The organism is Rhizobium sp. 1399 (assembly GCF_031455475.1).
GTDB lineage: Bacteria > Pseudomonadota > Alphaproteobacteria > Rhizobiales > Rhizobiaceae > Rhizobium.
Map to the genome: position 1 here is coordinate 57,073 of NZ_JAVDSU010000005.1, position 56,310 is coordinate 113,382.

Annotated in this window: 56 protein-coding genes and 1 other RNA gene (2 of these 57 cut by a window edge); 28 read left to right on the plus strand and 29 right to left on the minus strand. The window is 59.9% G+C overall.

Annotation, left to right across the window (positions count from 1 at the left end):
- Positions 1-250 carry the beginning of a porin family protein gene (locus tag J2X71_RS17690; RefSeq protein WP_310383410.1) on the minus strand. Its footprint begins 596 nt before the window's first position, so only the first 250 of its 846 coding nucleotides appear in the window; it begins with the start codon at positions 248-250; its stop codon lies off the left edge, out of view.
- A gap of 313 nt (positions 251-563) precedes the next feature.
- Between J2X71_RS17690 and J2X71_RS17695 the strand changes: the two genes are divergently transcribed.
- Positions 564-1,178 carry a class I SAM-dependent methyltransferase gene (locus tag J2X71_RS17695; RefSeq protein ID WP_310383411.1) on the plus strand — a complete coding sequence of 205 codons (615 nt, stop codon included), beginning with the start codon at positions 564-566 and terminating at the stop codon, positions 1,176-1,178.
- A gap of 44 nt (positions 1,179-1,222) precedes the next feature.
- On the opposite strand, the gene glmM is transcribed toward J2X71_RS17695, so the two are convergent.
- From glmM to ybgC, 11 genes are all read right to left on the minus strand, one after another.
- The gene (glmM, locus tag J2X71_RS17700; RefSeq protein ID WP_007827040.1) at positions 1,223-2,575 is read right to left on the minus strand and encodes a phosphoglucosamine mutase; all 1,353 of its coding nucleotides are present in this window, start codon (positions 2,573-2,575) and stop codon (positions 1,223-1,225) included.
- Positions 2,576-2,807: 232 nt separating this feature from the next.
- Positions 2,808-4,739: an ATP-dependent zinc metalloprotease FtsH gene (ftsH, locus tag J2X71_RS17705; protein ID WP_310383415.1), complete on the minus strand. Its 1,932-nt coding sequence runs from the start codon at positions 4,737-4,739 to the stop codon at positions 2,808-2,810.
- Positions 4,740-4,836: 97 nt separating this feature from the next.
- The gene (tilS, locus tag J2X71_RS17710) at positions 4,837-6,240 is read right to left on the minus strand and encodes a tRNA lysidine(34) synthetase TilS (protein WP_310383417.1); all 1,404 of its coding nucleotides are present in this window, start codon (positions 6,238-6,240) and stop codon (positions 4,837-4,839) included.
- An 11-nt stretch (positions 6,241-6,251) separates the two neighbouring features.
- Positions 6,252-7,250, minus strand: a complete 999-nt coding sequence (gene ybgF / locus J2X71_RS17715) for a tol-pal system protein YbgF (protein WP_310383419.1) — start codon at positions 7,248-7,250, stop codon at positions 6,252-6,254.
- Positions 7,251-7,408: 158 nt separating this feature from the next.
- Complete coding sequence (pal, locus tag J2X71_RS17720; RefSeq protein WP_113323793.1) at positions 7,409-7,936, minus strand: peptidoglycan-associated lipoprotein Pal; 528 nt, start codon at positions 7,934-7,936, stop codon at positions 7,409-7,411.
- A gap of 158 nt (positions 7,937-8,094) precedes the next feature.
- Entirely contained in the window at positions 8,095-9,402 is a 1,308-nt protein-coding gene (tolB, locus tag J2X71_RS17725; RefSeq protein ID WP_310383421.1) for a Tol-Pal system beta propeller repeat protein TolB, read from the minus strand.
- A gap of 22 nt (positions 9,403-9,424) precedes the next feature.
- Entirely contained in the window at positions 9,425-9,868 is a 444-nt protein-coding gene (locus tag J2X71_RS17730) for a cell envelope integrity protein TolA (protein WP_310383423.1), read from the minus strand.
- Positions 9,869-11,014, minus strand: coding sequence for a hypothetical protein (locus tag J2X71_RS17735; protein ID WP_113309289.1), 1,146 nt, complete (start codon positions 11,012-11,014; stop codon positions 9,869-9,871).
- Between the two features lie 8 nt (positions 11,015-11,022).
- Positions 11,023-11,478, minus strand: a complete 456-nt coding sequence (tolR, locus tag J2X71_RS17740; protein ID WP_113295394.1) for a protein TolR — start codon at positions 11,476-11,478, stop codon at positions 11,023-11,025.
- A gap of 14 nt (positions 11,479-11,492) precedes the next feature.
- Entirely contained in the window at positions 11,493-12,212 is a 720-nt protein-coding gene (gene tolQ / locus J2X71_RS17745; protein ID WP_007827062.1) for a protein TolQ, read from the minus strand.
- Positions 12,213-12,613: 401 nt separating this feature from the next.
- Positions 12,614-13,063 (minus strand): tol-pal system-associated acyl-CoA thioesterase, encoded by a 450-nt coding sequence (gene ybgC / locus J2X71_RS17750; protein WP_310383428.1) that lies wholly within the window; start codon positions 13,061-13,063, stop codon positions 12,614-12,616.
- 118 nt (positions 13,064-13,181) lie between these two features.
- On the opposite strand from ybgC, the gene J2X71_RS17755 reads away from it, so the two are divergent.
- The 4 genes from J2X71_RS17755 to J2X71_RS17770 all read left to right on the plus strand — a co-directional run bounded on the left by J2X71_RS17755 (position 13,182) and on the right by J2X71_RS17770 (position 17,036).
- Positions 13,182-14,402 (plus strand): NAD-dependent epimerase/dehydratase family protein, encoded by a 1,221-nt coding sequence (locus J2X71_RS17755; protein WP_113185984.1) that lies wholly within the window; start codon positions 13,182-13,184, stop codon positions 14,400-14,402.
- Between the two features lie 67 nt (positions 14,403-14,469).
- Entirely contained in the window at positions 14,470-15,294 is an 825-nt protein-coding gene (locus J2X71_RS17760) for a glycosyltransferase (protein WP_113323800.1), read from the plus strand.
- Positions 15,291-16,205, plus strand: coding sequence for an NAD(P)-dependent oxidoreductase (locus J2X71_RS17765; RefSeq protein ID WP_310383434.1), 915 nt, complete (start codon positions 15,291-15,293; stop codon positions 16,203-16,205). Before J2X71_RS17760 ends, J2X71_RS17765 begins: the two co-directional genes overlap by 4 nt.
- Before the next feature lie 39 nt (positions 16,206-16,244).
- The gene (locus J2X71_RS17770) at positions 16,245-17,036 is read left to right on the plus strand and encodes a hypothetical protein (RefSeq protein WP_310383436.1); all 792 of its coding nucleotides are present in this window, start codon (positions 16,245-16,247) and stop codon (positions 17,034-17,036) included.
- Here the strand turns inward: J2X71_RS17770 and J2X71_RS17775 are convergent.
- Positions 17,033-18,100 carry an FUSC family protein gene (locus J2X71_RS17775; RefSeq protein WP_310383438.1) on the minus strand — a complete coding sequence of 356 codons (1,068 nt, stop codon included), beginning with the start codon at positions 18,098-18,100 and terminating at the stop codon, positions 17,033-17,035. The two genes, J2X71_RS17770 and J2X71_RS17775, sit on opposite strands and share 4 nt — an antisense overlap.
- On the opposite strand from J2X71_RS17775, the gene J2X71_RS17780 reads away from it, so the two are divergent.
- The 4 genes from J2X71_RS17780 (at position 18,084) to J2X71_RS17795 (ending at position 21,044) form a co-directional block, all read left to right on the plus strand.
- Positions 18,084-18,620: a MarR family transcriptional regulator gene (locus tag J2X71_RS17780; RefSeq protein ID WP_310383440.1), complete on the plus strand. Its 537-nt coding sequence runs from the start codon at positions 18,084-18,086 to the stop codon at positions 18,618-18,620. The two genes, J2X71_RS17775 and J2X71_RS17780, sit on opposite strands and share 17 nt — an antisense overlap.
- 66 nt (positions 18,621-18,686) lie before the next feature.
- Positions 18,687-19,274 carry a 5-formyltetrahydrofolate cyclo-ligase gene (locus tag J2X71_RS17785; RefSeq protein ID WP_310383442.1) on the plus strand — a complete coding sequence of 196 codons (588 nt, stop codon included), beginning with the start codon at positions 18,687-18,689 and terminating at the stop codon, positions 19,272-19,274.
- 3 nt (positions 19,275-19,277) lie between these two features.
- On the plus strand, positions 19,278-20,102 hold the full coding sequence (locus tag J2X71_RS17790; RefSeq protein WP_007827096.1) for a TIGR00282 family metallophosphoesterase: 825 nt from the start codon (positions 19,278-19,280) through the stop codon (positions 20,100-20,102).
- A 96-nt stretch (positions 20,103-20,198) separates the two neighbouring features.
- A complete protein-coding gene (locus tag J2X71_RS17795) occupies positions 20,199-21,044 on the plus strand; it encodes an MBL fold metallo-hydrolase (protein WP_310383445.1) in 846 nt (281 codons plus the stop codon).
- 29 nt (positions 21,045-21,073) lie between these two features.
- Here J2X71_RS17795 and J2X71_RS17800 read toward each other — a convergent pair whose 3' ends face one another.
- Positions 21,074-21,577, minus strand: coding sequence for a pyridoxamine 5'-phosphate oxidase family protein (locus J2X71_RS17800; protein WP_113323807.1), 504 nt, complete (start codon positions 21,575-21,577; stop codon positions 21,074-21,076).
- Between the two features lie 173 nt (positions 21,578-21,750).
- On the opposite strand from J2X71_RS17800, the gene J2X71_RS17805 reads away from it, so the two are divergent.
- Positions 21,751-22,497, plus strand: a complete 747-nt coding sequence (locus tag J2X71_RS17805) for a YebC/PmpR family DNA-binding transcriptional regulator (protein WP_113323808.1) — start codon at positions 21,751-21,753, stop codon at positions 22,495-22,497.
- A 72-nt stretch (positions 22,498-22,569) separates the two neighbouring features.
- Here the strand turns inward: J2X71_RS17805 and J2X71_RS17810 are convergent, their stop codons facing one another.
- From J2X71_RS17810 to J2X71_RS17820, 3 genes are all read right to left on the minus strand, one after another.
- Entirely contained in the window at positions 22,570-23,571 is a 1,002-nt protein-coding gene (locus tag J2X71_RS17810; RefSeq protein WP_310383449.1) for an LLM class flavin-dependent oxidoreductase, read from the minus strand.
- A gap of 100 nt (positions 23,572-23,671) precedes the next feature.
- Positions 23,672-24,166: an N-acetyltransferase gene (locus J2X71_RS17815; protein ID WP_310383451.1), complete on the minus strand. Its 495-nt coding sequence runs from the start codon at positions 24,164-24,166 to the stop codon at positions 23,672-23,674.
- A gap of 7 nt (positions 24,167-24,173) precedes the next feature.
- A complete protein-coding gene (locus J2X71_RS17820; RefSeq protein WP_310383453.1) occupies positions 24,174-26,489 on the minus strand; it encodes a methyl-accepting chemotaxis protein in 2,316 nt (771 codons plus the stop codon).
- A 248-nt stretch (positions 26,490-26,737) separates the two neighbouring features.
- Between J2X71_RS17820 and ruvC the strand changes: the two genes are divergently transcribed.
- The 6 genes from ruvC (at position 26,738) to J2X71_RS17850 (ending at position 31,099) form a co-directional block, all read left to right on the plus strand.
- A complete protein-coding gene (gene ruvC, locus J2X71_RS17825; protein WP_310383455.1) occupies positions 26,738-27,265 on the plus strand; it encodes a crossover junction endodeoxyribonuclease RuvC in 528 nt (175 codons plus the stop codon).
- A 12-nt stretch (positions 27,266-27,277) separates the two neighbouring features.
- Complete coding sequence (ruvA, locus tag J2X71_RS17830) at positions 27,278-27,892, plus strand: Holliday junction branch migration protein RuvA (RefSeq protein WP_310383457.1); 615 nt, start codon at positions 27,278-27,280, stop codon at positions 27,890-27,892.
- Positions 27,893-27,962: 70 nt separating this feature from the next.
- Positions 27,963-29,000 carry a Holliday junction branch migration DNA helicase RuvB gene (gene ruvB, locus J2X71_RS17835; RefSeq protein ID WP_183735182.1) on the plus strand — a complete coding sequence of 346 codons (1,038 nt, stop codon included), beginning with the start codon at positions 27,963-27,965 and terminating at the stop codon, positions 28,998-29,000.
- Positions 29,001-29,903 (plus strand): metallophosphoesterase, encoded by a 903-nt coding sequence (locus J2X71_RS17840; protein ID WP_310383464.1) that lies wholly within the window; start codon positions 29,001-29,003, stop codon positions 29,901-29,903. It begins immediately after the preceding gene.
- 4 nt (positions 29,904-29,907) lie between these two features.
- Entirely contained in the window at positions 29,908-30,420 is a 513-nt protein-coding gene (locus tag J2X71_RS17845; RefSeq protein ID WP_113320853.1) for an NUDIX hydrolase, read from the plus strand.
- Positions 30,421-30,535: 115 nt separating this feature from the next.
- Positions 30,536-31,099, plus strand: coding sequence for a DinB family protein (locus tag J2X71_RS17850; RefSeq protein WP_310383467.1), 564 nt, complete (start codon positions 30,536-30,538; stop codon positions 31,097-31,099).
- A 59-nt stretch (positions 31,100-31,158) separates the two neighbouring features.
- On the opposite strand, the gene J2X71_RS17855 is transcribed toward J2X71_RS17850, so the two are convergent.
- The 6 genes from J2X71_RS17855 to J2X71_RS17880 form a co-directional block, all read right to left on the minus strand.
- The gene (locus J2X71_RS17855) at positions 31,159-32,541 is read right to left on the minus strand and encodes an AcvB/VirJ family lysyl-phosphatidylglycerol hydrolase (protein WP_310383469.1); all 1,383 of its coding nucleotides are present in this window, start codon (positions 32,539-32,541) and stop codon (positions 31,159-31,161) included.
- Positions 32,538-35,144: a bifunctional lysylphosphatidylglycerol flippase/synthetase MprF gene (gene mprF, locus J2X71_RS17860; protein WP_310383471.1), complete on the minus strand. Its 2,607-nt coding sequence runs from the start codon at positions 35,142-35,144 to the stop codon at positions 32,538-32,540. Before mprF ends, J2X71_RS17855 begins: the two co-directional genes overlap by 4 nt.
- A 202-nt stretch (positions 35,145-35,346) precedes the next feature.
- A complete protein-coding gene (locus J2X71_RS17865) occupies positions 35,347-37,422 on the minus strand; it encodes a mechanosensitive ion channel family protein (protein WP_310383473.1) in 2,076 nt (691 codons plus the stop codon).
- A 147-nt stretch (positions 37,423-37,569) separates the two neighbouring features.
- Positions 37,570-38,595 (minus strand): phosphogluconate dehydrogenase (NAD(+)-dependent, decarboxylating), encoded by a 1,026-nt coding sequence (gnd, locus tag J2X71_RS17870; RefSeq protein WP_310383475.1) that lies wholly within the window; start codon positions 38,593-38,595, stop codon positions 37,570-37,572.
- A 239-nt stretch (positions 38,596-38,834) separates the two neighbouring features.
- Positions 38,835-39,191 (minus strand): hypothetical protein, encoded by a 357-nt coding sequence (locus J2X71_RS17875; RefSeq protein ID WP_310383477.1) that lies wholly within the window; start codon positions 39,189-39,191, stop codon positions 38,835-38,837.
- Positions 39,192-39,202: 11 nt separating this feature from the next.
- The gene (locus J2X71_RS17880; protein WP_310383479.1) at positions 39,203-39,685 is read right to left on the minus strand and encodes an SRPBCC domain-containing protein; all 483 of its coding nucleotides are present in this window, start codon (positions 39,683-39,685) and stop codon (positions 39,203-39,205) included.
- Positions 39,686-39,741: 56 nt separating this feature from the next.
- Here J2X71_RS17880 and J2X71_RS17885 point away from each other — a divergent pair, with 56 nt between their 5' ends.
- From J2X71_RS17885 to J2X71_RS17895, 3 genes are all read left to right on the plus strand, one after another.
- Positions 39,742-40,074 carry a metalloregulator ArsR/SmtB family transcription factor gene (locus tag J2X71_RS17885; protein ID WP_310383481.1) on the plus strand — a complete coding sequence of 111 codons (333 nt, stop codon included), beginning with the start codon at positions 39,742-39,744 and terminating at the stop codon, positions 40,072-40,074.
- A gap of 50 nt (positions 40,075-40,124) precedes the next feature.
- Entirely contained in the window at positions 40,125-40,658 is a 534-nt protein-coding gene (locus J2X71_RS17890) for a helix-turn-helix transcriptional regulator (RefSeq protein ID WP_310383483.1), read from the plus strand.
- Positions 40,659-40,754: 96 nt separating this feature from the next.
- The gene (locus J2X71_RS17895) at positions 40,755-41,744 is read left to right on the plus strand and encodes an NAD(P)-dependent oxidoreductase (RefSeq protein ID WP_310383484.1); all 990 of its coding nucleotides are present in this window, start codon (positions 40,755-40,757) and stop codon (positions 41,742-41,744) included.
- Between the two features lie 113 nt (positions 41,745-41,857).
- Here J2X71_RS17895 and J2X71_RS17900 read toward each other — a convergent pair whose 3' ends face one another.
- Together J2X71_RS17900 and J2X71_RS17905 are read right to left on the minus strand one after the other, a co-directional pair.
- Positions 41,858-42,688: an aldo/keto reductase gene (locus J2X71_RS17900; protein WP_310383486.1), complete on the minus strand. Its 831-nt coding sequence runs from the start codon at positions 42,686-42,688 to the stop codon at positions 41,858-41,860.
- A 26-nt stretch (positions 42,689-42,714) separates the two neighbouring features.
- Positions 42,715-43,908 (minus strand): MFS transporter, encoded by a 1,194-nt coding sequence (locus J2X71_RS17905; protein ID WP_310383488.1) that lies wholly within the window; start codon positions 43,906-43,908, stop codon positions 42,715-42,717.
- A 116-nt stretch (positions 43,909-44,024) separates the two neighbouring features.
- Between J2X71_RS17905 and J2X71_RS17910 the strand changes: the two genes are divergently transcribed.
- Together J2X71_RS17910 and J2X71_RS17915 are read left to right on the plus strand one after the other, a co-directional pair.
- Positions 44,025-44,921 carry a LysR family transcriptional regulator gene (locus J2X71_RS17910; RefSeq protein ID WP_310383490.1) on the plus strand — a complete coding sequence of 299 codons (897 nt, stop codon included), beginning with the start codon at positions 44,025-44,027 and terminating at the stop codon, positions 44,919-44,921.
- Between the two features lie 62 nt (positions 44,922-44,983).
- Positions 44,984-45,541: a GrpB family protein gene (locus J2X71_RS17915; protein WP_310383491.1), complete on the plus strand. Its 558-nt coding sequence runs from the start codon at positions 44,984-44,986 to the stop codon at positions 45,539-45,541.
- A gap of 59 nt (positions 45,542-45,600) precedes the next feature.
- Here J2X71_RS17915 and ssrS read toward each other — a convergent pair.
- From ssrS to J2X71_RS17930, 3 genes are all read right to left on the minus strand, one after another.
- A non-coding RNA gene (gene ssrS / locus J2X71_RS17920) (6S RNA) lies at positions 45,601-45,759 on the minus strand.
- 59 nt (positions 45,760-45,818) lie between these two features.
- Complete coding sequence (locus J2X71_RS17925; protein ID WP_112968838.1) at positions 45,819-46,196, minus strand: cell division protein ZapA; 378 nt, start codon at positions 46,194-46,196, stop codon at positions 45,819-45,821.
- A gap of 14 nt (positions 46,197-46,210) precedes the next feature.
- A complete protein-coding gene (locus J2X71_RS17930) occupies positions 46,211-46,486 on the minus strand; it encodes a DUF4164 domain-containing protein (RefSeq protein ID WP_007826550.1) in 276 nt (91 codons plus the stop codon).
- A 333-nt stretch (positions 46,487-46,819) separates the two neighbouring features.
- On the opposite strand from J2X71_RS17930, the gene tkt reads away from it, so the two are divergent.
- From tkt to J2X71_RS17965, 7 genes are all read left to right on the plus strand, one after another.
- Positions 46,820-48,793 (plus strand): transketolase, encoded by a 1,974-nt coding sequence (gene tkt / locus J2X71_RS17935; protein WP_113320868.1) that lies wholly within the window; start codon positions 46,820-46,822, stop codon positions 48,791-48,793.
- An 82-nt stretch (positions 48,794-48,875) separates the two neighbouring features.
- Entirely contained in the window at positions 48,876-49,886 is a 1,011-nt protein-coding gene (gap, locus tag J2X71_RS17940) for a type I glyceraldehyde-3-phosphate dehydrogenase (RefSeq protein ID WP_113320869.1), read from the plus strand.
- A gap of 111 nt (positions 49,887-49,997) precedes the next feature.
- Positions 49,998-50,498 (plus strand): GNAT family N-acetyltransferase, encoded by a 501-nt coding sequence (locus J2X71_RS17945; protein ID WP_310383981.1) that lies wholly within the window; start codon positions 49,998-50,000, stop codon positions 50,496-50,498.
- 283 nt (positions 50,499-50,781) lie between these two features.
- Entirely contained in the window at positions 50,782-52,632 is a 1,851-nt protein-coding gene (locus J2X71_RS17950) for a potassium/proton antiporter (protein ID WP_310383496.1), read from the plus strand.
- An 81-nt stretch (positions 52,633-52,713) separates the two neighbouring features.
- Entirely contained in the window at positions 52,714-53,916 is a 1,203-nt protein-coding gene (locus J2X71_RS17955) for a phosphoglycerate kinase (RefSeq protein WP_310383497.1), read from the plus strand.
- Between the two features lie 213 nt (positions 53,917-54,129).
- Positions 54,130-55,155: a class I fructose-bisphosphate aldolase gene (locus J2X71_RS17960; protein ID WP_310383500.1), complete on the plus strand. Its 1,026-nt coding sequence runs from the start codon at positions 54,130-54,132 to the stop codon at positions 55,153-55,155.
- Between the two features lie 160 nt (positions 55,156-55,315).
- The gene (locus J2X71_RS17965) at positions 55,316-56,236 is read left to right on the plus strand and encodes a PhzF family phenazine biosynthesis protein (protein ID WP_310383502.1); all 921 of its coding nucleotides are present in this window, start codon (positions 55,316-55,318) and stop codon (positions 56,234-56,236) included.
- Positions 56,237-56,242: 6 nt separating this feature from the next.
- On the opposite strand, the gene J2X71_RS17970 is transcribed toward J2X71_RS17965, so the two are convergent.
- On the minus strand, positions 56,243-56,310 hold the end of the coding sequence (locus J2X71_RS17970; RefSeq protein ID WP_183850680.1) for a hypothetical protein. The gene runs 100 nt beyond the window's last position; 68 of the gene's 168 nt are visible here — the last part of the coding sequence; its start codon lies off the right edge, out of view — the gene reads right to left on this strand; its stop codon occupies positions 56,243-56,245.

The window sequence follows — 56,310 nt, forward strand, 5'->3', positions numbered from 1 at the left end:
CCGTCCAGGCATCATCAAGGTCCGCATCGTCGAAATCGGCTTCGAGAGCATTGCTGCCCTGAAAGAACTTCGCGCCGCGCAGGTCGGTGAAGGCGTAGCCGACATCACCGCGCAGATACCAGCCGGTCGATTCGCTGACGGCGACTTCCGGGGGCTGTTCCGGAATGGGTTCGACCGGAGCAAGATCGGCAGAATAGGCATTCGACGCGATCAACAGCGCGGCGAAGATACCGGACAAAGTTCGTTTCATGGATTCACCCCAGTCGGTTGCGTCGGCGCGTTGCAGGCCGCCAAAACGGATATGCCTTTTTATGGATAATGAATCGGAAACGTTAAAAGCTGCTTAACCATAAGAAGTAATGCGAATATTCACGGCAGAACATGTTTCGAAAAGTAATCTGCCCGTCTCGACTTCCCGAATCGGGAAGACGACGAATAAAAAGCCCCGCGAACTTTCACGCTTGCGAACGACGGATGAGAAAAGACGAGCAAACCGCATGCTCCTCCGGGATCGAACCGCTAAAGACAAATCGAAGATTTTTCCACAGAGGATCAGCAAGCGTATGCAGAACAGCAACAGGCAGGCCGCCGAAACCATTACCGATCTCTACGAACGGCATGCCAAAGTCTGGGATACAAGCCGCGGCAAGACCCTTTTTGAACGGAGCTGGCTGGATCGCTTCACCACGCTGATCCCGCAAGACGGGTCAATCCTCGATATCGGCTGCGGTTCCGGCGAACCTCTCGCGCGTCATTTCATCGAAAGCGGCCACGCAGTGACCGGTATCGATTCCTCGCCCAGCCTGATCGACATGTGCCGGACGCGCTTTCCAAACTCCGATTGGCAGGTCGCAGATATGCGCCGCCTGTCGCTCGGCAGAAGTTTCGATGGGCTGATTGCCTGGGACAGTTTCTTCCATCTGCCCTTCGAGGACCAGCGGCGCATGTTCCCGCTGTTTCGCACGCATTCGAAGCCGGGAACCGCGCTGATGTTCACCAGCGGCCCAGCACATGGCGAAGCTATGGGCGTTTTCGTCGGTGAACCACTTTATCACAGCAGCCTCAGCCCGGATGAATATCGCGCCCTGCTCACCGAACACGGCTTTACAGTCGTCGCCCACAAGGCTGAAGACCCGGCCTGCGGCAATCACACGGTCTGGCTCGCGCAACGCCAATAAAAAGCCGGCACGAAGGCCGGCTTTCAATCCTTTTTGCGGCGCTTTCAGGCGGCGCTGCGTACGCTCGAAATCGTGCCGATGAGATCGTTGACGATACGCTCGATCTGCGCCCGGTCGTCACCTTCCGCCATGACGCGGATCAGCGGCTCGGTGCCGGAGGGACGGATGACGAGGCGGCCATTCTTGGAAAGCTCGGCTTCCGCATCGGCAATCGCCTTGACCACCTGCAGATCCTCCAGCGGCTTGCCGCCGGTAATGCGGACATTGCGCAGAAGCTGCGGCACTGGCTCGAAGCGGCGGCAGATTTCGCTGACCGTTTTGCCGGTACGCTTGACTGCCGCCAGAATCTGCAGGGCGGCAACGAGACCGTCGCCTGTTGTGCCGTAATCCGAAAGCACGATATGGCCGGACTGCTCGCCGCCGACATTGTAATTGTGCTGGCGCATATGTTCGACGACGTAACGGTCGCCGACCTTCGTGCGGGCAAGTCCGAGGCCCTTATCCTCAAGGAAGCGCTCGAGGCCGAGATTGGACATGACAGTCGCAACGATGCCGTTGCCGCGCAGCTGCTGGCTCTCGGCCCAGCTTTCGGCAATCACCGCCATCAGCTGATCGCCATCGACGATCGAGCCGTTTTCATCGACGATGATGACGCGGTCCGCATCACCATCGAGCGCAATGCCGATGTCGGCGCGCACTTCGTCGACCTTCTTCTGCAGGGCGACCGGGCTGGTGGAGCCGCAATTCAAGTTGATGTTGGTACCGTTCGGATCGTTGCCGATCGTCACCACGTCGGCGCCGAGCTCCCACAGAACGGCAGGCGCCACCTTGTAGGCCGCACCGTTGGCGCAGTCGACCGCGACGCGCAGGCCCTGCAAGGTCACGTCGCGCGGCAAGGTGCGTTTGACGTGTTCGAGATAGCGGTAGATATCGCCATCGACACGCTTGGCTCGGCCGATTTCCTCAGCCTTGGCAAGCTGTCCCGATAGATCCTTGTCCAGCAGGTCCTCGATCTGCGCTTCGATGTCATCGGAGAGCTTGTAACCATCAGGACCGAAAAGTTTGATACCGTTATCTTGGAACGGATTGTGCGAGGCCGAAATCATCACGCCGATATCGCATCGCAGCGAACGCGTCAGCATGGCAACCGCAGGTGTCGGAATAGGACCGAGCAGGAACACGTCCAGTCCCGCCGCGGTAAAGCCGGCCACGAGGGCATTCTCCAGCATGTATCCCGACAGGCGCGTGTCCTTGCCGATCACCACACGATGACGGTGGGCGCCGTTACGGAAGATCGTTCCTGCAGCTATGCCGACCCGCATCGCGAGATCCGGCGTCATGGGGAAGATATTGGCTTGGCCTCGGATGCCGTCCGTCCCAAAATAGCGTCTTTTCATATGCACTCCTGCGCTTTCCGCGCGCCGTAGAAGCTTAGGCATTCCTCAAACAAGAATCCGGCTTCAAAGATTGGTGCTGCGCCCGAAACCTTGTCTTTAGTCAGCGGAATGCCACAAAATCGCGTAACCGGCACGTAAATTACCAAGAAAACTGATTATATCCTGTTACTAATATTAAAAGGGCCGGATTCCCCGTGGAAATCCGGCCCTTTAAGCAAATTCCTGTTCAATTTCAGTGAGGCTGTGGTTCCAGCCCACCCTCGGGTTCATCACCCTTGGAAGCAGGGCGCGCACCGGCCTTCGGCACGGCCGAGCCGCGGCTCGGAGGCGAATCATCGCCAAGATCGCGCGCAGGCTTTTCGCCACGGATCAGAGCCTTGATCTCTTCGCCGGTCAGCGTCTCGTATTCGAGCAGCCCTTCGGCGAGAGCGACGAACTCGTCATGCTTTTCCGTCAGGATCGTGCGAGCCTGCGTATAGGCCTCGTCGATCAGACGGCGCACTTCGTTGTCGATCTTCTGCGCGGTCGCTTCGGAGACGTTCTTCGACTGCGAAACAGAATGACCGAGGAAGACCTCCTGCTGGTTCTCGCCATAGGCAACCTGGCCGAGCTCGTCGGAGAAGCCCCATTGGGTGACCATCGCACGGGCAAGCTTGGTCGCCTGCTCGATGTCGGAGGAAGCACCCGAAGTGATGTTCTCCTTGCCGAAGGTCAGTTCTTCGGCAACGCGGCCGCCCATCATGATGCAGAGGCGCGAGATCATCCACTTGTAGCTCATCGAGTAGCGGTCGCCCTCGGGAAGCTGCATGACCATGCCGAGTGCACGGCCGCGCGGAATGATCGTTGCCTTGTGCAGCGGATCGGCGACGGCGACGTTCAGCGCGGTGATGGCATGACCGGCCTCGTGATAGGCGGTGAGCTTCTTTTCCGCTTCGGTCATAGCCGAAGAGCGGCGCTCCGCACCCATCATGATCTTGTCCTTGGCGTCTTCGAATTCCTGCATGGTCACGACACGCTTGTTGCGGCGGGCGGCCATGAGGGCGGCTTCGTTGACGAGGTTCATCAGGTCCGCGCCGGAGAAACCGGGCGTACCGCGAGCCAGAACCTTGAGATCGACATTCGGTGCCAGCGGAACGTTGCGGGCATGAACCTTCAGGATGCGTTCGCGGCCGACGATGTCAGGGTTCGGAACGACGACCTGGCGGTCGAAACGGCCCGGACGCAGCAGCGCCGGATCGAGAACGTCAGGACGGTTGGTCGCGGCGATCAGGATGATGCCTTCATTGGCTTCGAAACCGTCCATCTCGACCAGGAGCTGGTTCAGCGTCTGTTCGCGTTCATCGTTACCGCCGCCAAGACCGGCGCCACGATGGCGGCCCACGGCGTCGATTTCGTCGATGAAGATGATGCAAGGTGCATTCTTCTTGGCCTGCTCGAACATGTCGCGGACGCGGCTTGCACCGACACCGACGAACATTTCAACGAAGTCCGAACCGGAAATGGTGAAGAACGGCACGTTGGCTTCGCCGGCAACCGAGCGGGCGAGCAGCGTCTTACCGGTACCCGGAGGGCCGACAAGCAGCACGCCGCGCGGGATCTTGCCGCCGAGGCGCTGGAACTTCTGCGGGTCGCGCAGGAACTCAACGATCTCTTCCAGGTCCTGCTTGGCTTCGTCAACGCCGGCAACGTCATCGAAGGTCACGCGGCCATGTGCCTCGGTCAGAAGCTTGGCCTTGGACTTGCCGAAGCCCATCGCACCGCGCGAACCGCCCTGCATCTGCCGCATGAAGAACAGCCAGACGCCGAGGATCAAGAGCATCGGCAGCAACGTTCCGAGATAGCTCAGGAAGCCGGAGGAACCATCAGTTTCCGGCCGCGCAGTAACGGCGACGTTCTTGGATTGCAGGCGCTCCAGCAGATTGTCGTCGATCACAGGCGAATAGGTCTGGAAGGTATTGTTATTCTCCAGATATGTTCCGGTCAGCCTGTTACCGGTGACCACGACATCCTTCACGCGGCCCGCATCGACCTCACGCAGGAACTGCGAATAAGGAACTTCACGCGAACCCGTCTGCGCCGGAGCCGTCTGGAACATACTGAAGAGGGCGATCAGCAGAAGCGCTATGATCGCCCACAAGGCGAAATTACGTAAGTTAGGGTTCATTGAACTCCCCAGCACTGGACAGTCGCCTCATGGCGGCCGTCATATTTGGTCTCTAACATAGGGTTGCGCCAGGCCATTGCCAAGGCGATCCACTCTGTCAGATCGTTTTTCCGTCAATACTTCTTAAAGGCGGCTCCGCATAGGGCACCCTTGAGAAAACTGCCGAAAGCCTCTCGGCAAAGGTGAAATCAAATCGTGTCAAAAAGCGGTCGAAGGCTGCAAAATGGGGCGTCAAATCGACGGATCGGGCGAATTCCGGCAATAAAAGCCCCTGCCCTGCGGATATGGCCGGCCCAGAAGCCGCAGCCCGTTTCCACGCCGCCTTGGGAAGACCCTGGCTCCAACCCCCATTGTCCTGCCTGTCATCGGAATCCGGCGAGCCTAAGTCGGGCGCGGAAGGCCCGTTACGCATTGTTGCCTCATTCACCGCGCCGGCACGTGTCGTAATTTCTACGGTCTCTGACGACCTGTTTCTCGCTTTAAATCTTCCATCCCAAACCCCGGCTTCTCCCGACCGAAGCACCAGAGGCAGGATTCCGCGGCTCTCACGTGCCAGATAAAGCCCGTCACGCCGCAAATCGAATACCACACGGCCGACAGTCATTCGCCCCGACTTGCCACCTGTGGCGAATGCAAGAAGCCGCTCCATCTGTTTCCTTCCCGGCACAAACGACTGCCCGCCAAAAACCGCCGTCAGACGGCCAAGCGCATAATCAAGAACTCTGCGATCCTGCCTCAACCCACCGGGCATCACCTGCCCGAGCAAACCGCCATGAAGCCTGAAATGGCGATGCAACCATTCGGCTCCGTCAGAAGAAAGAGCCAGCCGCTCTTCCCAAGCACGACAGATATTCGTCTCGGCAGCGCCCTCAGCGGAAAGCTGCCGGCGCGTCCGCACACGCTCGTATTTCACATCTTCATTGCTGGGATCGTCGATCCACGCCACGCTGCGCGCGGTCAGAAAGCGACGGATATCTGCCCGGGTGGAAAAAAGGAGCGGCCGCAGGATCCAGAAATGCCGGTCGAACAGCACCGCATCCGCGATGCCGGTAGAAATCTGCTCCGTCCGCATTCCACGCATGTGCAACGTTTCGCGCTGATCATCCAGCGTATGTCCTGTCACGATGAGATCAGCATCGAAGGCTTCCGCCGCCTCGGCAAGAAGACCGTAACGTGCCTCGCGTGCCGCCGCCAAGATACCGGTTTTCGGCTTTTCCCCCTGCCAGACCATCGTCCGGTGCGGAATGCCCATTGATGCGCAGAGAGTTGCGACCCGGCAGGCCTCATCCGCGGATTCATCGCGCAGCGCATGGTCGACTGTCGCAGCACAAAGGGAAATGGAAAGATCGGGTGCGGCCTTCAGCGCTTCATGGAGCAGCAGGAGCAGGCCACTGGAATCGCTTCCGCCTGAGATCGCGACAAGAATGCGCACGGGTGTCTTCAGCGAAGCAAGGAAACGGTCGATTGCCGCCTCGGGAGAAATCGGATCTTCCGGAAACAAACCGGAAGACCCTAGCAGGCGAGACGCTTCTGTTCGCTCGCAACCTTGTTTATGACGGCGCGGGAGGCTTTCGGATACCGCTTGCTGACTTCGCGCAGGGTTGCGCAGGCAGTATCGGTATTGTCGAGTGCGGCAAGCGACATGCCGAGCTTCAGCAGCATCTCAGGCGCCTTTTCGGATGTGCCGTATTTTTGATGGGCATTCAGAAAAGTCTTGGCCGATTCGTTGAACTTGCCCTGCGAATAAAGTGCTTCACCGAGCCAGAAATTGGCATCCGGAGCGCGCGAGCTGTTCGGATAACGGGAGATGTACTGCGTGAATTCCTGCTCCGCCGTAGCGTAGTCGCCGGAAAGCACGTGGCCATAGGCCGCCTTGTACTGGTCGGACTCGCTGCCGAGCGAAGCGGTCTGCTGCGGCGCGGCCGCATCCGGCAGCGGTGCGGAACCGACCGTCGCATTCTGGTTCATGGAATTGCCGACAGGATTGCCGTTCTGGTCGAAATCCATGGAGCCCAGCTCGCGCGGCGGCTGGCCGAGGCCTTCATTGGCCGGCACGCCGGTGGAGGGAGCCGTTTCGGCTCCCCGCGGGGCTTGAATGACCTTCGCGATATCATCGCCACCGCCTGATGCCGGTGGAGCGACGTCGGCTTCACTCTTCTTCACCGGCGTCTTGGCAGCACCGCCGGCTCCTGCGCCGCCTCCGGTTTTTTCGAGCTGCTGGAAGCGGAATTCATTGTCTTCCTGCTGCTTGCGGATTGTCTCCTGCATCTGGAGAAGCTGATAGCTCATCTCCTCGATACGGCCGTTCAATTGCCGCATCTGCTCTTCCATCTGCTGGATGCGGATTTCCGCGTCGCTGCCCTGCACCTTGACAACAGGCGCTGCCGGCTGGCTTTGTTGCGCGGATTGGCCGCCGATGTGCAAGCCGAAGAACGAAGCGGAATATGCCGCTCGCTCGCTCCCGGTCACGGCCGCAAGGCACAGCATGCCTGCCACGACTAGTTTCTTCATTTGTATCGTCCTGTCCCAGTGATTCTTCGCGCCCCGATGGCACGACAGGAGATTTTTCCAATTGCTCTCAAAAAGCAACGGAGTCTGGCCAAAGTGTGGTCAAAAAGAAAGGCGGCCCGCAAGGAGCCGCCTCGTCAAATTCCGGCTTTTGCCGTGAATTACATGCCTGCGCCGCCGAGAACGGTGACGGCACGGCGGTTCTGCGACCAGCAGGAAATGTCGTCGCAGACGGCGACCGGACGTTCCTTGCCGTAGGAGATCGTCTTCATGCGCTGGGCCGGAACGCCGCGCGAAGCGAGATAATCCTTGGCGGCTGCAGCGCGGCGAGCGCCGAGAGCGAGGTTATATTCGCGCGTGCCGCGCTCGTCGGCATGGCCTTCGACCGTGATCTGGTAGTTCGGGTAGCGACCGAGCCACTGAGCCTGACGGTCGAGCGTCTGGGCAGCATCGGCGCGGATCGAAGTGGAGTCGGTATCAAAGAAGATGCGGTCGCCGACATTGACCGTGAAGTCCTGGGTGGAGCCAGGTGTTGCCGCACCTGCACCGAGGCCGAGCTCGCCGGCACTGTTCGGCACGTTCTTCTTGGCGCAGCTTGCGAGAGCAAGGCCGGCGACAAGCGCGATCATGACGGGGTTACGGGCGAAATTCTGCATGCGGCTCATTGCCGGGGTGTGAATTCGGCTCATGGCCGGGTCTCCTTGCGACTTCAATCAGGGTTTCCGGACAGTAACCGCACTCGGTTAACCGGCCATCAAAGATTATGGTTAACGATTCGTTGATTTGTCCCTGCATCGCCCATTTTCAGGACTTTGCGGCGACATGAAGGCGATATTCTCCCCCTCCACTACTCCAGAAGCGGCGACCAGGCCGGGTCCGAGCCGTAGGCCGGCGTCTTGATGGCCTGTTCATTGTAGCCAGTCAGGTCGATCGAATAGAGTTGCGGACCGCCCGCACCTGCCGCCTGGCGGAAGAACATGATGACGCGGCCATTCGGCGCCCAGGTCGGGCCTTCATTGTGGAAACCGGTCGTCAAAATGCGTTCACCCGAACCATCCGGCTTCATGACGCCGATCGAGAATTTGCCGCCCGACTGCTTGGTGAAAGCGATCAGATCGCCACGCGGCGACCAGACCGGCGTGGAGTAACGGCCATCGCCGAAGGAAATACGGGTCTGTCCCGAACCGTCAGCATTCATCACGTAGATCTGCGACTGTCCGCCGCGGTCGCTTTCGAAGGCGATGCGGTTGCCGTCAGGAGAATAGGAGGGCGAGGTGTCGATTGCAGCCGTGGACGTCAGGCGTGTCGTCGTGCGTGAGCGCAGGTCCATCGTGTAGATGTTCGAGTTGCCTTCCTGCTGAAGGCTCATGATGACCTTCTGGCCATCGGGAGAAAAGCGCGGCGAAAAGGTCATGCCCGGAAAGTTACCGACGACTTCACGCTGTCCGGTCTCAAGCTGCAGCAGATAAACGCGCGGCTGCTGATTGGCGAAGGACATGTAGGTCACTTCCTGCCGGCTCGGCGAGAAGCGCGGCGTCAGCACGAGATCGCTGCCGTCGGTCAGCATGCGAACGTTGAAGCCGTCCTGATCCATGATCGCCAGCTGGCGCTTGCGCTGCTGCTTGGGACCGGATTCGGAAACGAAGACGACGCGGGTATCGAAATATCCCTCTTCGCCGGTGATCTGCTTGTAGATCGCGTCGGCGATGATGTGAGCGACACGCCGCCAGTTCTCCGGCTGCGTATAAAACTGCTGACCGGTCATCTGCTGCCCGGCAAAAGTATCCCACAGGCGGAATTCGGCGCGAAGGCGGCCATCGGCTTCCTTGGTAACTCGGCCAGTGACCAACGCCTGGGCATTGATAACCTTCCAGTCCTCGAAGCGCGGCGCAGCATCCGGATTGGAGATCTTTTCGATAAAGGCCGTCTTGTTGATCGGGGCAAACAGGCCGGAACGCTGCAGGTCGGCGGCGATGACCTGCGAGACCTGCGCGCCCATGTCGCCCTGGAAGTCAGTCACCGCAATCGGCATCGGCTGGACATTGCCTTTTCGAAGATCGAGGGTGACCAACGCGTTCGCCGGCGTCGTAACGGCTGCGGCCCCAATCAGGCCTGCAATGACCATCAGAGCGCGGATGAGGGAACACTTGACCATATCAAACAAGCCTTTCAGCATCTTATTGGGTAAGAGCGCTGGTGTCGAAATTGAAAACAATTTCCTTCCAGACATCGTATTTATCTTTCGGAAGCACCGTAAAAGGAGCTGCGCGACGAACTGCGCGAAGGCCGGCATCGCTAAGACTTTTCTGCGCACGCTCACTGCCACCGGTGACCTGCACATCAGGGTTGCCGACGATCTGCCCGTCTCTCGCTAGCTTTATGTGGATCGTCAAACGCACGCTGCCGATATCTTTCAGGCGACTGTCGACGATGAATTGACGTTCGATCGAGTGCACAGCCGCCGTGATTTCAGCCTTGCTGAGGATCAGGGCGTTTGCGCTGTTTCGGCGATCAGCCGTCTCCGCATTTGCATCGAAAGGAAATGCGAGGCCAAGGATCAACCCGATCAGCACCGCGTATATCCCGAAAGATTTCGCGAAATGGATCGAATTCCTCGGCATTCAAATCCCCATATCGCTGGGATGAAAATTAAGGACAACCTCGTTCCACACGTCATACTTGTCCATCGGAAGCGTCGTGCGGAACGACGGAGCAGATTTCATCACGGCACGGTAAGCGCCACTTTCCAGCGCACGACGCGTTGAATCGGTGCTGCTTCCGCCGGAAGACTCAATGTCAGGCTGGCCGATAATGTTTCCATCTTTATCGAGTTTGAAATGCACAGTGATGACCATGCCGGAAAGGCCTTCCATTCCCGGAGTAATAAGCCAGTTACCCTGGATCAAACCCTGTAGCGCATCTTGTTCGCTTTGGCTGAGCTTGGAACCGCCATTGCTCTTCTTCGCCCCCAGCGATGCCTCCTGCGTCGAACGCTTGGCGCCGCCGGCGGAAGGATCGGTCTTGTTCAGCAACGCCGAAATCTCGTCCGCGTTGAAGTCGCTCTTCATTGAAGAAGCCGATTTCGCCACTTCCTGTTTCTTGTCGGCTTTCTTCTTGTCGGTCGGTTTTTCTGCAGCCTTCGGCTCGTCCGGCGTTTTTTCCGGCGGCTTTTCAGCAGCCTTCTGTGGTTCCGGCGGCTTTACCTGTGGCTTGACGACCGGCGTCGGCACCTTGTCCGGCAATGCTTCGGCATCCGGCTTCGGCGGCTCCTCAGGCTTGGCCTGTTCTTCCGGCGGCTTTTCCTCGGGCTTCGGCGGTGTCACTTCGACAGGCTTTGGCGGCGGAATGGAAGCAACCTCCTTCGGTTGCTCGACCTCGGTCTCTTCCTTGTTGACTTCCTTGACGTCGTTCGGTTTGGGATCGATCGTCGGCAGCGGCTTCTCGCTCGAATTCGCCGCCGCAGCTTCGCTGTTGCTGGGCTTGGCGTTCGGGACCGGCGGCGTCTTCAGGTCGACATTGTTGTCACCGGCATTCTCCGCCGGCTGCGCGATCGGCGGCCGGGTCGTCGGCACCGGGGCTGATGTCTCCTTCTTCGGAGCCTTCTTGTCGCCCTGCTGCATCTGGGTGATGGATTCCACCGGCACGAGATCGACCGGCATCGCCTCGAAATCCTCCACCTTGAAGGATTCCGGCGCGCTGAGCGAAACCAGCGCCCAGGTAAGCACCAGCCCGTGCAGAACCGCAGATGTGACGACGCTGGTCTTCATCTTGAGCGTTACTGGTCCTTCTTCTGCTGTGTGACGAGGCCGATATTCTTGAAGCCTGCACCCTGGATGCGGGCCATCACGTCGGCAATCACGCCGTACGGAGCAGTCGCATCACCGCGCACGAAGATGCGTTCGTTGTAACCGGTGGTCGCGATCGCCTCGAGCTTTGCAGCAATCTCTTCAGCCGGGATCGGCGTTTCCTGCAGATAGACTTCACCGTTGTTCTTGACCGAGATTGTGATCGGCTGCGTCTCGGAATTCAGGGCCTTGGCCTGCGTTTCCGGCAGATCGATCGGAACGCCGACCGTCATCATCGGGGCCGCCACCATGAAAATGATGAGTAGCACCAGCATGACGTCGACGAGCGGCGTCACGTTGATTTCGGAGATAACTCCCTTGTTGCGGCCACCACGGCGGCGGCGTCCGCCGCCCCCTCCGCTATTGCCGCCTACAGCCATACCCATGATCGTCTACTCCGTTACTGCGCAGCCTGGCGCGGCTGCAGCTTTTCATCGATCTGGCGCGAAAGGATGGCGGAGAATTCATCCGCAAAGCCTTCCATGCGACCCGAGAGCTTGCCGGCGTCGGCGGAGAACTTGTTGTAGGCGATAACCGCCGGGATAGCGGCGACGAGGCCGATGGCGGTTGCGAGAAGCGCTTCCGCGATACCGGGTGCGACGACCGCGAGGTTGGTGGACTTCGAACCGGCGATTGCCTGAAACGAGGTCATGATACCGACAACCGTTCCGAAGAGACCGATGAACGGACCGGCCGAACCGATCGTCGCCAGTGATCCGAGACGGGCAGAGAGAAATTCGGATTCGCGGGCGAGCGTCACGTCCATGGCGCGGTCGATACGCATCTGCAGGCCGATCGGCGAACGCGCGCCGCGCTCGAAGGACTTCTTCCATTCGCGCATCGCCGCGACGAAGATCGCCGCAAGACCGGTGTTGTTGCGCTCGGAAAGCGTCCGGTAGAGTTCTTCCAGCGACTGGCCCGACCAGAACACCTGCTCGAACTTGTCGAACTGGCGACGGGCGCGTCCGTAGGCCAGATATTTGTCAATGACGATAGCCCAGGTCCACACCGAAGCGGCGATAAGGCCGAGCATGACCAGCTTGACGACGATGCCGGCCTGCATGAAAAGCGACCAGAGGCTGACGTCGGTCGTGGCTGCTGCCAATCCTACTTGTTCCATAGATCCAAAATCCCCGAATCCAAACGCCCGGCGCTTGACCGGGCGGCACGAAGTGATCACGCAAGAATGTCTGGCGGCCGCCGCCCAAAGCCCTGGTCAAGCTTCCAAGCTCTTCTTCCGCCTTCTTGCCGTCAAATTTGGTCAAAGGAAGGCGTGCGTCGCACAAACTCCGACTCCGCAAGTAAGACACCATTATGGTTAATAGATCGTTAGTGCCAGACTATGACAGCGGGAATGTCGCGGGAGATTTTGTTCCTGGATAACTTGACCGGACATTGTCCGGTTGCTGAACACAGCGCTCATCTTGCAGCGCGGCAATTCCTTCACATAAAATTCAAGTTTTTACAAGCCCTCGATTCCGGCAGTTTGACGCAGGAAACGCAGGCATATCCCGGCTATTTTCAGCTTTCGGGAACGAGCATTTGCCTTGCCAGTGTCTCCGGCAACCGGCGCGGCCTACCCTTGGCATTGATCACCGCGATGATCACCTTGGCTGATATCAGCAGCGTATCGTCGCGGCGGATTTCCTGGTTGAGCACCATCTTCGCGCCGCCGGCCTTTTCTGTGTGTGTGATCACGGTCAAAATGTCGTCCATGCGGGCCGGGCTTTTGAAGTCGATCTCCATGCGATGGACGACGAAGATGAGTCCTTCCTCGTCCGCATTCACGAGCTCTCGCTGCTCCACACCGAGACACCGCAGGTAGTCGGTGCGGCCCCGTTCGAGGAAATGCAGATAGCGTGCGTGATAGACCAAACCGGAGAAATCCGTATCTTCATAATAGACCCGCTGGACGAGTCGATGCCCCACCTCGGTGAGTTCCCCGGAAATAGAAAAACCGTGTTCCGCCATAATTTTCTCCAAACTTTCCGGCCCTCTTTGACGCAACACTTCTCGACAGGCAAGCATTGAACAATTGTCATATTTCCTAACTATCCCGATGGGAAACAACCGATGAGGAGCCAGTGGCATGAAGATTGCGGTGATGGGCGGAGACGGTTTCATCGGTTGGCCAACCTCGCTGCATCTCTCCGATGCCGGGCATGACATCCACATCCTCGACAATCTCTCCCGCCGCTGGATCGATACCGAGCTCGGCGTCCAGTCGCTGACGCCGATGGACTCTATTCAGGAGCGCACTCGTATCTGGCATGCCGAAACCGGCCGCCGCATCCATTTCAATCTGATCGACCTCGCCCGCGACTATGAGCTCCTGAAGAAGTGGCTCGCGGAAAACCGGCCGGATGCGATCATCCATTTCGCCGAGCAGCGCGCTGCGCCCTATTCGATGAAAAGCGACCGGCACAAGAATTACACTGTTAACAACAATGTCAGCGCCACGCATAATCTCCTGAATGCTTTGGTCGAGTTGCAGCTCGATGCGCATCTGGTCCACCTCGGCACTATGGGCGTCTATGGCTATTCGACGGTCGGTGCCGCCATTCCGGAAGGTTATCTGCCTGTCGGCATCGAGACGATGGATGGCGAAACTGCCTCCCAGGAGATTCTCTATCCATCCAATCCCGGCTCGATCTACCACATGACCAAATGCCTGGATCAGCTACTCTTCCAGTTCTACGCCAAGAATGACAGCCTCAGGATCACTGATCTGCATCAAGGCATCGTGTGGGGCACGCATACTGAACAGACACGCCGCCATCCGCAGCTCATCAACCGCTTCGATTATGACGGCGACTACGGCACGGTGCTGAACCGGTTCCTCATTCAGGCCGCCATCGGCTATCCGCTGACCGTCCACGGCACCGGTGGCCAGACGCGCGCCTTCATCCATATCCAGGATTCCGTTCGCTGCATCGAACTGGCGCTCAAGAATCCCCCGGCCCGCGGCTCACGCGTCGAGATCTTCAACCAAATGACGGAAACCCATCGCGTGCGCGATCTCGCCGAGATGATCGCCAAGATGGCCGGTTCCGAAGTCGTCTGGCTACCCAATCCACGCAAGGAAGCTGCCGAAAACGATCTGGTCGTCAGGAACGACAAGTTCCTCAGCCTCGGCCTCGATCCGATTACCCTGAAGGCAGGCCTGCTCGACGAAATCGTCGAAGTCGCCAAGAAATTCGCTTACCGTGTCGACCGCTCTCGCGTCCCGGCCGTCTCCGCCTGGACGAAGGATATCGCCGCGACAATTAATCACGACCCGGAAGGCAAGCGGCTGAAGTCCGTATCATGAGTGGTGCTTTCTTCTCGAAGCAACGGCCTTGCCGGAGCGAGGCCGTTCAGGAAAGTACCCCGCATCCATGACCCCTGCCCCGCACTTCGCCTACGTCACTCTCGTCACCAACGCCGATTACGCCATGGGCGCGACGGCACTGGCAAACTCGCTGCGTCGCACCGGCACGGACGCCTCCATCGTCATTCTGCATACCGGCGGAGTCGACGCGGCCACCCTCGCCCCGCTGAACGCTCTCGGCTGCCGGCTGATCGAAGTCGAGCATCTGCCGTTGTCGGATGCTTTCAACGAGCGGCATGCGCGCGGCAATCTCCACTCCGCAGCACCTTTCACCAAAGGCCGCAAGCCGACCTTTCATTCGCCGCTCGACAATTTCTGCAAGCTCCGCCTCTGGCAGCTTGTCGAATATGAGCGCTGCGTTTTCATCGATGCCGATGCGATCGTCTTGAAGAATGTCGACAAGCTCTTCGCCTACCCGGAATTCTCCGCGGCGCCGAATGTCTATGAAAGCCTTGCCGACTTCCACCGCATGAACTCCGGCGTCTTCGTTGCCCGCCCTTCGCAAGAGACCTTCCGGCAGATGCTTGCAGTTCTGGATCAGCCCGACATCTTCTGGCGGCGCACAGACCAGACCTTCCTCGAGACGTTCTTCCCCAATTGGCATGGTCTGCCGGTCTATTTCAACATGCTGCAATATGTCTGGTTCACGATGCCGGCCCTGTGGGATTGGAAGAGCATTTCTATCCTGCACTATCAGTATGAAAAACCTTGGGAAAAAGATCATCCCAAGGCAGCGAGGCTACAACCTTTGATCGATTTGTGGCATTGTTTTCATATTGGCGGCCACGTGCCGGAGATTGCATCTCTGGCCAATCCGGATGAGGCGGCATGAAAGTACTGGTATCAGGCGGAACGGGTATCGTCGGACGTTATATCGTCGAAGAGCTGCTTTCTGCCGGATATCAGGTCATTATCGGCGGACGGCGTGCGCCACTTCCCCGGTTCTTCTCTCGTCCCGTCGATTTCGCCCCGCTTTCGCTCGATCCGGACGAGGACGATATCGGCGCCTTCGATGATGCCTATTTTTTCGTACACGCCGCCTTCAGCCACATCGAAGGAAAATACCGCGGCGGCGAAGGCGATGATCCAAAGGCGTTTCACCGCCTGAATCTCGATGGCACAGTGAAACTCTTCGAGGAGGCAAAGCGCGCAGGCACCCGCCGTTGCATCTTCATGTCCAGTCGCGCCGTCTATGGCGAGCATGCACCGGGCACCGAGCTTTTCGAAACCATGTCCGCCACGCCGGAAACCCTCTACGGGCAGGTCAAGCTCGATGCGGAGCGGGCGCTCGCCCATCTTTCCGGCCCAGGCTTTGCAGGAGCAAGCCTGCGGGCAACAGGTGTTTACAGTGACGGTTCTCCAAACAAATGGGATCGACTGATCGATGACTATCTGAGCGGCCAGCCTGTTTCCTCACGCGCGGGAACCGAGGTGCATGGACGCGATCTCGGCCGTGTCGTGCGACTGATGCTAGAAACGGAAAGCGCCCGAATCTCCGGCGAAGTCTTCAACGTTTCGGATATCGCCGTCGATACGAGGGATATCCTTTCGCCGATCCGCCATCACGTCCACTGTCCCTTCTCGCTGCCCGAAGCAGCGGACAAGGCAGAGCTTTGCACCATGAACACGAGTAAGATCCGCGCGCTCGGCTGGAAGCCCGGTGGCATGCCCCTTTTCGAACAAACGATGCAGCAATTGGCTGGGAAACAATGGGTTCCGCGCCCCAGTTCCACGCAAGTCTGATCTGGCAGAGTGCGCCCCAAATGTAATCGGGGGTATATTATGCAGCTCGCAACCGTTTCGGCGTCCACCCTTCTGCGCGGCACTCAGCCGGCACAATCCGGCGTTTCGTCCACGAGCAACGAGCCCGATACCGGCGTATTGAAGATCCAGCGGCAGTCGCTGGCGCTGGAACAGGTGCGTAATTCGCTGGCAAGCTCCGCCGACGATGCGAAGAGCCGCGCCCAGCGCAAGCTCGAAGAAGCCAAGCAGGAGCTTCAGGCGCTGAAGACGGCGGGCTTCCCGCCTGAAGTGATTGCGCGTCTCGCCGCCGAACTCGCACGTAAGGTTGGCGCCGCGGCCTCCGAATTTGCCTCGGCCGTTGCAACCGGCGGCTCTTCCGATGCAAGTGCTGCGACCAGCACAGCAGCCATATCAGCTTCCACCGCTGCGACGACCGATGCCACCACCAATGCAACGGCCGACGTTGTCGCAAGCGATGCAGCAGCTTCCACCGAGGCAGCGCATGGCACCGAAACGACAACGGAAGCAGTGGAAGATGGCACGGACACTGCGGAAACAGATGGCGCGGCTCATGCCCGCAAAGCGTATCAGGAAATCGTCGAAGACGGTTCGAAGTCGTCGGCAATTTCCGCCGATGACCGAAAGACGATGGAAGAGTTCAAATCCGTCGTCCGCGAACTGAAGCAGATCCTCGAGAAGGCAATGCGCGATCTGCGTGAGAAGAACCGCGACGCCTCCGCCGAAGGTGCAATCGGAGCAGCACAATCAGCCGTGACCGGGCTGTCGGCTGCCGTGCCGACGGCGACCATTCCTTCGAGCATCGTCGTCTAACTATTAGGCGCTGCCGTCTGTGGCAGAAAATGGATCGTTGCCTTGTTGACGAGCAGCACGAGGCAGGCGGCAAAGACAGTCGCAAATAGCCTATCCAACAGCGCGGAAGCCGGCAGGGCATGATCGGCGGTTCCCATGGCCATCATCATCAGCGGCGTCATCACGATCGAATAGGCGAGATAATTCCTGGCCCGCAGGAAGGGCCTGCTACCGCCGAGCGCGGCGACAACAAGCACATCGGCCCAGGCTGGCAAGGTAAGAAACGACAGCAATCCCGCACAACAGACACCGAAGAGAACGCCGATCACTCTTTGCGTCGTCTTGAGTGGCAAACGTTCCGGCCGCCGCTCGATCAGCAGCACCAGCGCCAGCGCCGCCCAGTGAACATCGTGATCGGGAAAGAACAGGTGGATGAGCGAGACGGCGCCCAGGCAGGAAACCAACCGGACGGGATATTGCCAGCCTGCTGGCTCCGTCAGAGAACGCCGCAGCCTGTTGAATTTCTGTCTGGCGGTCGGCTTGCGTTCATCCTCGACCGGCTCTGCCGCGCGACGGCGGATATGCGCGACGACCCCAGCCATCATCATGTGGAGAACGACAGCGAAAAGCGCGCCGCCGATGACAATGGCAAAGATGAGCAGCGGATCTGCCGTGGTGGTAGAGACGATGCCGCCGACCATGACGAGATAGAAGACGAAGCGCATAGAGGCGGCGACCATAGCGCGATCGAAACCACCGACGATACCGGCAATGCCGGCAATCACCAATAGGCCCATCTGCCAAGCACCGCCAAGCCGTCCGAGCGCGCAGGCAAGCCCCGTCGCAAACACTAGGACCAGCAATGCGGCCCCTGCGCTCGCAGCTTGCGTCCTCAGTCTGCCATGCGCTACCGTCCCGCTCATCGCCATGCCGCCGATCAGGCCAAGCCCCGTATGATGGCCCCTCGCCGCAAGCAGCGCCGGAACGGCCATGGCAAGCGCCGATACGGCGATTTCGATCGCCGTCACTTCCTTTTCAGTCGACCAGCGAAAGGCTCCGGCTACGTGATTGAGTGTCTTTTCCATCAATCGTTTCTCAGACCCGGAATTGGGCATCCAAGAAATAATACGCACTGCGTACGATATGTCCAGTAATCACGACGCACCTGCGACACGCATCTTGCGCTCCGTCCTGCTGCTCGGCCGCCGCTTGCGGGCTGCGCGCCCCGAAGGTCCGCACAGCCTGTCGACCATTGCGATCCTCGCCACGCTTCATCGCTTGGGGCCGATGCCCGCCTGGCGGCTGGCCCTGGAAGAACATCTGCAGCCGCAATCGGTCACCCGTATCATCGCGGCCCTTGAGCGCGACGAGCTGATCAGCCGCATGCGTAGCGAGACCGACCGCCGCGAGATCGAACTGTCGATCACTCCTCACGGCCGCACGGTGTTGTCCGAGGACATAGGCGCTCGCCGCGCCTGGTTGGAAAAAACGATGGACGACCACCTGACACCGGAAGAGCGCAGGACATTGATGGAAGCGTCGGAAATCATGCTGAAACTCGCCTATGCCCATATCGAGAACGAGGCGCAATCAGGCGAAGAATAGACCCTTTTCACCTGTTGCAATCAGCCACAAGCGGTTATGTTCGCCGGACAACGATATGGAATTGAGATGACGCCCAAGGAATTGAAGGCTCAATTGCGCGCTGAGCGTCTGGCACTCAGGGATGCGATCCCGACGGATCTGCGCGCAGCCAAAAGCCTCGACATGGCAGCCCATGCCGGCGATGCGATTGCTTTTACGCCCGGCACGATCATCTCCGGTTTTCTGCCGATCCGTTCGGAAGCCGATCTGCAGCCGCTGATGGCGCGGTGGCGCGGACGCGGCGCCCGCCTTTGCGTGCCCGCAATCATCGACAAGCAGACCATCGTCTTCCGCGAACTCGTCCACGGCGCGGCACTGATCGGCACCGGCTTCGGCACGGTCGGCCCAAGCGAAGACGCTGCTATCCTCGACCCCGAAATCATGCTCGTGCCGCTGTCGGCTTTCGATTCCCGCGGCCACCGCATCGGCTACGGCGCCGGCCATTATGACCGTGCAATCGGCCGTCTCCGGCAAAAAGGCCTGTCGCCGAAGCTGATCGGCATTGCATTTGACTGCCAGGAAGTGGCAGAGGTACCGGCTGAGCCGCATGACATAAGCCTGGATGCCATCCTGACGGAAAGCGGCCTGCGCCATTTTACCTCACGGATTGGATAGGGAATGCGACTGCTATTTCTGGGTGACATGGTCGGCAAGACGGGACGCACGGCGGTCTGGGACCGCCTGCCCGGTCTGGTTTCCGACCTGAAGCTCGACTTCGTCATCGTCAATGGCGAAAACGCCGCCGGCGGCTTCGGCATCACCGAAGACATCTTTCTGGAAACGATCAATGCCGGCGCCGATGTGGTGACAACCGGCAATCACGTCTGGGACCAGAAGGATGCCGTCGCCTTCGCAGGCCGCCATGACCAGTTTCTGCGTCCGGCAAATTACCCGCAGGGAACGCCCGGCCGCGGCTCCGGTCTTTTCTATGCGCGCAACGGCGCGCGCGTGCTCGTCGCCAACATTATGGGCCGCGTCTTCATGCATCCCGAGCTCGACGACCCCTTCAAGGCGGCTGAGACGATCCTTGCCGCCTGCCCGCTGAAGGAGCAGGCCGATGCCATCATCTTCGATTTCCATGCGGAAGCGACGAGCGAAAAGCAGTGCTTCGGCCATTTCGTCGATGGCCGCGCCAGCTTCGTCGTCGGCACCCACACGCACGTGCCGACCGCCGATGCGCAGATCCTGAATGGCGGCACCGCCTATATGTCGGATGCCGGCATGTGCGGCGATTACGATTCCTCGCTCGGCATGGACAAGGAAGAACCGCTGAACCGCTTCATCTCCAAGATGCCGAAGGGCCGTATGGAAGCGGCCACCGGCCCCGCCACCATCTGCGGCGTCGGCGTGGAAATTTCGGACGCGACGGGTCTGGCCGAAAAGATCGCCCCGCTGCGCCTTGGCCCGCGGCTTGCCGAAACGATCCCGGAGTTCTGGCGCTAGGCCACTGCAACACGCAATTGTGAGCATGCGCCGGCTGGACCGCTGCGACCGCATGCCGCATCCTCGCGGGCGTCGTGAAAGCGCCGGAGGGGTGGCATGAAGCCGCATTGTCTTGTCCTCGCTATCGCATGCCTAGCGGTTTTCACCGCACCGCGCCTTGCCGCAGCCCAGGAAAACCGCAGACCTGTCAGCCAGTGCCAGGCTATCGCGCAGACTATCCCCAAGGCGACCTTCGCCAGCTTCTCCGTTACGGCGCCGATAATCCCGGCGGTGTCCGAGGACGAAGATGTTAAATTCACCTACCTTGGCCATTCTACCTTCGAGATCGACACACCCGGCGGCATTGTCATCGCCACCGATTATAATGGCTGGTACAAACCCGCGGTGACACCCGATGTCGTGACCATGAACAAGGCGCATCAGACGCATTACACGCTGACGCCGGACCCGGGCATCAAGCATGTTCTGCACGGCTGGAGCGATATTCCCGGCGACAAGGCGAAGATCAATCTTGTCGTCGGCGATGCCTATATCCGCAATGTGACGACGGATATCCGCTTCAGCTACGGGCTCGGCGGATCGCAGCAGGACGGAAATTCCATTTTCATCTTCGAGATCGCCGGCCTCTGCATCGGCCATCTCGGCCACCTGCATTATGAGCTGACCGACACACATTACACTGAAATCGGCAGGCTGGATGTGGTCATGGTGCCGGTCGATGGCGGCCTGACCATGGGTGCAGACAGTATGAGCCGCGTCATCAAGCGGCTGCGCTCGTCGCTGATCTTGCCGATGCATCGCCGCGGCCCGCCGGTCAACGCCTTCATCTCGATGTTCGGCAATGGTTTCGACATCAACTACGCGCCCGACAACAGCATCACCGTTTCGCTGCGCACGCTGCCGAAAAAGCCTCTGATCTATGTGATGAAGGACGTGCAGTAAAAGGCCCGGACCATGCCGGGCCTGTTTGCTCACGCAAATTGCAGATGCCGTTTGATGCCGACGTCAGGCATCTTCTCCTCATCGAAATTGGCCTTAGCAATTTCCCAGCCGAATTTCAGCTTGCTGCCGGTCGAGACCCAGATGTCGGCGTCATCGACATGCATGGAGAGCATCGTCAGCTTTGGATCCTTCTTGCCACCTTCGTACCAGGCGGCAACGACCGAGTTCCAAAACTCCTCGATTTTCGAGGGATCAGGGTGCACCTCGATAACCCCGGACAGGCAGGCATGATAATCATGGTTCTTGCCGATGACGCAGAAATGCGCGCGGCTGCCTGGTTTGATCATCTGCACGAGTTCGGCATCCGTCTTGGTATAGAACCAGATCGTATTGGTGGTCGGATCGACGTTGGGTGCCATCGGCTGCATGTGCATATCGATGCCTGAAAGACCAAGCATGCCGGCATTGATATCGTTGATCTGATCCCAGAGCTGACGTGCCGGTTGTTCCCGGGCTTCAGTGAAGCTTGCCATTGCCGTTCCTTTCCTGCTGGTGTTGTCGGTTGAAAACGTCATCTCCTCGGCTTTGTTCCGCCCACCACCACGCCGCCAGGGAAGGATCGAAAAGCTGCTTTTTCCTTGAATATCGCCCTTTCCGATCTTATAAGGCGGCCCATTCCGAACAATGAGACGTGAACAGGGGTGCCATGGCTGGCCATTCACAGTTTAAAAACATCATGCACCGTAAGGGCCGTCAGGATTCCGTGCGCTCGAAAATGTTCTCCAAGCTCGCGCGCGAAATCACCGTTGCCGCCAAGGCCGGCCTGCCCGACCCGACGATGAACGCCCGCCTGCGCCTGGCGATCCAGAACGCCAAGGCCCAGTCCATGCCAAAGGACAATATCGACCGCGCCATCAAGAAGGCTTCCGGCGCCGATACGGAGAACTATGACGAGGTCCGCTACGAAGGCTACGGCCCAGGCGGCACGGCGATCATCGTCGAGGCCCTGACCGACAACCGCAACCGCACCGCCTCCAACGTCCGCTCGATCTTCACCAAGGCCGGCGGTGCACTCGGCGAAACCGGCTCGGTTTCCTTCTCCTTCGACCACGTCGGCGAAATCACCTACAAGCTGTCCGCCGGCGATCCCGACAAGGTCATGGAAGCCGCGATCGAAGCCGGCGCCGATGATGTGGAGACCGACGAGGAAGGCCACTACATCACCACCGCCTTCGAAGCCCTCGGCGAAGTCGCCAAGGCGCTCGAAGCATCCCTCGGCGAAGCCGATACCGTGAAGGCAGTCTGGCGCGCCCAGAACAACGTACCGGTCGACGAAGAGAGGGCGCAGTCGCTGCTGAAAATGATCGACTCGCTTGAAGACGATGACGACGTCCAGAACGTCTATTCGAACTTCGAAGTCTCCGAAGAAGTTCTGGCCAAGCTCTCGGCTTAAAGCCATCCAGGATATTGAATCGACAAACCCGGCCATTCCGCCGGGTTTTTGTTTGCTGGGATGCTCTGGCGGCTAGGCCGCAGCCCGCATGAAGTTGCCAAGCCCAGCAAAGAGCTCCACCGATTTCAACCGCGCCTCGATATCATGGATCGGCATGGAGATGATGACCTCATCGGCCTGCGTCTCCTTGAGGAATTCATTGAGCTGGGCTTCGGCCGTGACCGGCGAACCGACGACGGCGTAGCGTAGCGTGTGCTCGACATTCATCTTTTCCATCGGTGACCAGAAGGCATCCATATCCCTGACCGGCCGTGGGAAAGGCCCGCGCACATTGCGCCGCAGATTGACGAACTGCTGTTGAGCCGAGGTGAAGTGATACTGCGCCTCCTCGTCCGTCTCAGAAACCGCACCCATGACGCCGACCATCACATAGGGCTTGTCGAGTTCCGACGAGGGCTGGAACCGGTCGCGATAGATCGCGATGGCATCAAGCAGCATGTCAGGCGCAAAATGCGAAGCAAAGGCGAAGGGGAGGCCGAGCATGGCCGCAAGCTGGGCGCTGTAGAGGCTGGAGCCGAGCAGCCAGATCGGGATGTGTGAATCGTTGCCGGGTACGGCGAGGATCGCCTGGTTTTCGATCGGCGTACCGAGAAGCTGCTGGAGTTCCACCACATCATTGGGGAAGCTATTTGCACCGGCGTCGAGGTTGCGCCTGAGCGCCTGCGCCGTGCGCATGTCCGTTCCCGGCGCGCGGCCGAGACCGAGATCGACGCGACCGGGAAACAAGGCTTCGAGCGTGCCGAACTGTTCGGCGATGACGAGCGGCGCATGGTTCGGCAGCATGACGCCACCCGAGCCGATGCGGATGGTCTTCGTCACCGCCCCGATCTGCCCAAGGATGACTGACGTCGCCGCACTCGCGACGCCGGGCATGCCGTGATGCTCTGCCATCCAGAAACGCGTATAGCCGAACTCCTCGGCCTTCTGTGCCATGCGCTTCGACGCTGCAAAGGATTGGCTGATGGTCGTGCCTTCGGCCACAGGGGATAGATCGAGAATGGAAAAGGGAACCATGGAAACCTGCCGCGCAAGAATGGGGGTGTGGTCTATGTAGGTTCGCCGTAGCGCTATTCCAAATCGCAGCGCAAACAAAAGCAGCCGCAATGAGTGGCTATCATTCGTCGAAAGCAGGTGCGAATTTCAGTGCGCCAGAAGGTGGCGGCCCCTTGAAGACGATCCGCTGCACATATCGCGTATCGAGGTCGCCATATGTCAGCTTTCCATCGCTCTCGAAGCCGACGCCGCGATAAACGGCGGGATTACCGATCAGCGCACAGCCCGTCGCGTCACGCTCTCTCAGCAGATCGAGCCCTTTTAGGATCAGCTCTCTGCCGATCCCCTGCCGCTGCCGCTCCGGCTTTACCGAAATCGGCCCGAGCCCATACCATCCATCCTCGATATCACCGATCGTGATCGGCGAGAAAGCGACATGGCCGATGATCTCCCCGCCCTCTTCCGCGACGAGAGATAGTATCAAATCACCAGACGCGCGAAGATCCCTGACAATCCGCGCTTCGGTATTGTTGCTGTAAGGCATCGGCTCGAACGCCACCCGCGTCAGCTCGTGAATGGCATCCGCATCCTCGGGTCTTTCGAACCGGATCAGCATGATGCGATCACGCCCGTTTGCGCAGCAGATGCATGTCGGCGCTCTGCTGCTGATACCCTTCAGCAAGGGTGAAATTGCCGAGCTGGCGGTCCATCTCCACAGCTTCGGTTGCCAGACGGTGGATTGCAGCCGTCGTCTCCTCGACCATCGCCGCATTCTGCTGCGTCATGGAATCGAGCTCGGCGACTGAGCTGTTGATCTGCCGCAGGGTGTCGGCCTCTTCACGGGTGGATTCCATGATCTCGTTGATCTGGCCGTTGATGGATTCAACATGACCACCGATGCCGGTCAGCGCAACGCCGGCCCTTTCAACGAGCGCCACGCCGCTTTCCACCTCATGGGTGGATTTCTGCAACAGGCTGGAGATTTCCTTGGCAGCGCTCGAAGACCGCTGCGCCAGTTCGCGCACTTCCATGGCGACAACCGCAAAGCCCTTGCCGCTTTCGCCGGCGCGTGCCGCTTCGACACCAGCATTCAGCGCCAGCAGGTTGGTCTGGAAGGCGATATCGTCGATGACGGAAATGATGGTGTTGATCTGCCGTGAAGACGCCTGGATCGCTTCCATCGCCGCGATCGTCTCGCGCATGATCTGGCTGGAACCGATCGTCTCCTTCTTGGCATCGCGGGCGATGCGCGCGGCCTGCTCGGCGCGTTCGATCTGTACGCGCACCGACTGGGTGATGGCGCTGATCGCGTTGGCCGTCTCCGTGATCGAGCTTGCCTGGCGCTCGGTGCGGCCGGCCAGTTCATCGGCGCCCGTCCGCATCTCCTCGGAACCGGCCCGGACGGCCATGGAGTTGCCGCCGATCGCCGTCATCGTTTCGTTGAGCGTCGCCAGGGCCTCGTTGAAGTTCACACGCAGGCTTTCGAGCTCGCTCGGGAAGCGGGTTTCGATCTGGTAGGCCAGATCACCACTCGCCAGATAGTGAAGCCCCTCATCGAGTGCCGCGACGACATCCTGCAGGCTGCGGGCCTCCGCCTCGCGCTGAGCCAGATTCTGCTGGCGCTCGCTTTCAGTCCGCATGCGCGTTTGCTCGCTCGCAGCTTCGAGCTCGCGGCCTTCGATCAGCGACTGCTTGAAGCGAGCAAGCGCTTTCGCCATCGTGCCGATCTCATCCTTGCGGTTCTGGCTGCCGATCTCAACGTCGAGCTTGCCGTCTGCGACTTCGCGGGTCACGCCGGCAAGACGGGCAAGCGGCGAGAACAGGAAGTTGGTGATAAGGCCTGTGGCAATCGCCATGACAACGAGAACGCCAATGCCGATCGAGGTCAGCAATGTGGCGACCTCGATAGAGCCGGCATTCAATTCGCTGAGCAGCACGCTTTCAACGACGAGGAAACGGTCACCGCGATAATCGGTACCGCGGACGTAGGCGCGTGCCGCACCGTCGGCGCGATCGAAATCTGAAACCGTCATCGCAGAACTCGCAAGCGCGTCCTTGATGAAGGTGAACGGTGCAGCATCGAGCGTCGCAAGCTGGCCGGATGCATTGAGACCAACGGCCGAACCATCAGCCGAAATGATGGCCGTCTTTGCCGTGCTGCCGGATACGATACCCTTTGCCAGAATGCTGGTGACGACATCGTCGCGCACCTTGAACAGCATCAGCCCCTTCGCCTGGCCGAGCTTGACGATCGGCACGGCATAAAAGATCGCCGACTTGCCGCTGCCGGCATCGACACGCAAGCCGGAGAAGGCCGTCGGCGCGGAATCGTCCGTCGCCTTGGTGGTGTTTTCGATTGCCTTGGCATAGGCGATGCCCGCGCCGGTCGATTTCCAGGCGTCCGACTTCAGGTTTTCGGCGAAGTCGTCATTCTTCTTGTAGGAATAGAGCACGGTGCCGTCGAGATCGACGATCAAGAGGTCGTTGAAGGCGGTATCGGCGAGGTCACGCGCCACTTCGCTCTGCGTCTTCTCATGGCTCGAATAATAGAAACCGCTCGGACCCTCCGGCTTTGCGAGCTTCTCGCGCTGGTCGGCCGTGTTCGGATTGTTCGTGATGAAGACCTTTTTCAGCTCACCGCGAGCATCGCCGGAGCTCTTCTCCATCGTCTTCCAACCGCTCTTCAGGTTGGTGATCGACATCTGCAGCGCTTCGATGCGCGCAATCGAGGTTGCCTGGTTCTCAAGCTGCTCGAGTTGGTCCTGCAGCATGTCGCCGCGGAAGATCAGCACGCTCTCCTTGGCCTTCAGCGCCTGTTCGTCGGAAACGCGGCTGCTGGCGAAATAGGCGAGGATATTGATCACCGCGACCGAAAGCGTGGTCAGCAGGATGAAGGTGGCTATCACCTTGAAGGACAGGGACTGAAATCTCTGAGCCATGAAAACGAACCCTTCCGGAACGGCGACGCCGGCGAGTGGCATCCTGGAGACATCACCCACCGGTTGAACTGCAAACAGAGCATCGGAAGCCTTAAGCTTTGCGAAAGCCGGCTCCTCTCACATTTGATGGATTAGAATTCAGGCATTCGGTTTAATTCGCGGTAAATGCGGTCCCGCAAAAACAAGGCATGTTTTTGTTTTGTTCACATATCGATGGCACTTATTTCACCATCGCTATAGGGTGAACCATGCAAAACACGATTCGCATCATCGGTATCGATCCCGGCCTTCGCCGCACGGGATGGGGTATCATCGATACGCTCGGCAATTCGCTGCGCTTCGTTGCCTCGGGGACAGTCACTTCGGATGGGGACATGGACCTGGCCTCGCGCCTATGCCAGCTGCATGATGGGCTTGCCGATGTGGTCCATTCCTACAAGCCGGAAGAGGCAGCCGTCGAACAGACCTTCGTCAACAAGGACGCCGTCGCAACCCTGAAGCTCGGCCAGGCGCGCGGTATCGCCATGCTGGTGCCGGCCCGTGCCGGTTTGCCCGTATCGGAATATGCGCCGAACGCCGTGAAGAAGACCGTCATCGGTGTCGGTCACGGCGAAAAGCAGCAGATCCACATGATGCTGAAGATCCTGATGCCGAAGGCCGAGTTCAAGGGCAACGACGCCGCCGACGCACTGGCGATTGCCATCTGTCACGCCCATCACCGCGGCGCAAACCGCATGCGCCAGGCGATTGCCGGCGCTTCCGCAACCCATCCCTGACGGAACAAGATCATGATCGGCAAGCTGAAAGGCACCATAGACGAGATCGGCGATGACTATGTGCTCGTCGATGTGCATGGCGTCTGCTACGTCGCCTATTGCTCGGGGCGCACGCTCTCGAAGCTCGGCTCTGTCGGAGAAGCCTGCATCCTCTTTATCGAGACCTATGTGCGCGAGGACCAGCTCAAGCTGTTCGGTTTTCAGACGCAGCTCGAGCGCGAATGGTTCAACCTGCTGCAGAGCGTGCAGGGTGTCGGCGCGAAAGTGGCGCTTGCCGTGCTCTCGACGCTGACGCCGTCGGAACTTGCCAACGCGATCGCCTTGCAGGACAAAACCGCCGTTTCGCGCGCTCAGGGCGTCGGCCCCAAGGTTGCTGTCCGCATCGTCACCGAACTGAAGAACAAGGCGCCCGCCTTTGCCGGCGAGGCGATCAATATCGGCCTCAAGCAGGAGATCGGCGAAGGCGTGGCCGCAGCCCCCGTTGCCGACGCCGTTTCGGCCTTGACCAATCTCGGCTATTCGCGTGATCAGGCGGCCAATGCGGTTGCCGCCGCCATGAAGACGGCCGGCGAAGATGCGGATAGCGCCAAGCTGATCCGCCTCGGCCTGCGGGAACTCTCACGCTGATGGCCCCACAGGGTGTCAATGCAGGCCGCTTGGTGTATGGACTTGAGCAAGCTTCTAACGGAAATACCCAATGACTGATGCCCGCCTGATAACGCCGGAAAAGCGTGGCGAAGACTTCGACACCACGCTGCGCCCGCAGTCTCTGGACGAGTTCACCGGCCAGGCGGAGGCGCGCGCCAATCTCAAGATCTTCATCGAAGCGGCCAAAAACCGCGGTGAGGCGCTGGACCACGTTCTCTTCGTCGGCCCGCCCGGCCTTGGCAAAACGACATTGGCGCAGATCATGGCAAAAGAGCTCGGCGTCAATTTCCGCTCGACCTCCGGCCCCGTCATCGCAAAGGCCGGCGATCTGGCCGCTCTGCTGACCAATCTCGAAGAGCGCGACGTTCTCTTCATCGACGAAATCCATCGCCTCAACCCGGCGGTCGAGGAAATCCTCTATCCAGCCATGGAGGATTTCCAGCTTGACCTCATCATCGGCGAAGGCCCTGCCGCCCGCTCGGTGAAGATCGACCTGTCGAAATTCACGCTCGTTGCCGCCACCACCCGCCTCGGCCTGCTGACGACACCGCTGCGCGACCGTTTCGGTATACCGGTGCGTCTCTCCTTTTATACGGTGGAGGAACTGGAGCTGATTGTCCGCCGCGGCGCCCGCCTGATGGGCCTTGGCATGACCGATGACGGCGCCCGCGAAATCGCGCGGCGCGCCCGCGGCACCCCGCGCATTGCCGGCCGCCTGCTGCGCCGCGTGCGCGACTTCGCCGAAGTCGCAAGGGCCGAAGCTGTCACCCGCGAGATCGCCGACGAGGCTCTCACTCGCCTGCTGGTCGACAATATGGGCCTCGACCAGCTCGACAAGCGCTACCTCAACATGATCGCCGTCAATTTCGGCGGCGGCCCGGTCGGCATCGAAACCATCGCCGCCGGCCTCTCCGAGCCGCGCGACGCGATCGAAGACATTATCGAGCCCTATATGATCCAGCAGGGTTTTATCCAGCGCACGCCGCGCGGCCGCGTTCTGACCGCAATCGCATGGAAACATCTCGGCATGCAGCCGCCGAAGGATATGGAGGCTGCTCAGTTCGGGTTGTTCCGGGAGGACGATTGATTGATCAGCCGGCGCAGCTTTTTCAAACTCATGGGCGGCAGCTTTGCCGGCCTCACGGCACTCGGCGGATATGCCTTCGCCTATGAACCACTCGCCCGGCCCGCGATTTCCCGTTACGCGCTGACTCCGCCAGGGTGGACGCCCGGCCTCAAGCTGCGGCTTGTCGCACTTGCTGATCTTCACGCCTGCGAACCCTGGATGTCCACAGCCCGCATCGCTTCGATCTGCGCCCACGCCAACGAACTGGGAGGTGATATCACGCTCCTGCTTGGCGATTACGCGGCCGGCATGAACATGGTGACGCGCTATGTCCATTCCAGTGAATGGTCGAAGGCGCTGGCAACGCTCAAGGCCCCGCTCGGCGTCCATGCTATCATGGGCAACCATGATTGGTGGGAGGACAGGACCGCACAGAAGATTGGCGGAGGCGATACCTTCGGGCACAGAGCCTTGGCCGAAGCGGGCATCTCCGTTTACAGCAACCGTGCCACCCGGTTGGAAAAGGACGGGAATGGCTTTTGGCTGGCGGGTCTGGAGGACCAGCTGGCGCTCCTGCCGGGCAGGAAATGGGGCCGCAGCCGGATGCAAGGCCTCGACGATCTCGGCGGAACGCTTGCGCAGGTTTCCGACGACGCGCCCGTTATCCTCCTTGCCCACGAGCCCGATATATTTCCACGCGTGCCCGAACGAGTATCGCTGACACTGTCCGGCCATACGCATGGAGGACAGATCCGCCTTTTCGGCTATTCGCCAGTCGTGCCCTCGCGCTATGGCGACCGTTATGCCTATGGCCATATCGTCGAAAACGGCCGTAATATTATCGTCTCCGGCGGGCTCGGCTGCTCCATGGCGCCTATCCGCTTCGGCGTCCCGCCGGAAATTGTCGTCATCGATCTCGGATAACGTCATGCCCAAGCGAACCGTCGTCCGCCTCAATGCAGGCAGCCAGCGCTTCAACTACCGCATCGCGGGGCTTGGCTTTCGTGACGGGCACCTGCTTGTCCATCGCGCGGTTCACGAACCTTTCTGGACCATCCCCGGCGGTCGCGCCGAGATTGGCGAGACCTCGGAGGAAACATTGAAGCGGGAGATGATGGAAGAACTCGGTGTCGAGGTGACCGTCGGCCGCCTGCTCTGGATCGTCGAGAACTTCTTCCACTATGAAGGCCGCGAGTGGCACGAACTCGGCTTCTACTATCTCATGGAAATACCCGAGAATTTCCCTTTCCGCACGCATGAGATCATTCATCGGGTGGAGGACGGCGACAACCATCTGGAATTCAAATGGGTGCCCGCAACATTCCAGGCCCTGACCGCGCTCGATATTCCGCCCTATTTCCTTGCCGGCGAGATTGAAAATCTGCCAGTCACACCCCGCCATCTCGTGTGGCGCGATGGTGATCTCGACGACAAGGACTAGCGCAATTCCAGCAAGAGCGTGAAATCGGTTATGCACTCATAGTTGTGTGAAAACAAAGAGATAAAGCATTTCCGTGGTTCGGAGATAAACGGAAATGCTCCAAGGAGGAGACGCGATGCCGAGTTTCGACCCCTGCCGCATGTTCCGAAAGCTTGCCTACAACAATGCCCTGGCGAACAACCGGCTTCTTGCCGCCTGCGCAACCCTCAAGTCCGGTGAATTCGAGGCCACACGCACAAGCTTTTTCCCGTCGATCAAATCGACGCTGAACCACATCCTCACAGTCGACTGGTTCTATGTCGATGGGCTGGAAGGCGGTACGCTCGGCCTTAGCGCTTTCGACATCGAAGAACCCTTTGACGATATCCGATCGCTCTCCGCAGAACAGGCGAAGGTCGACCAGCGCCTTGTTGCAATCTGCGAAGGGCTGACACCCGAGAGGCTTGCTTCGACCGTGGAGCTTCAGCGCGATGGCCGCATCCAGCGAGAACGTATGGAGGATGTACTAAGCCACCTCTTCCAGCATCAGACGCATCACCGCGGACAGGTGCATGCCATGCTGGCCGGCAGCAGCGTCGCTCCGCCGCAACTCGACGAATTCATCGTCGACGACGATGCGAGGTTTCGGGGCGGCGAGATCGCCGCCCTTGGCTGGAGTGAACAGATGCTGATGCGTTAAAGCAATTCCAGCAAAAGTGCGCAGCGGTTTTGCGTTCGGAATTGCTGAGCCAGAAATACTCAGCCTTTGAGGCGCGCCTTCAGGCCATTAATGATCGTCTTGGTCAGAAGATCGTAATTTTCGTCAAAGTGATGATCGCCCGGCAGCTCGATGACCTCGCCGCCAACATCCTTGACGGCGGGGCAAGCCACGTCGTCATCATCATCCTTGCCGTAAACGCATTGGACGAGCTTCGGATCGGCGCCCTTGAGATCCTTGATGGGATCGCCGCCTGCCCCATCCGTCTTCTGGCCGAGCCAGCCCATGACGGAAATGACGTAATCGACCTGGTGCGATAGCGACAAAAGCGAAATCTGCGCTACTGCCGCCTTTTCGGCAGGTTTCAGAAGCTGATAGGTAGCGGGCAGGATATCCGCGCCGAAGGAATAGCCGATCAGCAAGACGTGCTTAACCTTCCACTGTTTGCGGTAGAATTCGATGATACGGGAGAGATCGTCGGCCGTTTCCTGCGGCTTCCGCTCCGTCCAGAAATAGCGCAGCGAGTCGATGCCGACGACGGGAATGCCTTCCTTCTGCAGCATGCCGCCTACTTCCTTGTCGATATCGCGCCAGCCGCCGTCGCCGGAATAAATCACGGCCATCGTATCGAGGTTCGGCTTGGCGTCGAGAATGGCAAGCGGCAGCCCGAGCGGATTGTCGAAGGCGCCCGAAGCCGTCACCAGATCGTCGAGCGTATCGGCAAACACAGTCTGTGCATCATCGGACGAGTCGCGGATATCGATCGCCTCATGCGCCTTTTTCAGATCCTCCACGTGAGCGCGACCGTCCTTATCGGCAGCAGGCGTGAAGGTGGCGATAACAGGATCCGGCAGGGCGCCATCGGTGAGCCCATAAACACTGCGGTCGCCGACCACCTTCCTCGTGGCCGGGGTGCAGAGCTCCTTGCTCAACGGAATGCCGGCATGCGGATCGACGGCAAATGTCTGGCCGATCGTCGCATCGGGTGTCTGTGCGGCAATGGCAAGCGCCAGCGCACCGCCTTCGCCGATGCCGGCAACGATCGGCAGGTGATAGGGGCTGTTGCCGGCGGCGCGCTGCACCTGCTGGCTGAGCGACTCAATATCGGAAACCGTGTAGATGCAGCCGTCGTTGAGACTGACGTCATAGCGGTTCAGCGCTTCCATATAGGACGGAAAATCGACGCCGATGACGACGGAACCCTGCGAAACCAGACGGTCTGCTTCGGTCTTTTCATTGTCTCCCCAGCCGGCTGCATCCGAAATCAGAAAGACGGCGCCCTTCACCTCGCCCTGCGGCAGGAAGATATGCGGCGAAGGAATAAGGCCAGTCTCGAAGGTCTGGGTGGTTTCATCCGCAGCATAGGACGGCGCAGCCGCGAGCATGCTGACGCACGCAGCAGCAAACAGTAACTTTTTCATCATTTTCTCACTACCCCTTTCAATCCGCCGCCGATCAGTAATGTCGCATCCATCAATGCGATCATCGGATTGCCCCCTCCTGAAACCGCAAGATAGCGCGGTTGCCAGTGCGGATGAAACTTGGATTTGAAGGCGCGAAGCCCCTTGAAGTTGTAGAAGCGCTCGCCGTGTTCGAAGACGGTACCGCCGATACGGTCCCAAACGGGCGCCACCTCGCGTTTCGACATGCCGGAGAGGGGCGCCATGCCGAGGTTGAAATGCGTAAAACCCTGGGTGCGCAGATATTCCATGATCTGCACGAACAGGAAGTCCATAGACCCCTTCGGCGCATCAGGCGAGAAGCGCATCAGGTCGATCGTCCCCTCCTCTTTCGCCGCGGTGACAAGGATATTGGCAAAGGCAACGATCCGGCCGTCCTTCTTGAGAACACCGACCGGCTGCGACGCCACATAGTCCGGATCGAAGGCGCCGAGCGAGAAGCCCTTCTCCTTGGCATTGTGATGTTCGAGCCACGCGTTGGAAACGGCCGAGAGATCGTCGATGATTCCGGGGATATCGACGGGTTCGACAACACTGAATTCCAGACCGTCGCGCTGGGCGCGGCTTGCGGTCTGGCGCAAGTTCGCCCATTTGCCGCCCTTCATCTCGAAGGTACGCAGATCAGCCACTGCAAGTTCGCCGAGTTTGAAGGCGCGCAGGCCCGCGTCCGCACAATGCGAGAGCAGCGCCGGCGAGATCTGGTAAAAGACGGCACGGCAGCCGGCGGCGCGCGCCGCTTCCACGAAGCGCCAGACCAGTTCCTGCACGGCATGATGGTCGCCGATCGGATCGAACAGTGCGATCCACGAGCGGCCCTGCCGGCCATACATGATGAAGGCATCGCCTTTTTCCGAGAACATGATGGACTTGTCGCCCATGCGCACCAGATTGGCGTCCGCACTGTCCTGTTTCTCGACGATCTCCACAGCGCGGCGGACCGCCTCCTCATCCGCCGGTTCCGGCTTGAAGGTCGCCGGCCGCAACAGGCTGAAAATGGCGATCGCCGAGGAAATGATGGTGATGCCGAGTACGGCACGCAGTCCGCGCGGCGCTTCCGCCGCGAATTCAAACTGCCACCAGAGTTGGTTGCTGTATTCCACGTCGCGATAGACGAACAGCAGGATGACAACCGCGCCGACGATGATCACGGCAATCGCCATCAGCCACGATGCCGTCATCGCCTGGTTGAGAAGCGAAGCATGGCGGGTAAAGAGCCGGCGGCTGACGAATAGGCCGAAGACCAGAAAGGCGAGGAAGGCCGCCTCGACAAGGGCAATCGCCTTCAGCAGCGAGAGCGTCAGAGCGGCAACGGCAGAAAACACCGCCACCCACCAGGCACCATCAAGCCGCTGGCCGAGGCCACGGGCGGCAACGACAAGTGCAAGGCCGAGCAGACTGGAGAGGAAATGCGCGCCTTCCACCATCGGCAGCGGCAGATAATTGGAGAGGAATTCGAGATTCTGATCGGGCGTCGGCGTCACGCTCGAAAAGATCAGCATGACGCCCAGGAGCAGCGCCAGCGCCGAAAGAAGCTGCGGCATCAGCCGCCCGCCGATGCGCCGAACGCTGGAAGCAGCCGGATGATCCACGAAGCGGCGTAGCTCCGTGGCGGAGACCGCAAGGATGGCGATCAAGAGCGGCAGCACATGATAGATCAGACGGTAGAGCACCAATGAGCCGAGAACGGCATCGATATTTACCGCGCTGCCGAGCGAAGCAATGATGACTGTTTCAAAAACGCCGAGGCCCGCCGGCACATGGCTCAGCACGCCAAGCCCGACGGCAATCGCATAAACCGCCAGGAACACCGGCCAGCCGATCGCCGTCTGCGGCAGGAGCACGTAAAGCACCGTGGCGGAAGCTGCGATATCGAAGGCAGTCACCAGGAACTGACGCGACCAGGTGCGCGAATCCGGCAGGCGAAGTGCGATCGACCCGATTTCGATCACCCGGCCCTCGCGGCCGAGCACCATGAGGGAGCCGAGAATCGCCAAGATGACAGCCGCGATGATACGAAGCCACAGGCTGCTGACACTGATCAGCGGCGCGATCTCATCGGCGATGATGAGAAGCGCGATCGCCGACACGGCAGCAAGGCCAAGGCCGAAGGACAGCGTCACGAAGGCGATGACGCGGCCGATATCTTCAGGCGAAAGCCCAAGCCGCGTATAGGCGCGGTAACGGATCGCTCCACCCGAAAGCGCGCCGAAACCAGCGGTGTTACCGACCGCATAGGCACTGAAGGCCGTGAGCGCGACATGCGGGAAAGGCAGCCGCTTGCCGATATACTCGATTGCGTTGAGATCGTAGAAGACGAGTGCCATAAAGCTCAGCGCGGTAAAGAACAAGGCGAGCAGGATCGAACTCAGCCGGGTTTCCGCCAGGGCCTCGACGACGTCGTCATAGCGCACTTCATCTGTCAGCTGCATGATCGCGTAGCCGACAAGGCAAAAAATGAGGAGCGTGGCAAGAGCCGTCAGCGGAGTGCGATAGCGCCGGAAAACTGCGCCAAAGGAAAAGCCCTCATCAGTCTCTGAATTCTCTTCCAACTTGCCGTGACCCGACATCTCGTACCTGCTGCAATTGCCAATCTGGCGGGAATCTCTTTCGAGAGACGTAACATAAGCAACATGCAAGCTCTATGAACCATGTTGCGGCTACCCACACCCGCGCACTTGCCGCCTCCTTCATCCTCAATTGGGGCAAATTTGCGCAGTGCACAGGCTTGATCGCATTGCAGTTTCGTAAGCTTTGTCTTGCGTTTGAAGATCAGGCCGCCGGTTCACCCCCGGCACGGGCCTGAGCCGCATAACGCGCTGCGGCAACGTTCGCCTCAACCTCGCGCTCGCCCGAAACCTGCACGGTCGGAACAGCGAATTCGATGCCGTTCTCCTTGAAGGCATTGCGGATCATCGCCAGCGCATTGCGGCGGATGACGAACTGCTCGCCCGGTTTGGTCATCATAGAAAGTCTGAGCTCGATTGCGAATTCGCCGAACTGCTCCACACCCTTCATCTTCAGCGTTTCGATAATATTCGGACCCCACTCGGGGTTTTCGAGAAGCTGCTGGCCGATCTGCTTGATGATCTTCTTCGTTTTCACGAGGTCGGTGTCGTAGGTCACGTTCAGGCTTATCTTGTCGATCGTCCAATCGCGGTTGAGGTTCTTGACGGCCCCAAGCTCCCCGAAAGGCACCGTCGTCAGCGGCCCGCGGTGATGGCGGAGTTTAACGGAACGCAGGCTGAAGGCTTCGACGACGCCCTTGTGGCTGCCGCTTTCGATATATTCGCCGACGCGGAAGGCATCGTCCCACAAATAGAACATGCCGCTGATAACATCCTTGACGATGGTCTGCGCGCCGAAGCCAACCGCAACGCCGACGACACCGGCGCCGGCAATCAGCGGTCCGATTTCGATACCGACGCCCGAGAGCACCATAAGGGCCGCGATCAGGGCGATAACGACCGCGATGATGTTGCGGAAGATCGGCAGTAACGTCTGCAGACGAGCGCGCTTGACTTTCTCCTCGTCGCCGATTGGGCCATCGACGGGAGAATCCAGTAGCTTGCCGTCGATATAGGCCTTGACGAGATGCCAGAGCAGGTCCGCCGCAAGCAGGATGACAATGCCGCCGATGATGCCGCGCACCACCCGGTCGATCATCGTTTCGTTCGACGTCATCATCATAGCAGTTTCGACGCCGAGCATGCGCCCAAGCCAGATCGCCGCAAAGGCGATGATCAGAGCCCGCACACCGCGATCAAGCAACACGGTCGCAATACGCCGCTGGGCAAGGAAGCCCGCTTCGGCATGGTGGAAGGATTTGACGGCGAGCGTCGATACGGCAAGCACTCGCGGCAGCAGCAGGAGATAGATCAAGACCCAGAGGAGCCAATCGAAGCTCAAGACCCAGATGCCCCAGAGCAGTACGAAATAAAGGGTCAGCAGCCAGGTGACGGCATGGCTGCGCCGCGTTTCATTTCCCGGTCGTGACCAGACTGCTTCGGTCGCGATCAGGAAAAGACCGATGCCCAGCACATAGCCGACCAGATATCGCGTGGCCATCGAATAGCCCAGCGGCTCCATCGCTTGGAGAACGACCCAGCCGAAAACGAAATAGATGACGAATAGCGTGCAGCGCCGAAACCAGAATTGCGCGACGGCCGGGTCAACCGCAACGGTCTCGCCCTCGCCACGCGGCAGGGTGACGAGATCGACGATGACACCACCGATGGAAACGGCGAAACGCTGCACGACGACAGCGATGGCGATGGCGATCGCGATATTCTGGCTGACCGGCGGCCAGTTGAAGCTGACCAACGCAAGCCCCGTTGCGAGGCCGAAGACGATGGCGGGAATAACGCGCGCGGCCAGCCGCGTGCCGGTCATCTGCGCTGCTCGCTCCCGCCTTTCACGCACGGCCCTCCGCACCAAGATTTCGACGATGAATCCGGTGACGAGGATGGCGAGGAATTGCGCCGCCATGCGAAGTGGACCGGCCGCTCTCAATTCGCCAAGAAAAAGCGATGAAGCCCGCGCGATTTCGGATGGCAGCGTCATGGCCGCACCAGACACCATGGCGATGTGTCGGCGGGCGTGCTGAAGGCGGTCGGACAATATCGACATTTCCTGATCATTGCCGTCAGAAGCTGCCGGCGCCGCCATCTGCGTCGCCATCCATTGCTTGACCTCCGGCGTCTGCATCAGCTCCATCATCTGCCGCACCTGGGCAGGCGGTGGCGCAACGTCGGTGGAAGCTGCCGGCGTCGTCTGTGCGGAAACAGCGCTGAAAAGAGAAAGCCACAGCATGATGCCGCAGATGCCGATCGCAGAAATTCGCCCCATGCCCGCCTCCGGTTTTACACGTCAGGCATTTATGCAAGTGCTGCAGCCGAAAAGCCAGACGAACAAACGGTCTAGGCCGCAGTGACGACCAAAAGAAAGCCGCCGAACCTCGCGGACCGGCGGCTGACATAAAACAATGCGCTTAGATTACTTGTGCGGCTTCTCGGCATGGCCGCCGAAGCCGGCACGCATGGCAGAAAGCACCTTGTTGGCGAACTCGTCCTGGTCGCGCGAGGAGAAACGACCGTGCAATGCGGCGCTGAGCACCGGGGTCGGCACGCTTTCGTCGATGGCAGCCATGATCGTCCAGCGGCCTTCGCCGGAGTCCGAAACACGACCTGCATATTGGTTAAGGGCCGGGTCCTTGTGCAGAGCATCGGCCGTCAGGTCGAGCAGCCAGGAGGTGATGACGCTTCCTCGGCGCCAGACTTCGGAAATTTCCGGCAGGTTGAAATCGTACTGGTAGTATTCCGGATGGGAGAGCGGCGCCGTCTCGGCATCGGCCTCATGCGTCAGGGCGCCGACATTGGCGTGCTTCAGGATATTGAGGCCTTCGGCATAGGCGGCCATCAGACCATATTCGATGCCGTTATGAACCATCTTCACGAAGTGGCCGGCACCATGCGGGCCGCAATGCAGGAAACCTTGCTCGGCGGTGCTGAGAGCTGCAGCTTCCGGCGTGCGGTTCGGCGAGGCTTCCGCGGTGCCGTTGCCCGGCGCCAGCGTTGCGAAGATCGGCGACAGATGCTGCACGATACCCTTCTCGCCGCCGATCATTAGGCAATAGCCGCGTTCAAGGCCGAAGACGCCGCCGCTGGTGCCGACGTCGACATAGTGGATGCCCTTGGTGATGAGTTCCGCGCCACGGCGGATGTCATCATGATAATAGGAGTTGCCGCCGTCGATGAGGATATCGCCGTCATGCAGCAGTGGAACGATCGAGGCGATGACCTTGTCGGTGATCGCAGCCGGCAGCATCAGCCAGACGGCGCGCGGACGCGCGAGCTTCGAGACGAATTCTTCGAGCGAGCTACTACCGTCGGCGCCGAGACCAACGAGCTCGGCGACGCTTTCCGGCTTGGCGTCATAGACCACGCATTCGTGGCCGCCCCGCATCAAGCGCTGGACCATGTAATTGCCCATACGGCCCAAACCTACCATGCCAAGCTGCATCTGAAATCTCCTGGGATTTAATCGATATGATTCCGGAAACTAACACCCGCATCGTGACAGGCAAGCGAAGTCTCTGTCACGAAAGCGAGTGCGTCTATTGCACCTTGCGCAGGGCTATGCCTTCCGCACTCAGCAATCTGCCGTCTTTAGAGCGTAATTCCAACCCTCCAACAGACATATAGCCGCCTCATCGGCGGCTATATGATCTTCTGGCTGCTCCGCACCGGTTCAGCTCGCCGCTAATTGCGGCTTGTCTCCCGTACCAGATGTACGATGCCAGTTGGGTTGAGTATCCAGCCCCCGCGAAGATTGGGTGGCAGTGGCTCGATGGGATCGCAGCGCGAAACACCGGCCTTCTCCAGGTACTCCGCGGCACGGTCGAAATCCGGCGTCATGAATTCCAGCCAGAGCTCAGCCTGGCTCATGGTCTCGACACGGTCGATCCAAAGCCGGATCGGCCCAAGCTCGAAGGAGATATCGTCCCCTTCGATTTCTTTCAGCTTCACAATGTCGCGATAGAAGGAAACGGTGGCTTCATACTGATGCGGCGGAACCTTCATCGCGACATCAACGCCGCCATAGATCAGGTCGTTCATGACGCTTCCCCTCAACCTTCCTGCGCTTTGGCCTGCTCACCCCGCATCTCGCTGAGGAACATGCCTTCGCGCAGATTGATGCCGTATTCGACGAAGGCTTTCATGCAGCAGAACATCTGCGTCCAGCCTTCGAGATTCTGGTAGGTTCCGCGGCGCCCCGGCTCATCCTCATGCCAGCCATCCTCGGCGATGGTCACCATGGTGCCACCGTCATCAAGCGGTTTGAAATTCATCTCTACGAGGGTTTTGTAAGGCTTCTTCTCCTCGTCCGTTGCGCCATCCCAGCGCAGTACGATCTTGCTGTCAGGCACGAGCTCGACCACCTCGACCGGCACATCTTTCCACCAGGTCACCGTCGTACCCTGCACCAGCGGCGCGCTGGCACCGCCCACTGTGGTGAAATAGCCCGACAGTTTCTTCGGATTGACGACCGCATCGAAGACATCAGCCACCGGGCGGCCGATGCGGCCCGAGACGCGAATATTGAGGGACATGCGACTTCCTCCTCTTCTCCGTTGTATCCATCTCAATTATGTTATAAAAACATAACATGTCAAGCGAATCGGATCACGACCCCATTTTCAAGGCGCTGGCGCATCGCCGCCGCCGCGATATTCTCGATCTTCTGAAGGATGGGCCGCGCACGACCGGCGCGCTCTGCGAAGCATTCCCGGAAATGGATCGCTGCACTGTCATGCAGCATTTGAAGGTGCTGGAGGAAGCCGATCTGGTGATCGCCAGGAAAGAAGGCCGGGAGCGCTGGAACCATCTGAACAGCCTGCCGATCAAGCAGATTCACGACCGCTGGATCAGCGCCTACGCCGGCCACGCATTGTCCATTCTCGACCGGCTGAAGAGCGACCTCGACAGTCCTTCCTACTAGCTTGCGGAAGCAATCGTCGCGGTTCTATGATGAAAGGCGAGGGAGGAACCATGCCAATATCGGGAGCTGCCATCCGTCGCATGCGCCAGCTGCGCAATATGAAGCAGGAGCATCTGGCGGAATTGCTCGCCGTCAACCAGGCGACCGTCTCCCGCTGGGAGCGCGGCATCCTGCCAGTCACCGTCGCTCAGGCAATGCGGCTGGAAAGCATCTTTGCTTCCCCGTTATCCTCCGCCGATGCCGCATTGAAACGGCTGGTCGAACATTCCCTAAGCAAGGTTCATCTCATCTGCGACCGCACCCACAGGCTTCTTGCCGCTTCCAGTGCACGGCAGAGCGAATGGCGCCTGCCGCTCTCCGATTTTCTGGACAGGCCTCTGTTCTCCTATGCGTCGCAGGAGATCGTAAAGACGGAGGGCGAACTCGTCGGCCTCGGCTGGCATGAGGGCCAAATAAATTCGCTGACACTGGAGACAGGCGCTAACGGAAATCCGCACCTGCCTATTGCCGCCGGGCGTGTGCTCTGGGAGCGCATCTTCCTGGCCGATGGCAGCGCCGCAAGGCTGGTTACGACAGTCGGCTGAGCCTGCAGAATTCCTGTATCCTGCTGCATAAATTATGCGTTGCCCCGCCGAAGCGGCCTTTGTTAGCGTCCGTCGCCAACTGTCTGGAGACGCAGAATGACGATACTGGTGACGGGAAGCGCCGGCCATCTGGGCGAAGCGCTGATGCGGACGTTGAGGGATCAAGGCCGTCGGGTGCGCGGCATCGATATCAAACCCTCGCCTTTTACCGATATGACCGGATCGATCACCGATCCCGATTTCATCCGCCGCGCGATGACAGGCATCACCGCCGTTATCCACGCCGCCACGCTGCACAAGCCGCATGTCGGAACGCACACCAACAAGGATTTCATCCATACCAACGTCACGGGCACGATGGACCTGCTCGAACAGGCAGTCGTCGTTGGCGTAACAAGCTTCGTCTTCACCAGCACCACCAGCGCTTTCGGAGCAGCCCTGCGCCCAGCCGCAGACGAACCGGCCGCCTGGGTCACCGAGGATGTTCTGCCCGTTGCCCGCAACATCTACGGCGTGACGAAGATCGCCGCCGAAGGCATCTGCGAACTCTTCGCGCGCAACATGTCGCTGCCTGTCGTCATTCTAAGGACTTCGCGATTCTTCCCGGAAAATGACGACGACCTTGATAGCCGCAACCACTATTCCGCCGAAAATGCCCAGGCCAACGAGTTGCTTTATCGGCGCGTCGATATCGAGGATGTGGTCGACGCCCATCTGCTGGCACTGGAAAGAGCGCCGTCTATTGGCTACGGCCGGTACATCATCTCGGCAACGGCACCCTTCACCGAAGCCGATCTCGCCGACCTGCGCCGTGATGCGCTCGCGACCGTGGAGCGCCTTTTCCCCGGCATGGCCGCGCTTTACGCGGAGCGCGGCTGGACGATGTTTCCGCACTTCGACCGTGTCTATGTCAATGCGCTGGCCCGGCAGGAACTCGGCTGGCACCCGAAGTATGATTTTCGGCACGTGCTCGATTGCCTGCGCGACGGCAGGGAATGGAGAAGTCCGCTCGCTCTGGTCGTCGGCGCAAAGGGCTATCACGACCAGATTTTCGAGGATGGGCCTTACCCGCTCCAGCGCCGCTGATACGGACCGCGAGGCCGGCCGTCTGCGGCGGGGCGACCCGGTGATCGTCGCAGATATCGCCGAACTTGCCTGAGCTATTGCAAATAGGGAAACGGGCGCCGAAGCGCCCGTTCTCAAGCTGCCTTGTCCCAGGCCGGCGCCAACCCTTCCGGGCTGACGATACGGCCATCGGGTTTCGCCAACCCATGGATCGCCGCCACATCCTCGGAAGAGAGTTCGAAATCGAAGATCGCTGCATTCTCCTCAGCGCGTTGTTCCGAGACGGTCTTTGAAAGTGCGATCAGATCCTGCTGAATGATCCAGCGGAGCACGATCTGGGCAATCGACTTGCCATGTTTCGCGGCAATCGCCTTCAACACCGCATCCTCAAGCACCTTGCCGTCAGCCATGGCGTAGTAGGCCGTCACGGATATATCGAGCTGCTTTGCAGCGCGCAGCACCGGCGTTTGATCGATATAGGGATGATACTCCACCTGGTTCGTCACGATCGGCAGGCTGCTAAGCGCTACGGCCTGGCGCATCAGATCCGTGTTGAAGTTCGACACGCCGATATGGCGCACCTTGCCTGCCTTCGCGACTTCATTCAGCGCGCCGATCTGCTCGGCAAGCGGCACGGCCTCGTTTGGCCAGTGAAGCAGCAGCAGGTCCACATAATCTGTCTTCAGCTTCTTCAGGCTTTCGTCGACCGAAGCGATCAAGGCAGCACGCTTGTAGTTCTCGACCCAGACCTTGGTGGTCAGGAAGATATCGCCACGGGCGACGCCGGAGCGGCGGATACCCTCGCCAACCTCGGCCTCGTTGCCGTAGATCTGCGCGGTATCGATATGGCGATAACCGTTGGCGAGCACGTGCGAGACCATGCGTTCGGCATCCGGGCCCGGCACGCGGAACGTGCCAAAGCCGAGGGCGGGAATGGAGGCGCCGTTGGCGCTGACGAATTTCATGCTGTTTCCTTTCGAGTGAGGAGAGATCAGGCCGCGCTGCAGGCAACGGCTGCAGCCGGGCCGGAGCGGCGGTCGAGGGCGCCGCTGCGGATGGTAAGGCCAAGGGCAACGACGACGAGGCCTGCCGCAACGAAGGGCGTGGCGCCCAGTCCGAAACGAGACTCGACCACCAGGCCGCCGATCCAGGCGCCCATGGCAATGCCGAGATTAAAGGCGGCGATATTGAGCGCTGAGGCGACATCGACGGCATTCGGCTGCAGCTGGCGTGCAAGCTGCACGACATAGAGCTGCAGGCCGGGCACATTGGCGAAGGACAGGAAGCCAAGGATCGCAAGCGTCGGAATGGTCAACCAGGGCGAGACGGCCGTAAAGCCGAAGAGAACCAGCACAAGCGCTTGGGCGATGAACAGGAAGGTCAGTGCTTTGACGGGATCGCGGTTGGAGATTCGCCCGCCAACGACGTTGCCGACGGCAATCGCCACGCCATAGAGCATCAGGATCAGGCCGACGGCCGAGGAGGCAAAGCCGGTGATCTGCTCGAGGATCGGCGCAAGGAAGGTAAAGGCGACGAAGGTTCCGCCGTAGCCCAGCGCCGTCATCGCATAGACGAGCAACAGCCGGCCCGTGGCAAGCACGCGGATCTGTTCGCCGATACTGGCCGGCGGCGCCTTCTTGAGGTTCGAGGGCAGCAGGAAGGCGATGCCTGCGAAAGCGATCACACCAAGGCCGGCAACGGCAGCGAAGGTGGTGCGCCAGCCGAAAGTCTGGCCGATAAAGGTGCCGAGCGGAACGCCTGTGACGATTGCAACCGTCAGGCCCATGAACATCATAGCGATGGCCGATGCGCGGCGGTTTTCCGGCACCAGATCGGCAGCGATCGTGGAACCGACGGAGAAGAACACCCCGTGCGCGAAGGCCGAGACGACGCGGGCAATCAGCAGCACTTCATAACCGGGGCTGAGCGCCGCGATGATGTGGCCGATAATAAAGAGCGCCATCAACCCAAGCATGAGCGGCTTGCGCTCGATCCGTCCGGTGAGCGCGGTCAGGATGGGTGCGCCGAAGGTGACACCCAGCGCATAGACGCTGACGATGAGGCCGGCAAGCGGCAGAGTGATGTGAAGGTCGCTGGCAACCGTCGGCAGCAGGCCGACGATGACGAATTCCGTGGTCCCGATCGCATAGGCCGCGATCGTCAACGCAAAGAGAGCAAGTGGCATGAGAGTGACCCGATGGTTTGGTTCTTGTTCGGGTCGGAATATGGGCGTGGCGCACCTGTTCGATAATCGCCTATAATAGCTCAACAGTTGTGAATTCAATTCAAGATCGGAAGCAGATGGATAACCGCGTCGGCGAGATGGATGTCTTTGTACAGGTGGCCGGACTGCAGAGCTTCTCCGCGGCCGGCCGCAAGCTCAGGCTTTCGCCCTCTGCCGTCAGCAAGCTCGTCACGCGGCTGGAAGATCGCCTCGGCACACGTCTTCTCGTGCGCACCACCCGCGCCCTGCAGCTGACGCCGGAGGGTGAAATCTATCTTGAACGCTCCCGCCGCATCCTCTCCGACATCGAGGAGACGGAACGCGCCGTCTCAGCCGGCGGCACGACGGTCGCGCGCGGCCGCCTGCGCGTCAGCACTTCCGTCGCCTTTGGCGTTCGCTACATCGTCCCGCTGGTGCCCGATTTCCTCAAACTCTATCCCGAGGTCGATCTCGACCTCGCACTCAGCGATGGCATCATCGATATCGTCGGCGAACGCGCCGACATCGCCATTCGCTCGGGCGCCTTACGCGATTCCTCGCTGAAGGCGCGCAAGCTGCTCGAAAGCCGCCGCGTCATCGTCGCCTCACCTGCCTATCTGAAACGGGAAGGCATGCCGGAAAACCCCGACGATCTCGACCGCCACAATTGCCTGACCTTCAGCTTCCGCTCGACCTCAGAGGAATGGCAATTCCGCGATCCCAGCAACGGCGACCGCTTTTCAAGACCAGTCTTCGGCAACCTCGAAACCAATAACGGGCCAACTGCACGCAGCCTTTGCCTCGCCGGTCTCGGCCTCGCCCGCGTCGGTCAGTTCCATGTGCAGCCGGATATCGATGCTGGAGCTTTGGTGCCTGTGCTGGAAGCCTATAACCCCGAGGATATCGAACTCATCCACGCCGTCTATCCCGGTCACGAGCATCTCGCGGCACGCATCCGCGCCTTCATTGATTTTCTAGTTAAGAACATCCGATAGGCCGACTATAGCTGAAGACCACCGTCATCGCACTGTCACAGGGCAACGATAGCGAGCGCTCCATGCCGATAGAAATTCTTCCGCCACGACAAAGCTGGATCGACGACTTCGTAAGCCTGAAGCAGGCTCTCCTGCGCGCAGCACCATCAGGTGCAGCGATCCATCATATCGGTTCTACCGCTGTGCCGGGCCTTCCGGCGAAGGGCATCATCGATATTCAGGTGAGCGTCGATGCTCTTGATCTGGTCGACGATGCCGCATTCGAGAGGGAAGGTTTCAAGCGTCGCGCGTTCGCGACCGACCACTGCCCGCCGGGTCTCGATTTGGCGGAAGGCGAGTTGCGAAAGCTGTTCTTCAAAAGTACGGGCCGGCTTGCGAATATCCATATCCGTGAAAAAGGCCGCTTCAACCAGCGTTATCCGCTTCTCTGCCGGGATTTCCTGCGCGCCCATCCGACGGCCGCTGCCGCCTATGGGCTGATCAAGCAACGCCTCGCAGGCTATTTCCCCGACAATGTCGATGCCTATTACGACATCAAGGATCCGGTCTTCGATACCATAGTGGAAGGCGCCTACGACTGGGCGAAGCTCATCGGCTGGAGCGAGCCACCAGGCGATTAAAACTGGACTTGTCGGAAGATATCGGCGCGGCTCACGAAGAAGCCGCCGAAAAGAGAAGAGCGCGATCCACACAACCGGTGGAAACTATCGATCCTGGGCGCCTACGAAAGTAGGTGGGCGCCGTATGTCCAGACCCACGAGCCCGGACAGGGACAGCTCCCTAAGGATCGGGTATGGCCCCGAGGATTCATTGTTCCTGTCGAGAAGCACAGACCGCGTGAGCGAATATAGGGACATTTGCAGCACCGCACCAGTGGGTCAGCACTGCTCTCCCAAATTAATTAAGCTCGGCAGGCGTACGGCCGTTCAGCTTGTCGGTAATGCCTTGAATACGGCTCGTGACTTCCGAAAGCGCCACTGCAATACCTTCTTCGGTGCGGGCGGTGGCGGCAATTACCGTGTCCCGATTGCTGCGAAGCGTCTCCAGCTCGGATTCCAGCCCGGCAACACGTCGCGTCAGCTCCGAGATCTCGTCCATGACCATGATTCCGGCCATGACGGTGATCCTGAGATCGCCGATTTCGCCGAACTGCCCCTTGAGATGGCCGACATAACGGTCGAAACGAACCGCGAGGTCAGTCAGATGATCTTCCTGCCCCTCTTCGCAGGCCATGCGATAGGCCTTGCCGTCGATCGTTACCGTTACCTGCGCCATGTTCTCAAGTCCTCTTAGCGGTCAAGAACCGCGCGGATCGTTTCCATCGCCGTCACCAGACGGCGCGAAACCTCGCGATTGACCTCTTCCAGCCGGTTCGCACGGAATTCGGCCTGGTCCAGCTCCTGGGCAAGACGCGAGCGATCGGCATGCACGCGGCGAACCTCGCCCTCGATCTCGCCTTGCTCGCGCTGGCGCTCGATACGCATGTCGACGGCGTTCTCGAGGCCCGAGATTGCCTGTTTCAGCTCCGTAAGCGCAGCTTCGATGGTTTTGCCGTTAGGCGTCATGTCTTTTCCGGTTCCCCGCACAAGACCCGCGAATCGGCCTCTGCCGCCGACCCTGTATTTTCAAGAGGATATGCAGCTAGGTTGGAGCGCGTCAATAAAGCCCCTCGGCTACCCCCTGCCCTATTCTGTGGATGAGCGATTTACACAAGCCTGCCACACAAGATTTGTCTTTTGTAAAACATAACGGTCAAATGTCAAAAATCGTCGCACCCGGCCGCCAAACGGCTTCCATTTTGTTGACTTGGCCGTTCCAACTGCTATGTCTCGACCGCTCTCATTGATGGTCTTGGCAGGCTCGAGGCCATCCTCAAACCCGGAACTAGCGGAAAAGCCATGACCTCACGCGAACAAAACGACCGGATGGCGAATGCGATCCGTTTCCTCTCCATGGACGCCGTCGAAAAGGCGAATTCCGGCCACCCGGGCATGCCGATGGGTATGGCGGATGTGGCAACGGTCCTCTTCACTAAATATCTCCGCTTCGATCCCCAGAAGCCGCACTGGCCGAACCGCGACCGCTTTGTTCTCTCTGCCGGCCACGGCTCGATGCTGCTCTACTCGCTGCTCTATTTGACCGGCTATCCGGACATGTCGGTCGAGGACCTGAAGCAGTTCCGCCAGCTCGGCTCCAAGACCGCCGGCCATCCGGAATATGGCCATGCCACCGGCATCGAAACGACCACTGGCCCGCTCGGCCAGGGCATTGCCAATGCCGTCGGCATGGCGATCGCCGAACGCAAGCTGCGCGAGGAATTCGGTCCGGACCTGCAGGACCACTACACCTACGTCATCAATGGCGATGGCTGCCTGATGGAAGGCATCAGCCATGAGGCGATCGCGCTTGCCGGCCACTTGAAGCTCAATAAGCTGATCCTCTTCTGGGACAACAACTCGATCACCATCGACGGCGCCGTATCGCTGTCGGACTCGACCGACCAGGTTGCCCGCTTCAAGGCCGTTCACTGGAACACGATCGAGATCGACGGTCACGACCAGGCCGCCATCGCAGACGCGATCGAAGCCGCTCACAAGTCCGACCGCCCGACCTTCATCGCCTGCAAGACGGTCATCGGCTTTGGCGCTCCGAACAAGCAGGGCACTCACAAGGTGCACGGCAACCCGCTCGGCGCCGACGAAATCGCTGCCACCCGCAAGGCGCTGAATTGGGACTACGAGCCCTTCGTCGTTCCCTCCGACATCCTCGACGCATGGCGCGCTGCCGGCACCCGCTCCGACAATATCGTCAAGGCATGGGAAGAGACGCTTTCCAAGTCGCCGTCTAAGGCCGAGTTCACCCGTCGTTTTGCCGGCGACCTGCCGGAGGGCTTCGACAAGGCCATCGACGACTACAAGAAGAAGCTCGCCGAGACCAAGCCGACGATCGCCTCCCGCAAGGCATCCGAAGATGCGCTTGAAGTCATCAACGGCTTCGTGCCGGAAACGCTTGGCGGCTCTGCCGACCTCACTCCGTCGAACAATACCAAGACCAGCCAGATGCATTCGATCACGCCGACGGATTTTGCCGGACGCTACATGCACTGGGGCATTCGCGAGCACGGCATGGCATCTGCCATGAACGGCATCTCGTTGCACGGTGGTCTTATTCCGTACGGCGGCGGCTTCATGATCTTCTCGGATTATTGCCGCCCGCCGATCCGCCTCGCCGCTCTCATGGGCATTCGTGTCATCCACGTGCTGACGCATGACTCGATCGGCGTCGGCGAAGACGGCCCGACCCATCAGCCGGTCGAACAGATTGCCAGCCTGCGCGCCGTTCCGAACCTGATGGTCTTCCGTCCGGCTGATGCCGTCGAAACGGCTGAATGCTGGCAGATTGCCATGAAGACGAAGAATCGTCCGTCCGGTCTGGCCCTTACCCGCCAGAACCTGACGACGGTCCGCACCGAGTATAATGAGAAGAACCTCTGCGAACTCGGCGCTTATACGCTCGCCGGCAATGCCGACGCCAAGGTCACGATCTTCGCTTCGGGGTCCGAAGTGGAACTCGCCGTTGCCGCCCGCGCAACGCTGGAAGGCAAGGGTATCAGCACCCGCGTCGTATCCGTTCCCTGCACCGAACTCTTCTTCGAGCAGCCGGATGCCTACCGCAAGGAAGTCATCGGCAACTCGCCGGTCAAGATCGCCGTCGAAGCTGCCGTTCGCGAGGGCTGGGATGCCTTTATCGGTCCGGAAGGCTCGTTCATCGGCATGAAGGGCTTCGGCGCATCCGGTCCGGCCAAGAAGGTTTTCGAGCACTTCGGCATCACGGCTGACGCCGTCGTCGCCGCTGCGGAAGCCAAGCTTTAACGGCCCAAGCATTAACGGGGGGTGCCTTCGGGCACTTCCTCATCTAGTATCAGCAAGCCCCACCTCTAGGGAGTGAATGCACATGACAGTCAAGGTTGCCATCAACGGTTTCGGACGTATCGGCCGCAACGTTCTTCGCGCCATCGTCGAATCTGGCCGCACCGATATCGAAGTCGTCGCCATCAACGACCTCGGCCCGGTCGAGACCAACGCCCACCTGCTCCGTTACGACTCCATCCATGGCCGCTTCCCGGCGACCGTGACGGTCGAAGGCGACACGATCACCGTCGGCAACGGCAAGCCGATCAAGGTTACCGCCATTAAGGACCCGGCTACCCTTCCCCATGGGGAATTGGGCGTCGATATCGCGATGGAATGCACGGGCATCTTCACCGCCCGCGACAAGGCTGCCGCTCACCTGACGGCTGGCGCCAAGCGCGTCATCGTTTCGGCTCCTGCCGATGGTGCTGACCTCACGGTCGTCTTCGGCGTCAACCATGACCAGCTCACCAAGGAGCATCTGGTCATCTCCAACGCTTCCTGCACCACGAACTGCCTCGTGCCGGTCGTGAAGGTTCTCGATGACGCCGTCGGCATCGACCACGGCTTCATGACGACCATCCATTCCTACACCGGCGACCAGCCGACGCTCGACACGATGCACAAGGATCTGTATCGCGCCCGCGCTGCTGCCCTCTCGATGATCCCGACCTCAACGGGCGCTGCAAAGGCCGTTGGCCTCGTGCTGCCGCACCTCAAGGGCAAGCTCGACGGCACCTCGATTCGCGTTCCGACCCCGAACGTTTCGGTCGTCGACTTCAAGTTCGTTGCCAAGAAGGCCACCTCCGTCGGCGAAATCAACGAAGCGATCAAGGCTGCCGCAAATGGCAAGCTAAAGGGCATCCTCGGCTACACCGATGAGCCGCTCGTTTCCCGCGACTTCAACCACGACAGCCACTCCTCGATCTTCGCAACCGATCAGACGAAGGTCATGGAAGGCAACTTCGTGCGCGTCCTGTCCTGGTACGACAACGAGTGGGGCTTCTCCAGCCGCATGTCCGACACGGCTGTCGCCTTCGCCAAGCTCATCTGACCGCAACGGCAAACGTGTTGACAAACGGCCCGGGAAACCGGGCCGTTTTGTTTATAGAGACTGCGTGGCAATGCTCGCTGGATCAAGTCGGAAGGACAGGACATGGTGCATCTGAATATTCGAAAGGCTGATCCCGGCGACGCCCGAGAACTCTCGGAAATTCTCAACGAGATTATAGCAATCGGCGGTACGACCGCCATCGAGACCCCTCTTTCGCCGGAGGAACTGGCCGATTGGTTCATAACAGGCGAATGGCCTCTAACGTGCCATGTCGCCGAGACCAGTTCTGGTCTCGCCGGTTTTCAATCCCTGAGCCTCTACGGAAACCCGCCGGAGGGCTGGGCCGATATCGCGACCTTTACCCGGCAGAACCCGAAGATACCGGGCGTTGGCACCGCACTTTTCGCGGCAACCCTTGCCGCCGCAGAAGAGCGCAATATCGAAGTCATCAATGCAACCATTCGCGCCGATAATACCGGCGGGCTGGCCTATTACGAGAAGATGGGCTTTCGCACCTATAATACACTGGAGAAAGTGCCGCTGAACGACGGTACGCCGGTGGATCGAATTCAGAAGCAATATCAGGTGAGCAAAGATAAAAACGGCCTCTAACGGCCGCATCAATAAAAAGTGCAGTGCTCCGCCTATCTGCCCTGCTCTCGCCTGAATTGCTTCTACATTCTTTATACAGACTTTTTCCCGTAGCATTCTTCACTGGTCCTCACCCCAAGGGCTGTCCAGCCGCATGATGCAGCAATGCAGTAGAGGTTAAGCCGCAAGGCCTACCCTTCTGGTGTATTTTGCCGTTTACTAAAGGATCGCACTGGGCGCGGAGGGGCAAGGGACAGGCCGGGGGCGGCTTCGGGATGGCGTGATGAGGCGAAAGGGGCAGGGCATGGAAGCGTTTTACATAGTGGTGCTCGTTGCGACAGCGCTTGTGCTTCTTGCTGCCTTTTCGAGCCTCCTTGCCTTCCGCTTCGGCGCCCCCCTCCTTCTGCTGTTCCTGATGATCGGGCTTGCCGCCGGTGTCGATGGTCTCGGCATCGAATTCAGCAATAACTATCTGGCCTATGTTCTGGGCTCGATCGCCCTTGCGATCATCCTCTTCGATTCCGGCTTCGGCACGCCGATGCAGGCCTTCCGCATCGCCGCGGTGCCGTCGCTGACGCTGGCCTCGATCGGCGTGCTTCTGACCGCAGCACTCTTCGCCTTCGCCGCCCGCTGGCTGCTCAACTTCACCTGGCTGGAAGGCATGCTGCTCGGCTCCATCGTTGCCTCCACCGATGCCGCCGCCGTCTTCTTCCTGTTGCGCATCGGCGGCATCAATATCAGAGACAAGGTGCGTTCCACGCTGGAAGTTGAATCCGGCACCAACGACCCGATGGCGATTTTCCTGACCATCGCACTGGTCGAGGTTCTCGCGAGCGGCGAACGTTACGCCGGCATCAATATCGGCATGCTCGCCATGTTCATCCAGCAGATGGGCCTTGGCGTCATCCTCGGCCTGCTCGGCGGCATGATGATCGTGCTGATCGCCGGCCGGCTGGAAACGGATCGCGGCCTGACACCGATCTTCGTGCTGGCACTCGCTCTGCTCGTCTTCTCCTTCACCGGTGCGGTAGGCGGTAGCGGCTTCCTTGCGGTCTATGTCGCCGGCATCTATGCCGGAAACCGCAAGATGCAGGCGATCGGCACCATCAGACGCTTTCAGGACGGCATGACCTGGCTTGCCCAGATCATCATGTTCCTCGTGCTCGGCCTGCTGGCGACGCCTTCACAGTTTCCTGTCATCATCGTGCCGGCGATCCTGCTGGCATTGTTCCTGATCTTCGTCGCCCGGCCGCTCGCCGTCTGGCTGTCTCTGCTGCCTTTCGATTATACGCAGCAGGAAATCGGCTTTGTCGCCTGGGTCGGCCTGCGCGGCGCCGTATCCATCCTGCTTGCCATCATGCCGATCCTCGGCGGGCTGCAGCATAGCCAGATCTATTTCAACACCGCCTTCATCATCGTGCTCGTCTCGCTACTCGTACAGGGCTGGACGATCAAACCGGTTGCCAAGCGCCTCGGCCTCATCATCCCGCCGCGTATCGGCGCGGTCGACAAGGTTGAGGTCGACCTGCCGGGCGCCGCCAATCACGAGCTGCTTTCCTATCGCGTCGTCAAGGACAGCCCGGTTCTGCGCGGCGAGCGCATCCCGCGCTGGGCAGCACCCTCGCTCGTGATCCGTGACGGCAAGTCGATGCGTTATCAATATGCCGGGCGCCTCAGGGAAAACGATCTCGTCTACCTTTTCATCGCACCCAGTTATTCGCGCCTGCTCGACCGGCTCTTCGCCAGCCGCGCACCTGTTGATGAGGACGACGCGGAATTCTTCGGCGCCTTCGCGCTGTCGCCGGCCCGTCCCGCCGCCGATCTCGATGCTGCCTATGGTCCAGGCCTTCTCAATGAATCCGAGAAGGGTCTGACGATCGCCGAACTGATGAAACAGCGCCTCGGCGGCAAGGCGGACTATGCCGATCGCGTCCGTCTCGGCTCACTCATCCTCATCGTCCGTGATCTCGACGACCAGGATCACATCACCTCCGTCGGCATGTCGTTGGAGGCAGTGGAGCCTGCCATTACGCTGCCGATCTTCATCAATCTGCACGAGATTATCCAGCGCACCCGCGAGCGTATGAAGGGCCGCAAAAAGCATGAGGCAACGGCTGCGGAAAGCGCTGCCGGACGTGACGAAAGCCCGCGCTAAAACGGCCGCCGACTGCCTTGCGTCTCCCCCGATCCTTGCTATGGTCGGCGCAATTTACGCCAACCACGAACGGATCCTCCCATGGCAGCTTTCAAGACACTCGACGATCTCAACGACATCGCCGGCAAGCGCGTTCTCGTCCGCGTCGACCTCAACGTCCCGGTCAAGGATGGCAAGGTTACGGACACGACCCGCATCGAGCGCGTCGCGCCGACGATCCTTGAACTGTCGAAAAAGGGCGCCAAGGTCATTCTGCTCGCCCATTTCGGCCGCCCGAAGGATGGCCCCTCGGCAGAATTCTCGCTTTCGCTGGTTGCCCCCTCCGTCGAGCAGGTGCTTGACCATGCCGTGCTGACGGCTTCCGACTGCATCGGCGAGGCAGCCGCTTCCGCCGTCGCGAAGATGAACAATGGCGATATCCTGCTCCTTGAAAACACCCGCTTCCACAAGGGCGAGGAAAAGAACGATCCTGATTTCACCAAGGCGCTCGCCGCAAACGGCGATATCTATGTGAACGACGCCTTCTCGGCCGCGCACCGCGCCCACTCCTCCACCGAAGGTCTTGCCCATCATTTACCGGCTTATGCGGGGCGCACCATGCAGGCCGAACTTGAGGCACTGGAAAAGGGCCTCGGCAACCCGGTCCGTCCGGTCGTCGCAATCGTCGGCGGTGCCAAGGTCTCCTCCAAGATCGACCTTTTGATGAATCTCGTGAAGAAGGTCGACGCGCTCGTCATCGGCGGCGGCATGGCCAACACCTTCATCGCCGCCCGCGGCACCGATGTCGGCAAGTCGCTTTGCGAGCATGATCTCGCCGATACCGCCAAGCAGATCATGATCGAGGCCGCCACCGCCGGCTGCGCCATCGTTCTGCCGGAAGACGGTGTCGTCGCCCGTGAGTTCAAGACAGGTGCCGCCAATGAGATCGTCTCCATCGAAGCCATTCCGGCCGATGCCATGGTCCTCGATGTCGGTCCGAAGTCGATCGATGCCGTCAAGGCTTGGATCGAACGCGCCACTACGCTCGTCTGGAATGGTCCGCTCGGCGCCTTTGAAATTGAGCCCTTCGACGCAGCGACCGTCGCGGCCGCGAAATACGCCGCCGAACGCACCAAGGCCGGCAAGCTCACGTCAGTTGCAGGCGGTGGTGATACGGTCTCGGCGCTGAACCATGCCGGCGTTGCCGAAGAGTTTAGCTATGTTTCGACCGCGGGCGGCGCCTTCCTTGAATGGATGGAAGGCAAGGAGTTGCCGGGTGTGGCCGTTCTCTCCGCTAACCGATAAGCCGATTCGGCAGATATTCCAGCAGGATAGACCGCGGAGCAAACGCTTCCGCGGTCTTTTGCCCAAGAAGAGAAAAAATTCCCGAACTTTCAAACGATTGAAATCATTTCAATCGTTTCAATGACTTAGCACTCCCTTTTTTCTCCCTATAAACTTCTGTTATCCGGGTTCTATATTATCAATTCTACCGGGTTTCATTGTGGAGAGAACGAGATGAGCGAACGATTGGAAGACATTGCAGTTAAGATGGTTGCTGGTGGTCGGGGCCTGCTTGCAGCCGATGAATCGACCGCTACCATCAAGAAGCGTTTCGACGCGATCAATCTTGAATCGACCGAAACCAGCCGGCGCGATTATCGCGAGATGCTCTTCCGCTCCGACGAAGCGATGAAGAAGTACATTTCCGGCGTCATCCTCTATGAGGAAACCCTGTATCAGAAGGCCGCCGACGGCACGCCCTTCGTCGACATCATCAAGGCTGCCGACAGCATCCCGGGCATTAAGGTCGACATCGGCGCCAAGCCGATGGCAAAATACCCAGGTGAAACCGTCACCGAGGGCCTCGACGGCCTCGCAGACCGCCTCGCCAAATATTATGAGGCCGGCGCCCGCTTCGCCAAGTGGCGTGGCGTCATCGCCATCTCGCAGACGCTGCCGAGCCGCGGTTCCGTCCGCGCCAATGCCCAGGCGCTTGCCCGTTATGCTGCGCTTTGCCAGGAAGCCAAGATCGTACCGATTGTCGAGCCGGAATGCCTAATGGACGGCAAGCCGGGCGACCACAATATCGACCGCTGCGCCGAAGTGACTGAGGCCACGCTGCGCATCGTGTTCGAGGAACTGGCCGATGCCCGTGTCAGCCTCGAGGGCATGATCCTGAAGCCGAACATGGTCATCGACGGCAAGAATGCCCGCAAGGCCTCCGTCGCCGAAGTTGCGGAGCGTACAGTCCAAGTCCTGAAGCGCACGGTCCCGTCATCGGTTCCGGGCATTGCCTTCCTCTCCGGCGGCCAGACCACGGAAGAGGCCACAGCCCATCTCTCCGCAATCAACTCCGGTTATGAGCTGCCCTGGTTTGTCACCTTCTCCTACGGCCGCGCCCTGCAAGACAGCGCGCTCAAGGCCTGGAACGGCAAGCAGGAAAACGTCGCCGCCGGCCAGCGCGAATTCTCTCATCGCGCCGAAATGAACAGCCTCGCCGCCAAGGGCAACTGGAAGGCCGAACTCGAAAAGGCTGCATGAGCTTTTGAAGCTTGAGAGAATGAGACAGGCGGCGAACATCTTCGCCGCCTGTTTTATTTGTGCCTGCCTGTCGCGAAGGCGATTTGTCATGGCGACAAGATAATCCTTCGCCGCAATCGCTGGCCTCGCTAATCATGGCGCCTTAACCATTGGAGCCGCCATGAACAGCCTGCCCTACATCACCGTCGACGTCTTCACCTCCACCCGCTTCGAGGGAAATCCGCTCGCGGTCATGAGCGACGCCAGGGGCATCAGCGACGCGGCAATGCAGAAGATCGCCGCCGAATTCGGCTATTCAGAAGTCACCTTCGTGCTTCCTCCGGAAAACCTTCAAAACACGGCAAGGGTGCGCATCTTCACGCCGACGATGGAGATACCCTTTGCCGGTCATCCCAATGTCGGCACCGCCTATGTACTCGGTCAGCAGAGTGAAATCTTCGGCCGCCCCATCGGCGATACGTTGCGGTTCGAGGAGAAGGCCGGCCTCGTTGAGGTCGCCCTGCAGCGCAGCGAAGGTCGTGTCACCGCAGCGACGATCCGCGCTCCACGACCGCTTGAAGTAGAAGACACGATACCCGATGCGGTCATTGCCAGCTGCATCTCCATCGACCCGGCGTCGATCCGCAAGAACACGCATGCCCCGGTCGTCGTCTCCGTCGGCCTGAAATTTGCCGTTGCCGAACTCGAAAGCCTCGAGGCTCTGGCCGCGGCAAGCCCTAATATCAACGGCTTCCAGGCTGCGGCCAAGTCTATGACCGGCAGCCATGATTTCTCTCTGTTTCTCTACGTTCGCCCCTCCGCTACGCCATGGAAGATCCGCGCGCGCATGTTCGCGCCGCTGGACAACGTCATCGAAGATCCGGCGACCGGCAGCGCTTCGGCAGCCCTTTCCGCCTATCTCGTCTCACTCCTGCCGGAGGCGGACATCAGCCGGCACGTGACGATCGAACAGGGCGTGGAAATGGGCCGGCGCAGCATCATCGAACTTGATGTGGTCAAGAAGGCCGGCACAGTCACCGACGTGACGATCTCGGGAACCTGCGTGCCGGTCATGAAAGGCGAGATCATCCTGCAGGGCTGAACCTGCCTATTGCACCAGGAAATCGCGCGCCAGCAGCGCCACCGCCCAGATGGCAAAGGCAATCAGCGCGATCT

What these genes read in the sequence shown, in the direction of transcription:
- J2X71_RS17695 (WP_310383411.1), top strand. Translation starts at nt 564, where the DNA reads ATGCAGAACAGCAACAGGCAGGCCGCCGAAACCATTACCGATCTCTAC.
- glmM (WP_007827040.1), bottom strand. Translation starts at nt 2,575, where the DNA reads ATGAAAAGACGCTATTTTGGGACGGACGGCATCCGAGGCCAAGCCAAT.
- ftsH (WP_310383415.1), bottom strand. Translation starts at nt 4,739, where the DNA reads ATGAACCCTAACTTACGTAATTTCGCCTTGTGGGCGATCATAGCGCTT.
- ybgF (WP_310383419.1), bottom strand. Translation starts at nt 7,250, where the DNA reads ATGAAGAAACTAGTCGTGGCAGGCATGCTGTGCCTTGCGGCCGTGACC.
- pal (WP_113323793.1), bottom strand. Translation starts at nt 7,936, where the DNA reads ATGAGCCGAATTCACACCCCGGCAATGAGCCGCATGCAGAATTTCGCC.
- tolB (WP_310383421.1), bottom strand. Translation starts at nt 9,402, where the DNA reads ATGGTCAAGTGTTCCCTCATCCGCGCTCTGATGGTCATTGCAGGCCTG.
- J2X71_RS17730 (WP_310383423.1), bottom strand. Translation starts at nt 9,868, where the DNA reads ATGCCGAGGAATTCGATCCATTTCGCGAAATCTTTCGGGATATACGCG.
- J2X71_RS17735 (WP_113309289.1), bottom strand. Translation starts at nt 11,014, where the DNA reads ATGAAGACCAGCGTCGTCACATCTGCGGTTCTGCACGGGCTGGTGCTT.
- tolR (WP_113295394.1), bottom strand. Translation starts at nt 11,478, where the DNA reads ATGGGTATGGCTGTAGGCGGCAATAGCGGAGGGGGCGGCGGACGCCGC.
- tolQ (WP_007827062.1), bottom strand. Translation starts at nt 12,212, where the DNA reads ATGGAACAAGTAGGATTGGCAGCAGCCACGACCGACGTCAGCCTCTGG.
- ybgC (WP_310383428.1), bottom strand. Translation starts at nt 13,063, where the DNA reads ATGGCGGAACACGGTTTTTCTATTTCCGGGGAACTCACCGAGGTGGGG.
- J2X71_RS17755 (WP_113185984.1), top strand. Translation starts at nt 13,182, where the DNA reads ATGAAGATTGCGGTGATGGGCGGAGACGGTTTCATCGGTTGGCCAACC.
- J2X71_RS17760 (WP_113323800.1), top strand. Translation starts at nt 14,470, where the DNA reads ATGACCCCTGCCCCGCACTTCGCCTACGTCACTCTCGTCACCAACGCC.
- J2X71_RS17765 (WP_310383434.1), top strand. Translation starts at nt 15,291, where the DNA reads ATGAAAGTACTGGTATCAGGCGGAACGGGTATCGTCGGACGTTATATC.
- J2X71_RS17770 (WP_310383436.1), top strand. Translation starts at nt 16,245, where the DNA reads ATGCAGCTCGCAACCGTTTCGGCGTCCACCCTTCTGCGCGGCACTCAG.
- J2X71_RS17775 (WP_310383438.1), bottom strand. Translation starts at nt 18,100, where the DNA reads ATGGAAAAGACACTCAATCACGTAGCCGGAGCCTTTCGCTGGTCGACT.
- J2X71_RS17785 (WP_310383442.1), top strand. Translation starts at nt 18,687, where the DNA reads ATGACGCCCAAGGAATTGAAGGCTCAATTGCGCGCTGAGCGTCTGGCA.
- J2X71_RS17790 (WP_007827096.1), top strand. Translation starts at nt 19,278, where the DNA reads ATGCGACTGCTATTTCTGGGTGACATGGTCGGCAAGACGGGACGCACG.
- J2X71_RS17795 (WP_310383445.1), top strand. Translation starts at nt 20,199, where the DNA reads ATGAAGCCGCATTGTCTTGTCCTCGCTATCGCATGCCTAGCGGTTTTC.
- J2X71_RS17800 (WP_113323807.1), bottom strand. Translation starts at nt 21,577, where the DNA reads ATGGCAAGCTTCACTGAAGCCCGGGAACAACCGGCACGTCAGCTCTGG.
- J2X71_RS17805 (WP_113323808.1), top strand. Translation starts at nt 21,751, where the DNA reads ATGGCTGGCCATTCACAGTTTAAAAACATCATGCACCGTAAGGGCCGT.
- J2X71_RS17810 (WP_310383449.1), bottom strand. Translation starts at nt 23,571, where the DNA reads ATGGTTCCCTTTTCCATTCTCGATCTATCCCCTGTGGCCGAAGGCACG.
- J2X71_RS17815 (WP_310383451.1), bottom strand. Translation starts at nt 24,166, where the DNA reads ATGCTGATCCGGTTCGAAAGACCCGAGGATGCGGATGCCATTCACGAG.
- J2X71_RS17820 (WP_310383453.1), bottom strand. Translation starts at nt 26,489, where the DNA reads ATGGCTCAGAGATTTCAGTCCCTGTCCTTCAAGGTGATAGCCACCTTC.
- ruvC (WP_310383455.1), top strand. Translation starts at nt 26,738, where the DNA reads ATGCAAAACACGATTCGCATCATCGGTATCGATCCCGGCCTTCGCCGC.
- ruvA (WP_310383457.1), top strand. Translation starts at nt 27,278, where the DNA reads ATGATCGGCAAGCTGAAAGGCACCATAGACGAGATCGGCGATGACTAT.
- ruvB (WP_183735182.1), top strand. Translation starts at nt 27,963, where the DNA reads ATGACTGATGCCCGCCTGATAACGCCGGAAAAGCGTGGCGAAGACTTC.
- J2X71_RS17845 (WP_113320853.1), top strand. Translation starts at nt 29,908, where the DNA reads ATGCCCAAGCGAACCGTCGTCCGCCTCAATGCAGGCAGCCAGCGCTTC.
- J2X71_RS17850 (WP_310383467.1), top strand. Translation starts at nt 30,536, where the DNA reads ATGCCGAGTTTCGACCCCTGCCGCATGTTCCGAAAGCTTGCCTACAAC.
- J2X71_RS17855 (WP_310383469.1), bottom strand. Translation starts at nt 32,541, where the DNA reads ATGATGAAAAAGTTACTGTTTGCTGCTGCGTGCGTCAGCATGCTCGCG.
- mprF (WP_310383471.1), bottom strand. Translation starts at nt 35,144, where the DNA reads ATGTCGGGTCACGGCAAGTTGGAAGAGAATTCAGAGACTGATGAGGGC.
- J2X71_RS17865 (WP_310383473.1), bottom strand. Translation starts at nt 37,422, where the DNA reads ATGGGGCGAATTTCTGCGATCGGCATCTGCGGCATCATGCTGTGGCTT.
- gnd (WP_310383475.1), bottom strand. Translation starts at nt 38,595, where the DNA reads ATGCAGCTTGGCATGGTAGGTTTGGGCCGTATGGGCAATTACATGGTC.
- J2X71_RS17875 (WP_310383477.1), bottom strand. Translation starts at nt 39,191, where the DNA reads ATGAACGACCTGATCTATGGCGGCGTTGATGTCGCGATGAAGGTTCCG.
- J2X71_RS17880 (WP_310383479.1), bottom strand. Translation starts at nt 39,685, where the DNA reads ATGTCCCTCAATATTCGCGTCTCGGGCCGCATCGGCCGCCCGGTGGCT.
- J2X71_RS17885 (WP_310383481.1), top strand. Translation starts at nt 39,742, where the DNA reads ATGTCAAGCGAATCGGATCACGACCCCATTTTCAAGGCGCTGGCGCAT.
- J2X71_RS17890 (WP_310383483.1), top strand. Translation starts at nt 40,125, where the DNA reads ATGCCAATATCGGGAGCTGCCATCCGTCGCATGCGCCAGCTGCGCAAT.
- J2X71_RS17895 (WP_310383484.1), top strand. Translation starts at nt 40,755, where the DNA reads ATGACGATACTGGTGACGGGAAGCGCCGGCCATCTGGGCGAAGCGCTG.
- J2X71_RS17900 (WP_310383486.1), bottom strand. Translation starts at nt 42,688, where the DNA reads ATGAAATTCGTCAGCGCCAACGGCGCCTCCATTCCCGCCCTCGGCTTT.
- J2X71_RS17905 (WP_310383488.1), bottom strand. Translation starts at nt 43,908, where the DNA reads ATGCCACTTGCTCTCTTTGCGTTGACGATCGCGGCCTATGCGATCGGG.
- J2X71_RS17910 (WP_310383490.1), top strand. Translation starts at nt 44,025, where the DNA reads ATGGATAACCGCGTCGGCGAGATGGATGTCTTTGTACAGGTGGCCGGA.
- J2X71_RS17915 (WP_310383491.1), top strand. Translation starts at nt 44,984, where the DNA reads ATGCCGATAGAAATTCTTCCGCCACGACAAAGCTGGATCGACGACTTC.
- J2X71_RS17925 (WP_112968838.1), bottom strand. Translation starts at nt 46,196, where the DNA reads ATGGCGCAGGTAACGGTAACGATCGACGGCAAGGCCTATCGCATGGCC.
- J2X71_RS17930 (WP_007826550.1), bottom strand. Translation starts at nt 46,486, where the DNA reads ATGACGCCTAACGGCAAAACCATCGAAGCTGCGCTTACGGAGCTGAAA.
- tkt (WP_113320868.1), top strand. Translation starts at nt 46,820, where the DNA reads ATGACCTCACGCGAACAAAACGACCGGATGGCGAATGCGATCCGTTTC.
- gap (WP_113320869.1), top strand. Translation starts at nt 48,876, where the DNA reads ATGACAGTCAAGGTTGCCATCAACGGTTTCGGACGTATCGGCCGCAAC.
- J2X71_RS17950 (WP_310383496.1), top strand. Translation starts at nt 50,782, where the DNA reads ATGGAAGCGTTTTACATAGTGGTGCTCGTTGCGACAGCGCTTGTGCTT.
- J2X71_RS17955 (WP_310383497.1), top strand. Translation starts at nt 52,714, where the DNA reads ATGGCAGCTTTCAAGACACTCGACGATCTCAACGACATCGCCGGCAAG.
- J2X71_RS17960 (WP_310383500.1), top strand. Translation starts at nt 54,130, where the DNA reads ATGAGCGAACGATTGGAAGACATTGCAGTTAAGATGGTTGCTGGTGGT.
- J2X71_RS17965 (WP_310383502.1), top strand. Translation starts at nt 55,316, where the DNA reads ATGAACAGCCTGCCCTACATCACCGTCGACGTCTTCACCTCCACCCGC.